This is a genomic window from Roseateles sp. 22389 (assembly GCF_052044995.1).
Classification (GTDB): Bacteria; Pseudomonadota; Gammaproteobacteria; order Burkholderiales; family Burkholderiaceae_C; genus Roseateles.
The window spans coordinates 1-56930 of sequence record NZ_JBQEOF010000024.1 but is presented as its reverse complement, the minus strand read 5'-3'; the positions used below and the strand labels follow the sequence as shown (position 1 = coordinate 56930).

The following is a 56930-nucleotide window of genomic DNA, read 5'->3' as shown; positions in this document are numbered from 1 at the left end:
GCGATGCTCCAGCTGCTCGCCACGCGAGTGCGCGGCCAGCAGCGCCAACTCCCACAGGCGCATGTCCTCCTGGTACGGGTCCCGCGGCAGGGCATGCGCGACCACCTCGCCCAGCTCGTCCCAGTGGCCACGCCGCGCCAGCGCGATGCACAGGTTGGTCAGCGCGTAGAGCGGCGGCTGCGCGCGGTCGCGCCAGTCGCGCATCCAGTCGACGGTGTCGCGGAACAGGCCGCGCGAGACCAGCGCATAACTGGTCTCGCCCCAGCTCGCCATGTCCGCGCGCAGCCGGTCGCCATGTCGGCGCACCAGCCAGCGCAGCCAGAGGTCGCGCTCGGTGTCGACCAGCCAGCGCAGCAGCGCGCGCAGCAGCAACTGGCCTTGCGCGCGTCGCAGCAGCCGCGCGGCCGTGAAGGCGGTGATCAGCTCACCGCGGCGCCGCGCCTGCGCGATCAGCCAGTGGTAGGCCAGGCCGGGCGCGCCCTCCCCGCGCTCGATGCGGGCCAGTTGCCACGCCGCCAGTCCCTGTCCCCAACCCGCCGCGTCGATCGCCTCGCAGGCCAGGCGCGATTGCACCAGGTCATAGCCCGGCAGGTCGACCAGGCGCTCCAGCCACTCGAAGGCCAGGTCGCGACGTCCGGCGCGGCTGGCGGCGATCACCGCCCGGCGCGCGAGGTCGGTGGTCGGCTCGGCGGCCCACTGGGAGCGCACCGCCCACTCCACGCTGTCGGTGTCGCCGACCCGCTCCGCCGCCTCGCAGAGCACGCGGGCGGCGAACAGGTAGCGGCCTTCGAGCTCCAGCGCGCGGCGCAGTTCGGTGACCGCCTCGGCATGGCGACCCAGCTTGAACAGCGCATGGCCGACGTAGGCGTGCGGCATGCCGCGGTGCGGCAGGAGTGCCCGCAGCCGCTGCGCCGCTTCCAGGTAGGCCGCGTTCTCGTCGCGCGCGTCTTCCCAGTCGGCCAGGTCGCGCCAGAGGGACTCGTCGTCCGGCACCTCCGCGATCAGCGCGCGCAGCCGGGCGACGGCACCGGCCCGGTCGCCGCGCCGCCAGGCGCAGCGCGCCTCCCAGGCCCGCAGCGCGACCGGTGCCGCGCCGGGCCAGGGCAGCGCCTTGAGCAGCGTCTCGATCTCATCGTGGCGCGACAGCTGCGCCAGGCGCTCGAAGCGCGCGATCCAGGCCGCTTCCAGCATCGGCGCCAGCGCCACGGCGCGCTCGGCCGCGGCCAGCGCCTCGAGGTCGTCCCGCCCCTGGCTCGCGCGCACCAGCCAGGCGCTGGCGTCGCCGGGGCGGCTGCGCTCGACCTCGTCGACCATCGCGTCGAAGTCGTGCAGGCGCTCGCCCGCCTCGCAGACGCGTCGCACCATCGCCCAGACCCAGGTCGGGCGCGGATTCAGCAGCAGCGAGCGGCGCGCCTCGCGCAGGGCGTCGTCCGGCCGCTGACGGCGCTCATGCAGCCAGGCGAGCAGCGCGATCAGGTCGTCGTCGTCATGGGCGTGGTGCAGCGCGCGCGTCACGACGCGCTCGGCGGCGTCGTAGTCGGGCTGCGACTCGGTCAGCAGGTCGACCTGCAGGCGCACCGCCGTGTTCCAGCCGGGGGACTCCGCCAGCACCGCCTCGCAGGCGGCCCGCGCGCCCGCGCGATCGCCGATCTGGCGCAAGGCCTCCGCCAGTTCGTGCTGCACGCGCGGCAGCGCGGTGAAGCGTCGCGCCGCCTCGACCAGCAGCCGCCGCGCCCGCGGCGCGCGGCCCGACTCGATCCATTGCCGTGCCAGCGCGACCCACAGGTGCCAGGTGTCGGGCTGGCGACGCAGGGCCCGCATCAGCCGGCGCGCGACCGCCGTCGGCCGCCAGCCCCGGCCGGCGACCTGCTGGAAGCACAGCCAGCCGTCGCCGAGCACGACCTGCCGGTCCAGCTCCGCCGCGGCCCGGTCGACGGCGTCGCGGGCCTTCGCCGGATCCGGCGCGGCATTGACCAGCAGGCGCATCGAGAAGTCGTAATCCGCGTCCAGCGCCATGGCCCGCCACAGCGCCGGCAGCGCCGCGTCATACCCATCGCGCCGGTGCAGCACATAGGCCAGCACGCCCTGCGCGTCGGCGCGCTCGGGCGTGAGCGCACAGGCCGCCTCGGCCATGGCGACGGCCTCGTCGTGCCGCCCCTGGCGGCTGGCCTGCACCGCCAGTTCGCGCCGGGTCCAGGCGTCGTCCGGGTGATGCTCGCGCAGGCGCTCCAGGACCGCGTTGATGTCCTCGGGGCGGTCGGGCACCCAGTCGAACAGCAGCCGCTGGAGGCCGTAATGCGCCGGGTGGCGCCCGGCCACCTCGCGCAGCGCGGCCAGCGCCGCGCCCTGACCGTCCCGGCGCGACAACAGGCGCAGGCGCAAGCGGTGCAGCGCCAGGCCGAAAGGCTGCAGCGCGCAGGCCTCGTCGGCCCAGCGCAGCGCCGCGTCGAGCTCGCCCCGCGCCTCGTCCAGCAGCGCGCGCAGGCGCAGGACCTCGGCCGGATGCGCCGGTTGCACGGCCGCCTCCACCAGCGCCTGCGCCGCGTCCAGTTGCTGCCGGCGCAGGCGCTGCTCGGCGGCGAAGAGCTTGAGCGCGGCGTCGTCCGGCCGCCGGGCGAGGCCGGCCTGCAACAGCGCCTCCGCCTCCTCCGCGCGTTCGATCAGGTCCAGTTGCTGGTACAGCGTGATCAGGGGCGCGCTCGAGCGCCCGCCCCATTCGCGCTCGCGTTCGCGCAGGAAGGCCAGGCCCTCGGCCTCCCGGCCCAGCACGCGGCAGGCGGTCATGTAGGCCCGCGCGGCCTGCTCATCGGTGGCCAGCAGGCAGGCGGTCCAGCGGTAGAGCGCCAGCGCGTCCTCGCGCGAGCCGTGGGCCCATTCGAAGTCCGCCCACTGCCACCAGACCTGCCCCAGCACCGGCCCCCGCCGGATCGCCCGGCGCAGGCACTGCCGGGCCTGCCAGGCGCGGCGGCTGTCGAGCGCGAGGCGGTCGGCCCAGCGCACCAGCACCAGCGGGTCGGCGCCGGGCGCCGCCGCCTGCGCCTCCAGCGCGCGCGAACTGGCGGCCTGGCCGGCGATCGCCGACAGCGACGCGACCTGGCTCAGCCGCAGGTGAGGATCGTCCGGGAACATCGCGAGCAGGGCCTCGGTCGCCTCGAGGATCGCCGGCTCGTTACCGTCGTAGAGCGCGACCAGCCGCGCGGCACGCCAGGCCAGGCGGCTGCCCGGCGAGCGCGCGGCCAGCACGTCGCGCGCCGCCAGCGCGGCGGGGCGGTCGTGCCGCTCCAGCGCGGTCTGGACGCGGAACAGCTCGTCGTGGTCCTCGGCCTCGGGCAGCCCGATGCCGTCGAGGCGGTGGGCCTGGTCCGGCGGCACCATGAGCATCGCGCGCGGCCCGTGGGCCGCCTGCGCGGCGAACAGCGGCGCCGCTTCCATCTCCGCATGGGAGGGGTGGAAGGGATCGCGGATCAGCAGCGTGCGCCGCAGCCGGTCATAGCCCGCCACCGCTTGCAGGTGGCCGCTCGCGGCCCCCTTCGTGACCAGCGCGAAGGGCACGCCGGCGTCGATCAGCGCGCAGGCGCTGTCCCAGTCCAGGCGGAAATCCCGGACCACGAAGCCGCGCTGCCCGGCCCAGAGACGCTCGTTGGCATCGCTGGTGCCGTCATAGCAGATGGCCTGGGCGATCTCGAGGTGCTCGGCCGGCCAGCCCCAGTACTGGCAGAGCGAGCTCAGCGTGGCCGGCGCGCAGGTGGACCAATGCTGGCGAACGAAAGGCAGCCGGAGCAGCACCCGCGCCTGCCCCGGCGACGGATCGACCAGGCGTTCGGCGAGCGCGCTGTAGAAGCCGGTCCCGGGCACGCGCAGCGCCGCCTCGCGCGCTTCGGCATGGCGCCCCAGGCGCATCAGCGCGTCGGCGCGCCGGGCCTCCAGGTAGCCGAGTTCAGCCGCATTCGCGCGCGGCATCATCCGCTGCGCCTCCGCCAGCAGCGCCAGCACCTCGGACCAGGCCTCGCGCTCGTTGAGCAGATCCGCCAGCTGCAGCGCGATGGCCGCGCATTCGGTGTCCGCCATCGCGGCGCGCAGCACCTCGACGGCCTCGTCCTGGCGGTTCAGCAGCGTGAGCGCGCGGGCTTCGGCCTGCAGGCCCGAGCGGTAACCGGGGCACAGCGCCAGCGCCTCGCGGGCCCGCGCCAGCATGTCCTCGTAGCGGTCTTGGCCCATCAGGGTGAAGCTGTACTCGATGCGCAGCCACGGGTCGGACGGATCGAGCGCGATCGCCCGCTCATGCTCGGCGCAGGCGCGGCTGAAGTCGCGCAGCTGGCCCAGCCAGGTGCCGCGCAGCGCGTGCTCGTCGGCGCGGGCCGCATCGTCCTGGCCGGGCGGGGACGGGAAGCGGCGCCAGGCCCGCCACATCCCGAACGGTCCCTGCCGCGCCAGCACCGTGCGCAGCAGGTACAGCCGCGCCTGCGGGTGACCGGGGTGGCGGCGCCCCAGGCGCAGCGCCAGCGCCTCGGCGCGGCGGTCGTCGCCCAGGTAGCTCAGCGCGCGGATGGCGCGGACGACGGCGTCCGGCGAACCGTCGGCAATCCAGCCGTCGATCCGGTCGGAGACCGTCAGGTAGTGCCCGAGATCCAGCGATCGATCGATCGCCGACCAGTCTTGTTCTGGAAGCGTGGGCGCGCTCCCCTCCCTCATGTTCATGCGCGCGATGCTAGCGAAGCCGCCTGCCCGCGCGTTCAGGGTTGCCCCCGCCTCGCGGCGCCGGACCGTGACCGATCAGGCATCGTTGCGGTCCACGGATGCGGCCAGGTCCCGCGCCAGGCCCTCGAGCAGCGACTCGACGTCGCTGAACTCGAAGGCCTGGCCGGTGGCCAGGTTCTCGACCCGTCCGCTCAGCGCGGCACGGCTGGGTTCCGCCCGGCGGTCGAGCTTGAGCACGTACTGCCGGCGGGCGGGATGCCGCGGGTCTCGATCCAGCGTCATCGCAGCCTCCGGCGTCGGGGGTCAGTGACCGGCCTCGCTCATCTCCACCGTGCGCGTGGGCCGCGGCGCGAGCCAGATCGCGAGGGCCGAGACCAGGAACAGCGCCGCCACGATCCACAGGATCTGGTTGGTCGCCAGCATCACGCTCTGGCCGGTCAGCAGGTTGTCGAGCATCCCGCTGCGCGCGTCCGGCGGCAGGCCCAGCCCGGTCAGCGTGCGCATCACCTCGCCCGAGCGGTCCAGCTCGCCGACCAGGTCGGCATGGATCGCGGTGGTGCGGTTCTCCCAGCTCGTCGTGACCAGCGAGGTCGCGACCGCCCCCGACAGCGTGCGCACGAAGTTCTGCAGGCCGGCGGCGGAGGCGGTCTCGCGCGGCTCCACGCTGCCCAGCGACAAGGCCGTCAGCGGCACGAAGAAGAAGGGCATGCCCACGCCCATCAGCAGCAGCGGCAGCGCGATCTGCCAGTAGCCCATCTGCGTGGTGCCGACGGTGCGCAGCACCATCACCGCGCCCAGCCAGGCCAGGCCGAAGAACACCAGCGGCCGCGGATCGACCTTGCCGGCGAGCTTGCCCGCGATCGGCGCGGCCGCCACCGCCAGCACGCCGGACCAGGCCGTCGCCAGGCCCGCCCAGGTCGAGGTGTAGCCCATGTAGCTCTGCAGCCAGAGCGGCGTCAGCACGTTGGCGCCGAACATCGCGCCGAAGCCCAGCGCGATCGTCAGCACGCCGACGGCGAAGCCGCGATGCCGGAACACCCGCAGGTCCACGATCGGATAGGGCTCGGTGAGCTCCCAGATCAGGAAGGCGACGAAACCGATCGCCGCCACCACGGCCAGCGCGATGATCTCGGTCGACTCGAACCAGTCCTTTTCCTTGCCCAGGTCCAGCATCAGCTGCAGCGCGCCGACGAAGACGATCAGCAGCACCAGCCCGACGCGGTCGATCGGCTGGCGCTCCAGCGGCGTCTCATAGCGGCGCAGCATGCGCCAGGCCAGCGGCGCGACGATCAGCGCGATCGGCACGTTGATGAAGAAGATCAGCGGCCACGAGAACGCGTCGCACAGCCAGCCGCCCAGGATCGGCCCGAGGATGGGCGCCACCAGCGTCGTCATGGCCCACAGCGCCATCGCGCCGCCGGCCTTCTCCTTCGGGAAGATGCGCAGCAGCAGCGTCTGCGACAGCGGCATCAGCGAGCCGCCCGACAGGCCCTGCAGCACCCGGCCGGTGACCAGCAGGCCCAGCGTCGGCGACAGGCCGCACAGCGCCGAGCACAGCCCGAACAGCACCATCGCCGTGGCGAAGACCCGCACCGCGCCGAAGCGGCCGGCGATCCAGCCGGTCAGCGGCACGATGCAGGCCTCGGCCACGGCGTAGGAGGTGATGACCCAGGTGCCCTGGCTCGAGCTGATGCCCAGGCTGCCGGCGATGTCGGGCACGGAGACGTTGGCGATCGTCATGTCCAGCACCGCGATGAAGTTCGCGGCGGCCAGCACGATGGCGGCGAGCCACAGCTGCCCGCCCTCGAGCGGGCGCTGGTCGTCGGGGATGGCGGCGTTCATGGCGCGGTTCCTGGTCGGGCGCTCATTGCGCGCTCGTGTTGGCGCTGGTTTCGGCGCTGGTTTCGGCGCGTGCTTCGGCGCGCGTGTCGACCGTGGCCGTCATCGACAGTCCCACCTGCAACGGACGCTGCGCAAGCTCCTTCGGGTCCAGCGCGATGCGCACCGGCACGCGCTGCACGACCTTGATCCAGTTGCCGGTCGCGTTCTGCGCCGGGATCGCGGCGAAGGCCGAGCCGGTGCCGCCGGACAGGCCCTGCACCGTGCCGTGATAGACGACCGAGCGGCCGTAGAGGTCGGACTCGACCTCCACCGGCTGGCCGATGCGGACCTTGTCGAGCTGGCCTTCCTTGAAGTTCGCGTCGACGTGGACCTGGCCCATCGGGACGATGGCCAGCAAGGGCGTGCCGGCGGCGACCTGCTGGCCCAGCTGCACCGCGCGCCGGGCGACGACGCCATCCACCGGGGCGCGCACGACCACGCGCTCCAGGTTCACGCGCGCCTGGTCGCGCTTGGCGCGGGCCAAGGCGACCTCGGGGTTGGCGGCCTCGGTGGTGTCGGCGATCAACGTGGCGTTGGCCTCGCGCTGGCCGAGCGCGGCCGCGCGGTTGGCGGTGGTCTGCGCCGCGGCCGCCTTGGCGGCGGCCAGCGCGGCGGTGGCGGTCTGAAAGGCGTTGCGAGCGCGGGTCACCTCGTCCGCTGAGACCGAGCCCGAATCCGACAGCGCTTCGCGGCGCTCCAGGTCGACCTTGGCGCGCTCCAGATCGGACGCGGCCGACGCGAGCTGGGCTTCGGCGCGCAGGCGGTCGGAATCGCGCGCGATCACCTGCGCCGCCAGGCTGGTGTCGTTGGCGACGTAGCCGCGCACGCGCCGCTGGGCGCGGCCGAGCTCGGCCTCGGCCTGCTCCAGCGCGAGCCGGGCGTCGGTGTCATCCAGCACGACCAGCACGTCGCCGCGGCGCACGGCCTGCGTATCGGAGACGCGGACCTCGCGGACGATGCCGCCGACGAAGGGCGTCACCTGGGCCATCTCGGCGGCCGTGTAGGCGTTCTCCGTGCTGACGTAGCGCGACGCGAAGAAGTGCTCGTAGGCGAAGACGCCCACCGCCGCGGCAACGACGGTCAGCGCGAGCAGCGTGAACAGCTTCTTACGCGCCTCGGGGCGGGCCGGGGCCGCCGGCGTGTCGTGGGCGGGATCGGCGGTATGCAGGGGCGACTTGGCGGACGGCGTGGCCGCGGCGCGCGGCAAGGTGGCTTCGGACATGACGGGACTCGCTTTCTCTCTAAGGTTTCATTGATGGTTTGCTCGGTCGTTTTCCCGACACAACTTCCGCGTCAGCTGCGGAAGCCGCCTCCTAAGGCGCGTTTGAGCGCCACATCGAGCGTGAAGGCGCGCGAGCGCAGGTCGGTCTGCGTGCGCAGGTTGGTCAGCCAGGCGTCCTCGGCGGTCAGCACCTCGAGGTAGGTCGACAGGCCGCCGGCGTAGCGCCGCTGCTGGATCTGCCAGGCCTCGCGCGCGGCCTCGACGCCCGCATCGGTGCTCGCCAGTTCGCCGCCGAGGGCGCGCTCGCTGGCGGCGATGTCGGCCACTTCCTGCAGCGCCTGTACGACCGCCTGGTCGTAGCTGGCGACGGCCGCGTCGGCGTCGGCCCGGACGCCGCGCAGCTGGCCGCGCAGCCGGCCGCCGTCGAAGATCGGCAGCGAGATGGCCGGACCGATGCTGCCGGTGAAGGCGCCGCCGTCGGTCAGCTTCGACAGGCCCAGCGACTGCATGCCGGCGAAGGCCGTCAGGTTGACGTCCGGATAGAACGCCGCCTTGGCGGAATCCACACGGCCGAGCGCGGCCTCGACGCGCAGCCGCGCGGCGACGATGTCCGGGCGGCGGCCCAGCAACTGGGCGGGAAGCTGCTCCGGCAGGCCGAAGTCGCGGGCGACGTCCAGCTGCGGGCGGCTGAGCGCCAGCCCACGGTCGGGGCCCGCGCCGGTGAGCGCCGCCAGGCGATGCCGCTGCAGCTGGAGCTGCTCGCGGGCCGATTGCAGGTCGGCGTCGGCCATCGCGCGGCGGGCCTCGACCTGGCGCACGCCGCCCAGCGTCTCCAGGCCGTTCTCGCGGCGCATGCGCAGCAGCTGGACCGTCTTGTCGCGCACAGCCAGTGCCGCCTCGGCGGTGTCCTGCAGCGCCCACAGGCGGGCGAATTCGGCATACGCGGAGGCGATCGAGGCCGCCAGCATCAGCCGCGCCTGCGCGGCATCGGCGCGGGCGGCCTCGGCGTCGGATAGCGCCGCCGCCAGCGCGGCGCGGTTGCGGCCCCAGAAGTCCAGCTCCCAGGAGAAGTCCAGCGTCGCGCGGCCGTAGTCCTTCCAGCCGTCGGGCGTCGCGGCGCGGGGGGTCAGGTACTCGTAGCTCTGCTTCTGCTCGCTGATCGACGCGTTGGCCTTGAGCTGCGGCCGGCTGGCGGCGCGCGAGGTCTGCACCACCGACTCGGCACGCGCCAGCCGGGCCTGGGCGGTCGCGATCGAGGGCGATCCGGCCAGCGCCTCGTCGACGAGCTGGTCGAGCTGCGCGTCGCCATAGGCGCGCCACCAGGCGTCGGTGGGCCAGTCAGCGCGGGCGGCGGCCAGCGACTGCGTCGCGGCGTAGCCGTCGACGGGACGGGGCGTCGCCAGCGGCGGGGTCTCGGGCAGGGCCGCGCAGGCGGCCAGGGCGGCCGCGACGGCCGGAACCAGCGCGAGGCGGGCGAAGCGGCGTGGGCGGGTGGACATCGTCTTTTCTCCAGTCGTTGCGGCCGGCGCGGGAGCGCATCGGCCATGGACTGAAGCGTAGGGACGAGGGTCCGGGAAGTCGTTCGGGAACGGTCGGGGAAAGGTCGGGGAATGGTCGGGATCGGGCGGCGGGTGGTCAGGACGACGGGGCCCGCCGGCGTCCGGGCCGCGTCAGGCGCCGGCGGCCAGTAGCGCGTCCACGCGCGCCAGCACCGGCCAGGGCGTCGTGTCGTGCCAGCGGGCGCGCAGCGCGCGTAGGTCGTCCAGTTCGGCCGGCGAGGCGCCTTGCAGCTCGCACAGCGCCAGGCGCGCGATGAGTTCCGCCGTCAACGCGCCCTGCTCCGCCGCCAGGCGCGCGGAGGTCCCGGCCGCCTCCCGCGCGGCGGCGAGGTCGCCTTCGCGCTCGGCCAGGGTGGCGCGGGCAGCCCACAGGTCGGGGAGATGCAGGGTCTCGCCCAGCCGTTCGGCCATCGCGAAGCCATCGTCCAGATGACGCCGCGCCGCGGCCAGGTCGTTGCTGGCGAGCGCGGCGTCCACCGCCATCCACCGCAATCCGGACGCCTCGAACCAGGCCCCCGTCGCCGCATGGGCGGCACAGCCGGCCTCGACGTCGGACAGGCCCGCGGCATCGCCGGTGCGCGCGCGGGCCCAGCCCAGCATGGCGCGGCTCGGGCCCTCGCCCTGGCCCAGTTGATGCTCCCGCACCAGTTCGCGCATCCGCTGCGTCCGGGCCAGCACCTGCTGCGCGCGGCCGAAGCGCACGTCGACGATGCTCGCGCAGCGCGCCGCGAAGCCCCGCATCACCGGCACGCCGATCTCGGCGGCGCGCGCGGCGCCCGCCTCGGCCCATTGCCGGGCGAGCTCGACAGCGCCCGTGTACGCATGCACGACCGCGCCGACGCCCCACGCCAGCGCGGACGGGTCATGCATCACCGTCGCCGGCAGGCGCGGATGGCCGAGCGCTTCGGTCAAGGCGCGGGCCCGCTGCACCAACGGCATCGCCTCCGCGATCCGGCCGCGCTGCAGCAGCGTCACGGCCAGGGACACGGCGCCGGCGGCGCGCAGCAGGTCGTCGTCGAAGGCATCGGCCGCGGCGCACAGCCGCAGCGCGATGGCCTCGGCCTGCAGGTATTCGCCGGACGCGGTGAACATCCAGACCAGGCCGGTCATCACCCAGGCGCGCGGGCGGGTCGGCGGGAGCAGCTCGCACAGCGTCGCGCAGCGGAGATAGGCGGCTCGGCCTTCCGGCGTCGTCACGCCCGTGGACTGGGCGAGCGCGGCGCCGCGCAGTTGCTGGAGCGCGAGTTCCGCCTCGCAGCGGGCCTCGCCTTCGGGCGCGCGGTCGAGCAGGGTCAGGCCGCGCGTGACCAGCAACAGCGTCTCGTGCGGCGCGAAGCGCCCGAGCGCGCGTTCGCCGGCCGCCGCGTAGGCGCGCATGGCGGCCAGCGCATCGAGACCGCGCTCATGGTGCAGCGCGAGCGCGGCGGCGACCGCGTCGATGCGATCGGCGCGCCATTGCTCGAGCGCGGCCGCGGCGCGCCGGTGCAGCGACACGCGCGCCGACGGCGCGATGCGTTGATAGAGCGCCTGCCGGTACAGCGCGTGGCGGAAGGTGAATCGCGCCTCCAGCGTGCCGTCGGCCAGCGGCTCCAGCGCGGCCGGCGCCAGCCAGGCCTGGCGGCGCGCGAGCTCATCGCAATCCGCCGCGACGGTGGCGGCATCGCTGCCCAGCATGTGGGCCACGATCGAGCACGCGAACTCAACGCCGCAGACGGCGGCGGCTTCCAGCAGCGCGGCGGCGTCCGGCGCGAGGCGGGCGCGCTGGCGCTCGATGACGCCGGCCAGCGAATCGGGCACCGCCCAGTCGTCGTGCGAGCCGGCGTCGCCTGAGGTCGTGGCCGTGGACAGCTCGTCGACCGCGTTGGCGACGAACAGCGGCAAGCCGTCGGTCTGGCGGTGCAGGCGGCGGACATGGGCCTCGTCGGCGGCCAGGCCGGGCCGGTGCCGCGCGAGGTAGGCGGCGAGCTCGGCCTCGCTGAAGGGATCGAGCAGCAGTTCCTCGCACAACCGGCGGGCGCGCAGTTCGTGGCGCAGGCCGTTGAGCGGATGGTCGTTGGCGACGAGTTCCGGCGTGCGGTAGGTGACGATCCACATCAGGCGCGCCGGTGGCCGGCGGCGCGCGACGTGGTCGATCAGACGCACGGTGGCCTCGTCGCACCAGTGCAGGTCCTCGGTGACGAGCAGCAGCGGTCGAACGGCGGTGAGTTGCTCCACCAGCTCCGAAAACTCGCGGAGCATGCGGTCCTGCGTGGCGCTGGCGAGGCCGGCCTGCAGCCGTTCCTGTTCCTCGCGGGCGATGAGCCAGGGCAGCTGCAGCAGCCAGGTCGGCGCGACGCGGCGCAGTTGCGTGACGAGCGACGCATCCGTGCGCGCCAGACCGGCGAGCGCGTCCAGCACCGGCAGGTAGGGCTCGCCCTCGCCGACCTGCTCGATGCACTGGCCGTGGGCGGTGGCGGCGTCGCCGAGCGACGCGACGAAGGCGTCGATCATCGCGGTCTTGCCGATGCCGGCCTCGCCGGCAACGCAGCACAGCTGGCGCTGTCCGGCCGCGGCGCGCGACCAGGCGGCGCGCAGGCGGGCGAGTTCAGGCTCGCGGCCGATGAGCCGGCGGGGCTCGTCGAGCGCGGTGGCCGTGCCCTCGATCGGGCCGATGAACCGATAGCCGCGCCGCGAGGCAGTCTCGACCCAGCGCGGATGCTTCGCGTCATCGCCGAGCGCGGCGCGGAGTTCGCTGATCGTGGTCTTGAGCACGGATTCGCTCACGTGGCGATGGCCCCAGACGCTGTCGAGCAGCGCGTCCTTGGTCACGAGCGTGCCGGCATGGCGCAGCAGCTCCGTGAGCACGCCGAAGGCCTTGGGCGCCAGAGCGATAGCCTGTCCCTCGGCCAAGAGCCGCGCGTTCGCCTCGTCGAAGGCGAACGGGCCGAAGCGCAACGACAGGGGAACTGAGGGATCGTCCATGGCGGCGAGGATTATCTGCCTCGGCCAAGACTTGCGAACGATCAACTCGATATGCAGCCGTGAGGTGAGGAGCACGACGCCCGACTCGCCCTCGCGGCCTGACTCGCGGAACTCTGCTGTGTGAAGGCAAGAAGCCCGCAGGCTTTCACCAGCGGGCTTCGTTCCCTCAGCGCTAGCTGATCAGGCGTGCGGACCGTCGATCGACTTCTGCGCTGCGTGCGGGACCTGCGGCACGGGCGCGCCGTTGCCCTGCCCCAGCATGCCGGCCAAGGACTGCGCCACGCCGGTGATGCCTTCGTTGGACAGCCCGGCGTCCTTCATCACCGCATCGACGATGGGCTTGGCGATCTGGTACTGCAGCGCCGAGTTCATCACCTGCTCCGGGAAGGTCGCGCCGACGCCCGCACCGGAGCCGCCCGCACCGCCCTGCCCGTTCGCCGCGCCGCCGTCGTTGCTCGCGCCCGGCATGCCGTTGACCTGGAAGATGCGGATCGAATCGATCTTCTCCATCGGACGCACCGCCTGCTCCAGGATGTTGGGCAGCTGCTGCAGCAGCATCGTGCGGACCTGCAGGTCGATCTGCGCGGCGGACAGGGTGTTCAGCGCCTCGTTGATCGCCCGGCGGCCTTCGGCTTCCGCCAGCGCCGCGGCCTGCTTGGCCTGGGCCTCGATGGTCAGCGCCTCGGCGCGGTCCAGCGCCGCCTCCTTTTCCGCCGACGCGGACACCCGCACGGCGATGGCGAGCTGTTCGGCTTCCTTGGAGGCCTCGATCAGCTGGATGTTCTTCTCGCGCTCGGCGACGGCCACCTGCCGGGCCGTGTTCACCAGTTCCTCGGCCTTGACGGCGTCCGCGCGCGCCATGTTGGCGGCCGCGTCGGCATCGGACTGCTCGCGCGACTTCGTCGCGATCGCGATCTGCGTGTCCTGGCGCGCGATCTCGACCTGCTTGCGCTGCTCGGCGCGTTGCATCTCGGTCTTGCGCTCGAGTTCGATCTCGCGGGTCTGCACGACCAGGTTCTTCTCGATCTCCGCCGACTTGATCTCGCGATCCGCCTCGATGCGCTTCTGGCTGACCTGGCGCTCGGCCTCGATCTTCGCCGCCTCGGCCTGGCGGGTGCGCTCGGCCTGCTGCGACGCGATCAACGCGACCTGCTCGGCCCGGGTGATCTCGATCTCGCGCTGCTGGGACAGCGTCGCGAACTCCTGGTCCTTCTCGATGTTGAGCTTCTGCCGCGTCGCATCCAGGTTCTTGGTCCGGACCTGCACCTCGGTGTCCTGCTCCACGTCGTTGCGCTGTTTGCGGCGCGCCTCGGTCTGCTCGGTCAGCCGCGTCAGGCCTTCGGCATCGAAGGCGTTGTTCGGGTTGAAGAACTGCTTGTCCGTCTGGTCCAGGCTGGTCAGCGACACCGATTCCAGTTCGAGGCCGTTCTTCTCGAGGTCCTCCGCGACGGCGTTCTGCACCGCCTGGACGAAGTCGCGGCGCTTGTCCTGCAGCTCCTGGATGGACATCGTGGCGGCCGTCGCGCGCAGCGAGTCGACGAACTTGTCCTCCACCAGCGCCTTGAGCTCGTCCGGGCTCATCGTGCGGGCGCCCAGCGTCTGCGCGGCGATGCTGACCGCCTCCTCGGTCTGCTTGACCCGCACGAAGAAGGCCGCGGTCACGTCGACGCGCATGCGGTCGCGGGTGATCAGGCTCTCGCGCTCGCGGCGCTGCACCTCGAGCTTGAGCGTGTTCATGTTGACCAGCACCCGCTCATGGAACACCGGCAGCACGATCGCGCCGCCGTCCATGATGACCTTCTGGCCACCCAGGCCGGTGCGGACGAAGGCGGTCTCCTTCGTCGAGCGCTTGTACAGGCGCGCGAAGACGAAGCCGATGGTCAGTAGCGCGACCAGGGCGATGCCCGCGATGGTCAGCAGCTCGATCAGATTGCTCATGGACTGGTTACTCCCTCAAGAAACTTGGAATCCGTGTTGGTATGGAAATCGGCGGCGGCAGCAGCGACGAACACCGCAGCGGTACGACGCGCCTTCCGTGGCGCCGCGCTACATCAAGGTCGGATGCGGATTGGCGATGCAGCGGTAGAACGCGCCGGCCTTGCTGACGATCAGCACCTGCGCCCCCTCCTGGAAGACCTCGTCATCCACATCGGGCTCGACCATCAGGTAGTGCGAGCGACCGTGGACGTCCTTGACCCGCGCCTGCGCCGCGAGCCCGCGCCGGGCCGAACCGGTCACGACGACCCCGACGCGCCCCACCAGGCTCTGCTCGCTGACGGCGCTGGTCTCGTCCTGCGGAATGATGTGCGCGATCAAGGCGCCCAGGCCTCTCACCGTCGCCAGCCCCGCCGGCACCGCCGCGAGGCCGGCCACTGCGGCGGGCAGGTAGCCGCCGAAGAGGCCGTTCATCACGACCTGCAGGCTGTAGCCGAAGACGGTGTAACCCGTCAGGAACAGCAGCAGCAGGACCAGCGCCGGGACCTTGCCCAGGTGCAGCCAGCCCAGCACGCGGTCCAGGCCGGAGTCGCCGTCGACCTCGGGCAGCCAGTCGTCGATCAGGTTGCTGGGGCTGAGCGAGATCAGCATGCCGGCGCCCTCGACCACCGCGATGCCGACGATCAGCGCGAAGCCGATCCCGAACGGCAGGTTCTCCTGCGCGGTGAACAGGCTCATGACTTGGCGGCCTTCAGCTGCGCCATGCGCTCGGCGATCTTGTTGTCGCGGACCAGGTCATCGAGCTCCTTGAGCTGCGCGGCCTGTTGCAGGCTGTTCTGACGAGCGGTGCCGGAGAGACCGGTCTGGCGCTCGTAGACGCGGTCGAAGGCGTCGGTGACCTTGCCGATGCGGTGGGCCGCGCTACCGACGCCGGTGGGCGCCGTCGCGGTCGCGGTCGCGGCGGCGCGGCTCTTGCGGAACTCGGCCAGCGCGTCCTGCATCTCGCGCTTCTTCGCGAGCAGCGCGGCGACGAAGCCCGTCAGCTCGCTTTCCTGGCGTGCGTGCTCGGCCAGCGTGGTCTCGAGCACCGGCAGCTGGGCCTCGATGTCGAGCTGGCGGGCCACGGCGGCTCGGGCCAGGTCCTCGCGGCCGGCGCTCATCGCCTCGTCGATCTGCGATGACAGGGTCGCGTGCAGCTGGTTCAGGTTGGCGTGCTGGCGCTGCGACAGGTGGCGGTTGGCCGACACGGTGCCCAGCTCATGACGCACTTCGTCGATGACGGCGTCGGCCTCGCGGAGGGACTGCTCCATCGTCGCCTCGGGCGCCTGATCCTCGATGCGGTCGAGGAGCGCGTGCACGCTGCCGGCGATCACGCGGCCGACGCGGGTCTTCAGGGAGTCGGTCATCTCAGGATCCTTTCGAGGACGAAGTGGCTTGCAGGGGATGGGCGAGGTCCAGGGTCGGCCCGAGGTGACGTCTCACGACCTGCGGGTCGTAGGCCGCGGCGGTGAGCGGCGTGCCCTGGCGCAGCAAGGTCTCGCACAGGGTGGCGGCGCGGCGCACCAGCGCCTCCTCGAACTTGCGGGCGTCGTCGGCGTCAGCCGGGGCCTGGCTGATCGCCAGCGCCAGCGCCGCGACGAAGTGGTCCAGCAAGAGGCTGACGACCTCGGAATGGTGGCCGGTCTCGCTCTCGATCCGGACCAGCGCCTCGCGCAGCCGCGCGGTGAGGTCGCGGGTCCAGGCATGGGCGGCGACGTAGTCGAAGGCGCCGTCGTGCTGGCGCTTGAGCTGGCCGAGCAGCACGCGCAGCTTGTCGCTGTTGGTCGTCGCCCCTTCGACCTGCAGTTGGGCGAGCCAGAGGTACAGGTCGCTGGGAATGCGGGCCGACAAGGGCTCCATGGTGGGCGGCGGGCTGCTCGCGTTCATGACGATGAGGCTTGAAACCGTTGGGACCGGCCCAGTGTATTCATTCGAATTCATCCGTCAACAGGCGAATTCATTCGAATTTCCGGCGCCTCATGCAGGTTTTGCCGCGTCCTGGGCGCGCTCACGAGGGCGGAGTGGACCGGTCCGTGGCGTCGGCGTCAATCGCTTTCCCCCATTGGTGGGAGACGTCGAACCTCAGCGCCCGGACCGATAGCCTCGCGCGGCCAGCCAGGAGAGCACGGCCACGACGGCGAGCGCGCCGGCGTCCAGCAGATACAGGCCGACGCCGGGAGCTTCCCGCCGCGCCGCCTGGACCGCCTGGCCGAAGTTGTCCGGGCCGATGCCATAGGCTTCCACGAGCGCCATCGCCGTGATCCAGGTCGCCGCCGCGCCGACCGCCAGGGCGAGCACGGTGGCGACGTTGGCCAGGAAGTAGCCCTTCTTCCGAGGGGGAGCGAGCGGCGCCTGCCCCTCGCCCGCCCGTGCCGCCGCGACGGCTGCTGAATCCGCATGCATGTTCAATCCTCCTTGATGGTGGAGGCGTTGTATGCGGCGCGCTCAGGGACGGGGACGGGCGTGTCCTGAACTGCGGATGGGGCCGTTGAACGGGCCGGTGCCGCGGGCGGACGGCGACCCGGCGCAGGGCCGCGCCCCCCGCATTCCTGCGCTCCCGCGCTCCCGCGTTCCGGTTCAGCGGTCGCCCGCGCGGGCGATATTGGCGAGCCAGGCCTCGAGGCTCGTCGCGCCGAGTTGCGCGTCCGCGCCCGCGACCAGCGAGGCGTCGTCCAGCACCGAGCCGAAGTACGGCGCCTGGGCATCCGGGACGACGCGGCGCGCATCGCCGTGGGCCTCGAGCGCCCGCTGCACCGCCCGGCTCATCGGCAGCCGCTGCGGCCCGCCGATCTCCACGATGGCGTTGCGCGGCGCCCGCGACACGACGTCCGCGAGGCCCGCCGCCACGTCCGCGGCCGCCATGGGCTGGAACAGCGCCGACGACACGCGCGCGCCGCCGTCGCCTTCGGCGCCGTCCCCGGCGATCGCGGTCAGGAACTCGAAGAACTGGGTGGCTCGCACAATCGTGTAGGGCACCCGGCCCTCCTGGATCAGCGCCTCCTGGGCGACCTTGGCACGCATGTAGCCGTTGTCGGCGAGCCGGTCGGCCCCGACGACCGACAGGGCCACGTGGTGGCGGACGCCCGCCGACGCCTCGGCGGCGAGCAGGTTCGTCGTCGAGGTCTGGAAGAACTGCAGCACCGCCTGGGCTTCGAACGAGGGGGAGTTGCTGACGTCCACCACCACGTCCGCGCCGGCCACGGCCTGGGCCAGGCCCTCGCCGGTCAAGGTGTTGACGCCTTGCGAGGGCGACGCCAGGACCACGCGATGACCGGCGCGTTCCAGCAGGGGGCCGAGCTTCCGGCCGATGAGGCCACTGCCTCCGATGATCGTCACGTTCATGTCACTGTCCTTCCAGGATTGAGGCGTGGGCCAACGCACATCGGCTGGCCACACTGGCAAGACGAGATGGCAAGGCGTGTTGTGACATCCCCGGGTGGCAGGCCCGGCGCCGCGGCGCCTCCCGCTAGAATCCCACCCGCTCGCCGGCCCGTCCGGCGGGCCTCGCTAGGGGTGCTGGTCCGGACGATGCGTCAGGGGCCGGCTGAGAAAGTCCCTTTGAACCTGTTGGCGCGTGCCGCAAGGCGCGCGTCAAAGTCTCCTTCAGGAGACTTGAGGTAATCCTCGCGCAGGGAAGCATGCCTTCGACACGCCTCGTGTCCTCGCACGCCGCCTTCTCATCGGCGTGCTGGTTTGCCGACCTGCCATCGCGTTTCTGGCTCCGGCACATCGATGGCAACTTCGTCTCGCTTGACTCCATTCCCGCTCCGCCGCCTCGCCTTCGCGCTCGCGGCCGGCGGCCTGTCCTTCCACGCCGCCGCGCAGACGGCCGCGCCGGCGCTGCCCAGCGTCGTCATCAAGGGCTCGGCCGAGGCGCCCGCCACCGTCGGCGGCTTCGGCGACACGCCGGTCGCCAAGCTACCGATGCAGGCCAGCATCGTCAGCGCCGAGCAGCTCACCGACCGCGGCCTCACCAGCCTGGCCGGCCTGACGCTGCTGGATGCCAGCGTGGGCGACTCGTACAACTCCGCCGGGTATGTCTCCTACCTGAAGATCCGCGGCTACGACCTCGACAACCGCTTCAACTTCCGTCGCGACGGCCTGCCGATCAACGCCGAGACCGCCCTGCCCCTCGCGAACAAGAGCAGCCTGGAGGTGCTCAAGGGCACGAGCGGCATCCAGGCGGGAACCAGCGCCCCCGGCGGCCTCGTGAACCTCGTCGTGAAGCGGCCGACGACCGAGCTCACCAGCGTGACGCTCGGCGTCAGCGAGCGCGGCACCCTCGAATCGGCGATGGACTGGAGCCGCCGCTTCAGCGACGGCCACGGCAACGACAAGGCCTTCGGCCTGCGCGTCAATCTGCAGGCCGCCAAACTCCGGCCCGAATTGCGCGACGCCGACGGCCATCGCTGGATGATGGCCGTCGCCGGCGACTGGCGCGTCACGCGCGACACGCTGGTCGAGGCCGAGGTCGAGATCTCCCGCCAGTCCCAGCCCAGCCAGCCCGGCTTCAGCCTGCTCGGCGACCGCCTGCCCGACGCGAAGTCCATCGATCCGCGCACCAACCTGAACAATCAATCGTGGAGCCTGCCGGTCGTCTTCGAGGGCCGCACCGCTTCCCTGCGCGTGCAGCACCAATTGAATGCCGACTGGAAGCTGCAGGCGCATGCCGCGATCCAGCGGCTGGTCACCGATGACCGCCTCGCCTACCCCTTCGGCTGCACCGCCGGCGACGGCACTTATTACCCGAGCACCTACTGCCCAGACGGCACCTTCGACCAGTACGACTTCCGCAGCGAGAACGAGCACCGCAACAGCGACGCGCTCGACCTCTCGGCGCAGGGCCGGCTCAACACGGCCGGCATCACGCACGAGTTGACGACGGGCGTGCTGTTCTCGCGCTACAAGAGCCGGCTGCAGGGCCAGGCCTACAACTGGGCGGGCACTGGCAACATCTGGGGCACGCTGCCGACGACGGCCGATCCGACGCTCACCGGCACCAACACCAACCGCACCGAGCGCAGCGCCGAGGTCTACCTGCGCGACGCGATGCAGTTCAGCGAGCGCTGGCAAGGCTGGCTCGGCGTGCGTCACACGCGGCTCAAGCGCGACAGCGTCGCGGTGGGCCCGGAGGCTGGCCAGGTCGGCACGCCGAATCCGTACGCGCAGTCGTTCACGACGCCGTGGCTCGGTGTGAGCTACGCGATCAACGCGCAGCTGCTGGCCTACGCGAGTTGGGGCCAGGGCATTGAATCGGCAGTCGTGCCCAACCTGCCGGTCTATGCGAACCGCACGGCGGTGCTGCCGGCGCTGCGCAGCAGGCAGTGGGAGATCGGTCTGAAGTCGGGCAGCCGGACGGTGGACTGGTCGATCAACTACTTCGACGTCAGCAAGCCCGCGACGCGTGACGTCGCGGTCACGGTGAACGGCCTGGACATGCTCGAGACCCGCATCGACGGCGAGCAGAACCATCGCGGCGTGGAAGCGCAAGCGGATCTGAAGTGGACGAACGGTGGTCTGATGGCCAGCGCGATGAAGCTGCGCGCGCGCCGCGAGCGCAGCGAGGACGCGACGCTCAACGGCCTGAAGCCGACCAACGTGCCGGAGACGGTGCTGAAGCTGCAGGCGCGCCAGGGCGTCGGGCTGCCGGGCCTGGAGCTGCAGGCGGGCGTCGTGTACGAGGGCAAGCGCATGGTGCTGCCGGACAACTCGCTGGCCATCCCGAGCTGGACGCGGCTGGACCTGGGCGCGCGCTACGAGCAGAACATCGGTCGGCAGCAGCTGATCTGGCGCGTCGGCGTGGACAACGTGACCGACCGCCGGGCGTGGCGCGAGTCTCCGTACCAGTACGGCCACGTCTACCTGTACCCGCTCGCCAATCGCACCTGGCGTGCGTCGGTGGAGTGGGTCTTGTGAGCTTCTGATTTTTCTGTGTATACTCTTAGGCTCTGATCCCCGATAGCTCAGTCGGTAGAGCGCCGGACTGTTAATCCGTAGGTCCCTGGTTCGAGCCCAGGTCGGGGAGCCAAGATCAGATGACGAAGGTCTTCGGACCTTCGTTCTTTTTCAGCCAGAGTCCGACCGAAGACCCTGGCCAAAGAATTCAGATCGATAGGATCTGAGCAGACTTTTCCTCGATAGCTCAGTCGGTAGAGCGCCGGACTGTTAATCCGTAGGTCCCTGGTTCGAGCCCAGGTCGAGGAGCCAAAATTGAAGCCCCCAACATCGCAAGGTGTGGGGGGCTTTTTCTTTTTCACCGGCCAGACGAATTCGAGCAAGCTGCCCCAGTTATTGCCTCTACCCCATCACCATCAACTGCCAAGCAATAAGCAGACTGTGGTCAGACCTGCGTTGCGTCAGGCACGTCGTAGATTGTGTCAGTAACCTCACTCAGCAAGCGGTGGTCGAGCAAAACCTGCATGATGGTTCTGGCCGTTTGGGCACAGGGGACAAGGCGTCCACTCGGTATATCGAAGTTCAGCCCCCAACCCCTCCGCCCGCTGACAGCCTGAAGCGCGATAAGAAAGCCTGGCTTTAGAAACAGGCCCTTCTCCTCAATCCGCGCGATCCGCCTTAGCTGGATAGCATTCGTGCCAACATAACTCACGATCGGCTGGATATCGGTAAAGAGTCCGGAGAAGGCTGCGGTTTGCTGCAACATCGCAAAAGCCTGGGAATACGATACTCGGTGCCCCATCGCAGCTTCAAAGGCCGATTTACTAGCAATAAAAACGGCCGTATCGTATGCGTAGAAATCGAACGTACGGTCAATCGCGAATCCATTATCCTCAGCGGCAGAAAGCTCACCATTGCTGAAAACAATGTTTATGTGCGTTTTCAGGTACGAGGTTTTCCAATTGGAAGCGGACTTCTTAACTGCATATACTGTTTGACCATTATTCGTAAACTTAACCACGTACCCACTCGCATTCTTGAGATCTTTGATATTCCTCACTCGCCAGTCAGGCTCGGGGCGATCAATGACGGCCTTCAGGTACTCAAAGTCGCCGCCAGCGACGGTCGTAGCGAGGCAGCTACCCTCATTCGTCTGAGCCAAATGCGTGTAGTTCGCAAACTCAGTTATACGCCCCATCTCACGCTTAACAACATCGCGCAGCAAATCGTTCAGGGCCGCGTCCGTCTGCGCATACCGTGCCGTGAACCTTTCATTCGTCGTGCTTCTCTTGAAGACCCAAAGGTGGATTGCGCTCGTCGCGAAGTCGAAGGCTCGAAACGTCTCAAAGATTTGCTGCATTAGTTATCCCTTGAACACGTAAAAGTCCTGAATTGTCTGCGCAGAAACTAGACCATTACTTATCAAGCCAGACCCGAGCACCCGAACGTCGCGCTCCAGGCCATTAATAACAATTGTGACCTCGTACAAACGCCACCCAAAGATCAACAGCAACGGATTCATCAGAATCTGACCGGACTTGTATGTAATTGCAAACATCCACAGTAGAAAAACACCAAACCCTAAAAGCTTCTGAGGATCGCTGTACGATATTCCCATAAACGAAACCACGTAAGGGAATGTGTAATTGATGACCTCATTGGGAATCGCCTTAAAGCGGCGGACTTCGACCGTAAATGGGTAAGAAATCTTCTTTAGAGAAGACCAAGCCAACAGGACAGCGCCGCCGGTTACTGACAAGAACGTTAACGACAGAGAAGCGTTTGCGAAGGGATTGAAATCACATACACCTGCCGACGCTTCATTGAATGTGCACACCGGGCGCGCCCACCAAAGAGACGGAATATCTTGCACCGCGAGGATGATTGCAAGCGGCAGATAAGACCCTAAAAATATCAGGAATCCAGGAATAATCTGAAACTGCATTGCAACTTCCAGTTGAATAACTGAGGCACTACACTGAGAAACTAACCCATCCCATCTAGACGGCTTTGGGCCTCTGTGTCCTCGTGGGCATTACTCACCGCGCCGGTCTGGATCGCCTCTAAATACGCGTCCTTACTTCCGAGTATTTCCGAGATCAGGAGCCCACGCTCATGGAGCGAAACATAGAGTGCTGCCGCGTAGGCTTGGCAGTTGATGGAACGCTCCGGATTAAAAGCGATATCGGAGAAGGCCGAATAGGCCAACACTTGCTCCGCCAAATCCGGGCGTTTGTGTAAAGCGTTGATGTATAGCCAATCGTAGAAAGCTGTGCGTGGCTCGAGCTCCCATTCCGTTCCGTAGATCGAGAACTTGATGAGACGCCCATGCTCATTGAGTCGCGAATCGCGCTTCGCATCGATCGAGCGCATTTCTCGCAGATCCTTAAACGGCCCCCCTCTCTCAAAGACCTTCGCCGACTGATAGGCACATTCAACACTGTATTCCCGCCCCTTGGGGGTTCGGATGGTCAAATTAAAGGCACTCAGCGATACGCCCAATGGATTCAGGGATTTACTGGATATTTCAAGCACCTCACCCAGCCCCAACCTCTCTCTGGCTGCTCGATGTAAGGCCACTATAGATTTCTGCGCCTGACTTTTGGCCATACCCGGAAACCATTCAAACTCGACATGGCGGGTGGAAACAAGCAATCGCCCGCTAGTCGATGGAGAAAATATAGGTCTATTTGCCACTTCAAGCGCCAGCCTTCCAGTACGCGTAGTCTTTACGATATCGAAAATAACCTGCATGCACCCAAACTTGGAGCTCCGGGTAAAGGCTTTGAATTCGCTGTCCCTGGGAATTATTCAGCACAATAACTCCAGCGATATAGTTTCTAGGTACACCCTGTAGCATTAACACTTCCGCCTGCGGATTGGTCGGCCAAGAGGCGGGAATATCAAGTTTGGCGCGCTCCTTCCCGGGCACGTCCTCGTACATGGCGCGGAAAGCCTGGTGAGACTTTCGTTGCCCTATCGGAATTGATGAGATTGCGCCAAGTGCTGCATTGGCTGCGCAGAACGCGCAGTCCAATTCCCATAATGCGGAAGGATGTATCACCAAGATCACCCAATCAACGCCTGGGTTGTCGCGCTTGATGCCGTACCACATCTTGTAGTTCGGAAAGCCGATAGAGACACACACAGCGCTGGTGTAGTCCGCTCGGACCTGGTCGTTAAAGTCGTTGAACCCTTCAAGGGCCAAGCTATCCCGCGTGATCAAGCCCCGTCGCAAGATCGACGCAAGGTTGCTTTCTCGCGTGAAATGCACAAGCTGCTTCACGCCGATTTCCGTCGCGTAGTTTTGTATTGTCGCCACAGCTCCCCTCCCTAGTGACACATGTTAGCGGATGTGTCAGCCTGATCTAGACCCCCTTCAGTCGGCTTGCAAGCACCATTGAGAACCCATAGCTAGCTGCCCTGCTCTACACAACATCTTTGTTGTGTACAATGACGCTGTGTCTTCAAGTGCAATCATCTCCACCGACCGCCAAGCGCGGGAACTTCAGCAAGAGATCGACAGGATCAATGCTGCCTTGTCGTCCGAACAGACTCTTCGTTCGGTGATCGAAGGGCTGCCCGAACTAGCAATCGAAGGTATCAGGAGATCTTTGGCGACCGAACGGCGCGAACTCGTCAAGAAGCTGGAGGCTTACCGACGTGCTCAGGAAGGCGACGTTGAGCTACTGCAACAGCTCGCCGGCGACGATCTAGGAGACCTTCTCATTGCTGCTCGCCTTGCCCAGAACTGGAAGCAGAAGGACTTGGCGAGGAAGCTTGGTCTCCAGGAGCAGGCGATCCAACGTTGGGAAGCCGAGCGATATCGGAGCATCAACCTGACCAACTACATGAAGGTCGCCCGAGCGCTGTCACTCAGCTTGACGCCACAATTTTTGTCACGCGAGGTTGCTCGTTGGATCCCTTCGGTAGACCTCAATACCTCCGAGGCACAGAAGGTCCTGAAACATGCGCGGGAGAACGGATGGCTTGAAGAGCCCGACTCGGACGAGAACGGCATCAAGCGCTTGATCCGTCATGTATCAGAACACGTCGGCCGTTATGGGACCCCGTCTCTATTGCGTACCGGGATTAATGTAAGGAATCATTCGGAAGATTGGGTCCTTCTATCTTGGAAGGCGCAGGTAACGCGACGTGCAGAGTCCATCATTGAATCTGAACGTCTGGTTTATCGCCCGCTTGATTTGGGATGGCTAAAGGATCTCGCCAAGCTCAGCCGAAGTCCAGATGGTCCTATAAAGGCGCAGCAGTTACTCGGCTCAAACGGCATCGTCCTGATTATCGAACGAAACATACCCGGAATGGAGGTGGATGGCGCAGCCTTCCTTGTAGACGGAGTTCCGGTTATTGGCCTTACCCTGAGAAGGGACGCTCTCGACAACTTCTGGTTTACTCTACTGCATGAAGTAGCGCATGTCATACTTCACTACAGAACAGGACTAGCATCCGGCTTTTTCGATGATATTGAGCATACGGAGATCGATGAATTTGAAGAGGAAGCCAACAAATTTGCTTCAGATCTTTTGATTCCGAACGAACTTTGGACTAAATCCCCTGCCCGCATTGCCAAATCTTCCCCTCCAATAGAAAACTTTGCGAAACAGCTTGGCATTGCCTCAGCCATCATTTATGGCCGCATTCGATTCGAGCGAAACAACTACGCAATATTCTCAGACAAGATTGGCCGCAACACTGTCCGAAAACTCTTTTATCCAGAGGTTTCAAATGAGCAAGCAGAATAAGCCTATTTATCTTCCTACGTTGCGCATGAAAATGGGCGAACTGGAAGGACTTAGGGCGCTCCGGCCTGATGTCGCGGCCTGCGTGTTACCGATCCTGGTCATTCCCCCTGTTCATGATCGAGAGAGCGAAGGCCAAGAGGCGCTATTTCCAATTGGAGAGGCAGTTCCAGATGTGGGGGGGATCGTCTCGAAGTATTGGACTCGTCGGCCAGTTCTGATTGATGTTCGAGCGCTGTTCAAGGAGCATGGCTTCGAGAAAGTCGGCGAATGGCTGCCCCAAATATTCCATCGCACGCAAAGCCGCGAAGTTATTGCAGCTCCATTAGTGACACTCTCGGATCTGGAATCGATTGATGCCGTGATTCTTGAGAATGCGCTGTCCAAAAAGCAGTCCCTACACCTTGGTTTGCGTATACAGTCGGGCGAAATGACCGACCCCCAACTAAGACAGAGAGTGTCGTCCGCACTTGCAAAGATTGGCATCACTGCACAAAAATGCGCCGTCTTTGCCGACTTTTCTGATGCGGATTTGTCAGACCACATGCTGGTAGCGCCGATTATTCGAGGCGCATTGGAACAACTTCAAGAGTTTGGAGATTGGCAACTCATTACGTTCCAAGGCACAAACTATCCTGAGAAGAACCCTGCGGAGCCGGGTGAAACAGTAAGTCATCTAAGAAGCGAATGGCTCGCTTGGCGTGAAGCGGTCCACTTTGACCCGACGACTGCCGATCACATGGCGTTCGGAGATTTCGCCGCCGACAGCGCAAAGTTTGAGTTCAAGAATCAGCGCGCAAAGCCAATCCCTCATTGCCGTTATGCGAGCGGCTCCAAATGGTTGATTGTTAGGGGGCGCGCCGAAGGAAGCACCCATGACTCAATGAGAGACGTCTTCCGCCGCATTGTAAACAGCGGGGATTTTTCTGGTCGAGCATTCTCCGAGGCCGATGCATATATTGAAGATGCGGCGATGGGAGTTACGGACGGCAGCGGTAATGCGTCGACCTGGCGGCAACTGAACACCACTCATCACATCACTCAAGTAGTTGCCGATATAGCCAAAGTTCGCGGCATTCCAATCACCGAGCTGCCGTCTGCCCCCAACGGCATTCAATTGGCGCTCCTTGGCGAGTGACGTCAATTCAACCTTCACGACCGAAGCAGGCTCTTGGCGGCGAATGAGTCCGAAAGGGACTCTCTTAGTACGTCGCCGACACCAAGCGCTCAGCGAAGCATCTCGGCCAAGGCCTGATTGAACTGAGCGATCTGTGCCTTCCGATCATCCTGCCGCAGCTGGTGCAATGCCAGTAAAAGCGCGGCCATCTCATCCTCTTCGCAATAAAGATAGGGCAGCGGCACTGCCAGGGCGGCAGCTATCGCACGGGCAGTCTGCACCGGCGGCTCGTGCACACCGGATTCGTAGCGGCTGATGCGGGCTCTACTGCTGGATTCATCGATCCCGATGTCCACGCCGACCTTCTCCTGAGACCACCCAAGCTCTTCCCTCCGGGCGCGCATTCGGCGTCCGACGACAGAGGTGCTTGAGCCACGAGACATGTTTCGAGTCTCGTAACTACGCTCGCGAGTGTCGTTACGTTAGTCGTAACATCGGGGCTGATTTCACCCTACTCATGCGGCGCAGCCACCCATCCGTAAGAAGACACTTCAACCCCACCAATCGGAGGCCACTACGCAGAAAAAAACTAACAAGCGAAAGGATGTGAGTTACGCAGATTTCCAGCAATTGGGGGCGATCAGAACCGCTGCCGAAGCGCGCCGAAACTACTCGGCATACCGAGCAATAACCAAGGACCATCAAAAGAACTTTGCAGAGATCGATCGCCTGTTCGAGGAGCTTAAGCAGCTCTCCCCCGCCGATAAGGAGTATGAGCAAATCATGAAGCGCATCGACTATCTACTCAGCAAGCGGCGCGGCATCTACGCAAAGATTCGTGTGTGGATCGGACTATTGTTGAGTGAGATGTGGCACGGCGCTCTAGGAATAATTCTTCTAAACATTCGAATCTTCGCGATCATCATTGCGAACATATTATTCTTCGTGGGCTTAGTCGCATTACTAATGTACTGGGCATCTCCGGACGCTTGAATCAACCAACACTTGAGGGAGAAAATGAAACTTAGAGCTTTTACTTGGATCGCCCTGGCCTTCGGCTTGACAGGCTGTACGTCCATTACTCCAGCATCGTTTCTTCAGTCTACCTATGCGGACACAAAAGGAACAACGCCCCGGAAATTTAGCAGCAGTACCTCGATCGATAAAGCTGCAAAGTGCGTGATGCTCAATATTGAGAATCGAATTGCCTCGTTCCATGCGTTTCCTTCAGAGGAGCCAAGCACGCCTGGCACAAAGGAAATACGCGCGAGAAGCGAGGTTGGCATGGCTGCAGTCGTTGAGCTACAGCCAATACCGTCCGGAACAGAAATATCAATATGGATCTCTAATCACTATCCACTAAAAGGAACCCTTGCCGAGCGAATTTCAAACGGTTGTTAGCTTCTCATCGACTTAAGCAGTCCAACAGGAGAAGAGTAGCGACGACCAGCACTGCCCGATACATACGGCGCCCCAGGAGAAATCCTCGGGCGCATTTTTTATTCTGGAAAGGATCATCGATGCATAGATTAGGGGATTCTGCTGCTCTGCACTCCTTCTTGGCCTCCAGCCAAGATCTGGAGCTCAATGCGTTACTCCAACTTCGCGCTGAGGAATTCTCGGCATATGTAGACGAGATTGGCGACTTGGTCACATTCCTGATCATCGAGTTGCACGACGGGATCGATACGGTCGATGCTGCAATCGGCTTTTCAATCTTGAGGAATCGATTCACTTCAAAGACCGTTAGCGACGCTGTGTCCACACCTTCATGGGATTCGCTCGTTGAGCATCCGAATTGGTTTGAATTGAGCTATGTCCTTGGCGAGGACGGCTCCGGCCTACTGGTAGTCGTCCCCAAGTCTGCTCCGCACTTGACCGACTTACTGGATATGTGTGCGAGATATGTAGAACCCAGTCTTAGCAAGCGGCAGGACTTATGAAAGCACGCAGAAGAAAACGTCAATGCCACCTTCGGGTGGCTTTTTTTCGCCCATTTAATTCATATAGCCCATGCACAGCCTCAATCCAATCGTCACCAAACTTGTATCAAAGCTAACGCCCGCACTCCTCGAAGCTTGGGAAGAGCGAGCTGCCGTCATGGAGTTTGACGCAAATATTGAGCGAGAGCTTGCGGAGTGTTTGGCCCTTTTGGATTTGATTAGCAACCATCCAGAAGCGCTCCTCAAGTGCTGGACATAAATATTGACGCGAGAAATTCAGCATCTTATTTGAAGGGCCAATTTCCTTCGTGATCACTCATCAATCAATACAGGAGATATTTAATGACTACCGAAAAAGATCAGGACGGACTGCGAGTACTGAGAGCTGCAAGCTGCGGGACGCTCTCGGGCCGTTCCAACCTCGTCTATCAGGTGGGATGCACGCCGGACGGAGATGTACAGCTGCGCATCACTGAGAGCAGTGGGTCCGGGTTCTATAGCCAAGAGTGGGTGCGCTTTGCAAGGATCCTTGAGCTTCTCAAACCCGGCGAGGCTCAGACCTTCTACTCGCTGCAACCATTGTTTGAGGGTCGGTCGGTGAATACCGGAGGATTTCTCATGGCGTGCCTCAAGCACCTGGGCGTGGTCAAGCCAATGGAAAGCAGCCCTCGCAACTACGAGCTGGCCGATCTCCAGGCGGTCGTGGCCGAGGTGCAAGCGCTCATCGAGTCGGATATCTCGCTCGGAGTCGATGCGCGGCCCGAAGGCCATCGACGCGCTGGGAAGCGCAAGGGTGGTACGGCATCGAAAGCCGCTCGGCGTGAACTGGATACCTAGTCCGCAGGTGCCCGCCTCGTTGCCTCACTAAGTAGTTGCCGCGACAGGCGGTTCTTTGATGCTGGCGCGAGCCTCCGTCAATGCCGACCGAATGCCGACCTCGTGCGACAGCGTTCCGCGCCTCGCCCGGCGAATTTTCACCAGTTTTGACCCGCCTTCATCTCTTTCGCTAAAGGACTTCCATCATGACCTTCCAAGACTGCCTGACCGCCGCCGCTGACACTGTCCTCGACTGGGATCTGCCAGCTGAGTTGTTGCCCCTGACCATCTCGAATCAGGCGTCCATGCTGGCAGGTGTGGCGCTGGATAGCGACAACTTCTCCTGGCGTTGAGCTCTCGATCTCATTCGCGCATCAAACTTGCTCACAGCACCTCTCCCCATCGCAGCGTCACGCTGGCCTCCATCCGCTAGTCGGAGAGGGGTCGTGTGCCGCCGCGATAGGGAGGGGAGGCTGAGCATCGTGAGCTATTTTTTTCACCGCATAGCGAGATCGGTCGTGCTCCGCGTCCCATCGATGTCGTTGGCGACGGCGTGAGCCTCCGTGCACGAATTCGCTGATCGTCGTACACTGCGTGCTCATCGATGCAACGTCGATAGTGAGGTGGCCCTGCCCTAGGGCCATTAGTTGCCTCCACGGGCCGGCAAGCGCCTTTGGCCTCTGAATCCTTTAGCAAGTGCTAAGTCCTGATTCTTCATGGGATCAGTCCATTCAGAGCTTCAGAGAGCCACCATGCTTCCCACCCACCCACCCTCTACCGCTTCCATCTCCTCCGGTCAGCTCGGCCGAGGGCAACTTGCGCCAACGACCACCGCTCGGGCAACACTCGGCAAGTCAGAGCTCGTAGACCCCTTCAAGTTCCCTGATCGCAATCCGCTTGGCGGTAAGCCGCCAACGACGATCCCGAATCTGGAGTATGTGCTCGAGCAGTACGGGGTCACGATTCGCTACGACGTGATCTCCAAGTGCATGGTCTATGAGATTCCAGGCTGCGCGCTCAACCCAGACAACGTCGAGAACATTGCGCTGGCAGAGATAACCAGTTTAGCCGCAGCCAATGGCCTAAACACGCAGAACGTCGCTTTGTTCCTTGACGCGATTGCCGGTCGGAATAGCTACAACCCCGTCCTCGATTGGATCGAAAGTAAGCCATGGGATGGACACGACCGGCTGCCCGAGTTCTACCGCACCGTTACCGTCATCGATGAGTTTCCTCTACACCTTCGAGATGCGCTCATCTATCGTTGGCTGCTGAGCGCTACAGCCGCGGCGGTCCTAGCAACAGGCTTCCACGCTCGTGGCGTGCTCACGTTGCAGGGCGCGCAAAGCATTGGCAAGACAAGCTGGATTCGCCGCCTGATTCCAGACCCGCTACGTTCGTCGGTTCTCAAGATTGACCATCATTTAGATCCCAACAACAAGGACTCGATCATCGCCGCCGTCAGCCATTGGATCGTGGAGATTGGAGAGTTGGACAGCTCATTCCGGAAAGACATCGCCCGCCTCAAAGGCTTTTTAACTGGAGAACGCGACAAGGTCCGTCGGCCATACGCCCGGTCCGATTCCAACTATGAGCGTCGAACCGTCTTCTGTGCCACGGTGAACGAGACCAGCTTTCTGGTGGACAACACTGGGAACTCACGCTGGTGGACGCTGCCCGTCAAGGCTCTCGACTGCAACCACGACGTAGACATGCAGCAGTTGTTCGCTCAACTGAAGCTGCTCGTCGATAGCAACGAGCAATGGTGGTTGACCTCCGAAGAAGAGCTGGAGCTGAACACACAGAACCTCCAGCATCTAAGCGTGAGCGTCCTGAGAGAGTCCATCCGCCATCATCTGGACGAAGTCAAAAGCGCCCCTCTCGTCACGCAGACGACCAAGAAGCTGACCGCGACAAAGGTTCTGCTTGAACTCGGGTTCGAGTCCCCGACGAATAAGCAGGCGAAGGAGTGCGCGGAAATCCTTCGGCAGCTTGTGGGTTCGGAGAAGCGCGTCCACGGCAGTAACGTATGGGAGTTCCCCATCATCGCCGTGGGCAAGATCGCATCACGCGTGCCAGCCACCCCCGCGCCTCCGGCCGCTACCCCCGGCGCGCCACCGCAGTTCTGAGCCGAATCAACGGTTTAGGGACAAGGGGGTAGGAGGGGTAGCGAAAACACTGCCTCTCAAAGTCAATTGCATTTGGCTTTGGGGGTGCAGTAGCAACCCCTCCCCCGGCGCCCCGCCGCGTCGTTGCTCTTGATCCTCAACGCCTAGGTCCAGCGATGCCGCCAAGCGGTACGCCCCCACACGACTCTTAGCGCTCATCGGAGCGCCCTCCTCCTGTTCCTCGCAGCTTCATCCTGACGATGGTCTCGAACCGTCGTGGGCGGAGCTATGTCTTCCACAACCACGAAAGCCTATGCCAGTTCAAAAACTCTCCTGCGACTTCCTCGCGAACTCTCTCACATGCTTGCCCAACAAGGCCAAGACCGAGTACTGCGACTCGGAAGTTCCCGGTCTCTATGTGTCGGTCACCAAAGCCACTCCTGGCCGAGGCACCTTCTATCTGCGCTACAAGGATTCCTCAGGCAAGACCTGCCACAAGAAAATTGGCCGCACGGTGGACGTCAGCCTTGTCGACGCTCGCAAGCAAGCAAAGCGACTGAAACTCGAAGTCTCGCAAGGCATCAGCCCTGCTGCGCAAGCGAAGGCTCACCGTGAGGTGCCCTTGCTGTCCGCGTTCTACAAGGACGACTACCTGCCACACGCCAAGCGTCACAAGCGCTCCTGGCGCCGCGATGAAGAGCTGTTTCGTCTCCGCATCGCACCAGCATTCGGCTCACTGAAGTTGAACCAGTTGACCCGCAAGTCAGTTCAGGGCTTTCATTCAGCGCTGCCAGCCCAAGGCCTCAGTAAGGCCAGCGCGGATCACCACGTGAAGCTCCTCCGACGCATGCTGAACCTAGCCGTGCAATGGAGCTACCTAGAAGCCAATCCCATCAGCGGGATCGAACTCTTCAACGAGGACAACCGACTGGAAAACTACCTGACCGCCGATGAGTTGCACCGTCTGCTGACAGTGTTGCGATCGGATGAGAACCGCTCGGTCTGTCTGATTGCGATGTTCCTGCTGAGTACCGGCTGCCGACTGAATGAGGCACTGCAGGCAACCTGGCGCCACATCGATCGTGGTCAGCGTGTGTGGCGAATCCTGGCCATCAACTCGAAGTCCAAACGCATGCGCTCAGTGCCGCTGAACGAAAGCGCTCTACACATCTTGGACCAGTTGGGCACCGAGGGTGAGTTCGAGCACCTGTTTGTCAATCGTCAGACTCGCCGACCGTATACGACGATCATGAAGGTATGGGAGCGTCTGCGAACGAAGGCAGAACTGCCCCGTCTCCGCATCCATGATCTGCGTCATGCCTACGCGTCCTTGTTGGTCTCCAGCGGCCGCACCCTATATGAGGTCCAACAGATCCTTGGTCATAGCGATCCCAAGGTGACGATGCGGTATAGCCATCTTTCGTCGAAGACTCTATTGGCAGCCGCTGACACCGCCTCGGTGATCGTTCAACGATCCAATCAGCAAGTGGCGGTGTAGCAGGTAAGCTGGGATCAGGTCTGAACACCATGCTCTGGCCCTGGCATGGTGTACATGAGGCTCGAACGAGGCGTCGGGAGATGACCTCGCTTCCCTTGCTTGCGCCGTGTCCGTGAGACGAGTTAAGACCGAAGCTGTTGAGAGGCCTCCAGGTGCAGAATGATGCTCTCATTGAGGATCAGGTCAGCGGGGCACCTCAGATGGATGACGAATGGGACGCAGACGTCGAGGTCGAGGTCGAACGCAACCCTTCTGGGCGCTATGTTGCGGTACTAGTGCTACGACCACCCACGCCGATAGGTCCAGCGGTCCGCCTTCCTATAAGGGGCGAGTACGAGCACCCTATGCAAGCGGAAGTCGCGGCGCTTGATGCGTTCGCGGCTATGACACGAGGTGGGTGACATGAGCCTGAAATCCGCTCCGAGAAAACGGAAGGCCAGGGCCAAGGTAGTCCGCCAAGCATTGGTGTCTCGCGACGGTCTCGTGCAGGGTTGGGACCCCTACATGTTTGTCCACGGGGACAGGTGTCAAGGCGTCAGCAGCCGCCGAATGCTCATGTGTTTGAACATCAAGGGTGAGTTCACTGACCCAATCCGCTCGATCACGTCCTTCGTCTTGCGCCTATACCCAGAGAAAGAACCGCAGGTGAACATAGGGACCGCCGCGTCGATCGGCGTATGGATCGGGATGCGGCCTTCGTTCGATGGCGTCATCAACGTCTCACAACGGGAGTTCGACTTTGTGTTGGCGATGGCGCAAGCTGGCAAGCTTGTCTCCATTCATACAACGTTCCAAGAGCCGTACTACAACCGCTCGTCCATCTCATCCGTGTCGTTCAGCTGCGAGCTTCCTCTGGAGGATCCACGCTGAGCGGATCGAGACAGGATCGATGCCCTTTGATGTGCTACCAACGAGAGCCGCCGACCTCGTCTTCCGCTCGACATAATGGCCGCCAACCAATTGATTTTTATTAGGTTTTTGATATTTAACCGTTGCCGGCATCTATGCTTGGCTCGGATTTAGGTCGGTAATCGCCATAGGGAGACCTCGACATCGGCGGGCCGCCTTGAGGATCTTGGACTTACGGAGGACGAGCACGGGCCGGAAGCTGGACTGTTAATCCGTAGGTCCCTGGTTCGAGCCCAGGTCGAGGAGCCAAACTGAAGCCCCGCATCGCAAGATGTCGGGGCTTTTTCTTTCTCCGCGGTGCAGCCTGGCCGGCGGCGCATCAACCGGCGCGCCGCCTCGCCCAGCCGACCCCAAGCAGCCCCAGCGCCATCAGCACCGCCGTCGCGGGCTCCGGCACGGGTGGGGGCGCCACGTAGTCGATGTTGGGGCCGACCACCCGACCGAAGTCGAGCGGCAAGTTCTGCGGGCCGTAGGTCGTGGCGGTCCAGATGAAGTAGTTGTTCTGGCCCGAGGTGTCGGGCGCCTCGGTGGAGGTGAACCAGAACTCCAGCTGCGGCACGCCCTGCACCGGCGTCAGCCCCTTCCACATGTAGAAGGTGCCGTTGACATTGATGTCGTCCTGGAACCAGCCGCCGGAAGCGATCTCGAGACGCCAACCGGTGTTGCTGCCATAGGAGGGCGGCAAGGGCAGGCGCGGATCGCCACTGTGGGAAGCGACCACCGCGAACTCGATGAAGTCGGGCGACGGCAGGTCAGCCGCGTCGAGCGTGTACGTGTAGGTGTAGAGGCCGCTTTGCGCGTCGAACGACACCTGTCCCGTCACCAGTGAATCGGCGAACACGTTGCTGCTCAACCAGAGCAGGCCCACCACCCAAGCCTGTCGACAAGTCATCGCGATCTCCCGCAGTTGTGCGAACGCTAGCGACGCGCCGGGCCCGCTTCAAGCGATCGCCTACCGGCCTGCCATGAGCAGGGCTCAAATGCGCCGGAACAAGGGACATGCCGAGTGCCAGGCGCTTTCCGCGGTCGCACCGGGCACCCGGATCGCCCGGGGCCACCCTCGCGACAGCACATGAGCTTCGCTGTCCCCTTTACAGTGCGTCAACCTGGCAGCCGCTGGTGCGTTCGACCGGGTCCAGGGAGACACGTCATGCCGAAGTTCCGTCTGATCGCCACCGCGTTGCTGTGCTTCGCCGGCGCCATCACCACCGCCCAGGCCCAAGTCTGGAAATGCACCATCGACGGCAAGGTCCAGTACTCGGACCAGCCCTGCCCGGCCAAGGGCGAAGCGATGAAGTCGCGGTCGCTGCAGAGCAATGTGATCGACACCTCGGCGGACCGCGCCGCGATCGAGCGCGCCAAGGCGGCCGCCGCGGAGCAGCAAGCCGCGACCGCGACGCCATCGGCGGCGCCGGTCGCACCGGTCGCTCCCGCCAACGTCTGCCCCTCCGACCGGGACATCGCCGGCATGGAGACCAAGGCGAGTTCGATCTCGCTGAGCCCCGAGGCGAAACGCTTCGTCCAGGACGAGATCCGCCGGGCGCGCCAATGCCAGAAGGGCCAGGGCAAGTACAGCGCCGCGGACTGGACCGTCAGCAAGCAGGCGGTCGACGCCCAGAGCAGCCTGACCGGCGGCCCCGACGCCCGCCGCCGCGCCGAGGCCGTCCACAGCGCGGCCGATCCCGCGGAAGGCGACCGGATCGCGCGGCAGCGGGAAGCGGAGGAGCGCGAGGCCAATCGCCGCCTGCTTCGAGAACGACCGCTGCGCGATCGCTGAAGCTGGACGACACTCTGCCCACTTCAGGGAGGCAGCGTGGACACCATCGACAACCGCAACGACGCCAAGGTCGCAGTTCTCGTCGACTGCGACAACACCACGCCGGAGATCCTCGAACATGCGCTGAGCGTCGTCGCCCAGTTCGGCCGGGTGATCGTGCGGCGCGGATACGGCAATCACGCCACGCTCGCGAACAAGTGGCAGGAAGCGCTCGTGCGACTGGCCTTCACGCCGTGCCTGCAGTACCAATACGCGGCTGGCAAGAACACATCCGACATTGCCCTCGCACTCGACGCCGTCGAGGCGCTATTCGATCGACGCGCTGACACCTTCTGCATCGTCACCAGCGATTCGGACTTCGCCTACCTCTGCCGCAAGTTGCGCGAGCGCGGATCCACCGTGCTCATCGTCGGCGAGGCAAAGACTCCGGCGGCGCTACGCAATGCGAGCGACCAGTTCTTCGAGTGGACTGCGCCCGAAACGCCGATCGCCGCCGCAGGTCCAGCTGCGGCAAAGCCTGCCGCGCCGGTGCCGGCGCCGACACCCAAGCCGAAGCAACGCCCTCGCGCATTGGTCAATGCGGTGAAGCTGATGGCGGCCGACACACCGGATGGACGCGTTCATGTCGGCACGCTCGGCTCCTATCTCCGCCGGACGGACCCGGGCTTTTCGCCTCAGACCTACGGGCATTCCGGTCTCGTGAGCATGCTGAAAACCTACGACCTGCTCAATGTCCGCCAGGAAGACGGAGGGCATTGGACCGTGGCGCTGGCAGCCGACAACAACCCGGCCTGAGCGCAGCCAACAGGCATATTCGACGCGCCCCTCGGAGGCCCCGTCACCGCTGCCGCGCCAGCACCCCTCTCCACCGTCCCCAATCCCGCGTCACCGGCGGCAGCGCCAGCACGAACAGCACTGTCGCCAGCGGCACCACGCAGATGAAGCCCAGGTGCTTGAACCCGAGCGCCCCCGCCACGCCGCCCAGCACGAAGGCCGCCAGCAGCCCGCCCGCGCGCAGCGCCCGCTCGCGGTCGTGCCGCACGCCGGGCCGGATCGCCTTGGGCTGCCGGTTCCAATAGAGCATCTTCCCGAGCTCCATCCCCAGGTCGGTGATGTTCCCCGTCATGTGGGTGGTGCGGACGCTGCCCCCCGAGGTCTTCGATCCGACCGCGTTCTGCAGGCCCATGATGAAGGCCAGCAGCAGCACCGTCAGCGGCACCGCGAAGGGCGTGTGCCAGGTCAGCGTGATCGCGCCCATCAGGCCGAACGGGAACAGCAGCGCCGCCTCCAGCATCAGCGGCAGCGCGTAAACGCTGCGCAGGCCATGCCGCCGCGCCCAGTTCACCAGCACCGCGCAGACCGCCGCGCCGCACACGAACGCGAGGATCGCGCCCAGCGCGTTCAGCACCAGCGTGCCCTGCCCCATCACCGCGCCGTCGGCCAGTTGCGAGGCGAATCCGGTCATGTGCGAGGTGTAGCGCTGCAGGATCAGGAAGCCGCCCGCGTTCACCGCGCCCGCATTGAACGCGAGCAGCAGCCCCAGCGCCTGGTTGGTCGACGGCGCGCGGTGGCGGCTGGTCAGGTGCAGCAGCCGCCTCATCGCTCCGGCCGCCGGCTCGGGTCCGTCGGCGCCTCCAGCGACACGTCGGCGCCGTCGTCCGCGCCGAACAGCTGCGCACCGCCCGGCTCGACCAGCTTCGCCCCATGCCGCGTCAACACCGCGTGCAGCCGGGCCCAGTTGAGCGGCTTGACGAAGTAGTCGTCGAACACCAGGTCCTCCGCCGACTCGAAATCCGTGTTCAGCGGCGTGCCACTGACCGCGATCGCGATCAGCGCCGGCAGGCTCAGCTTCAGCCGGCTCGCCACGTGCCGGCCGTCGGCGTCCGGCATCGCGATGTCCGTGATCAGGAGGTCCGGCTCCCACTTCAGGCCGATGCGGATCGCCTCGAGCCCGGTGGGCGCGACCTTCAGCTCGAAGTGGTAGACCGTCAGCAGCTCGCGCAGCAGCTCCAGCGAATCGGGCTGGTCATCGGCGATCAGGACTTTCAGGCGATCCTGCATGGTGTCGTTCGGAAATGGTTGGAGCGGCCATAGCAATCGGCGGGCCCGCATCGCGCCCGGCAAGGATTCCAATGAGCCTGCGCGGGCATGGGGCGCATTCTTCCATCCCGGCGTCCGTTCCACAGCCTCGCGCTCGCAGGAGTAGGATGGCGCGTCCATGAAAGCGCTTTCCAATGAAGAGAAAGAAGCCTCTCCTATCGACGTCCAGCGAGGTGACGCTGGGCATGGTGGCCGCGGCCAGCGGTGTGTCGCCGAGCACCGTGTCGCGCGTGCTGAGCGGCAGCGCGCAGGTCAGCGCCGACAAGACCGAGCGCGTGCGACAGGCCATCGCGGCCCTGGGATTCGTCCCCAACACCATCGCACGGGCGCTCGCGGACGGGCGCACCTTCAACGTGGGCTTGCTCGTCCAGTATTTCGAAAGCCCGTTCTACGCGCTGCTGCTGCGCGGCATCGAGGAAGTGCTGACGCCTGCAGGCTACGCACTGGTGGTGTCGAGCGGCCACTGGCAGGCGGAAGAGGAACAACGCTGCATCGCCTCGCTGCGCTCCCGGCGCGTCGACGGGATCATCGTGTTGACGGGCGGCCTGGACAACGCCTTCCTGGCGGCGCTCGCGCGCGAGTTGCCGGTCGTGGTCACCGGACGGGCGCTGCAGGCGCCGGGCCTTCACGCGCTCAAGACCGATGACGCCGCGGGCGCACGGGCGGCGACCGCCCACCTGATCGAGCGCGGCCATCGGCGGATCGCGTTCATCGGCGGCGATGCGACGCATGCTGATGCGAAGGAGCGCGAGGCGGGCTACCGGGCGGCGCTCGCGGAGGCCGGGCTGGGGCTCGACGAAGCCTTGATCGCGAACGGCGACTATCTCGAGGCCGGCGGCGCTGCCGCGATGGCGCGCATGCTGGAGCGCGGTACCGCCTTCACCGCGGTGTTCGCGGCGAACGACCAGATGGCCGCCGGCGCCGCGCGCGTGCTGCACAGCCGCGGGATCCGCGTGCCCGAGGACGTCTCGCTCGTGGGCTACGACGACCTGCTGAACACCGCCCATGCCAGCCCACCGCGAACGACGATCGATGTCCAGATCGCCGAGCTCGGCCGGCGCGCCGCCGCCGCGATGCTGGATCTGCTCCGGCATGGCAGTTCCTCGGTGCAGCCCCCGGTGCCGCGCTTGATCGTGCGGGAGTCCACCCGGCGCCTGCACAGCGACACGGCACCCGCCTGCTGAGCCGCTGCGATCGGTCACGGCACGCACCGGACGCCCGCCGATGAACTGACCCGGACTCGCCTCGCTTTTCGTCAACTGGCCGTCACACAGCCTCGGCACAATGCCATGCATCCGAGACAAACAACCGACTGCGACATAGGGCAGAAAGCTGGAACCCGTCACCAGCGTCCGGATACCCTCTTCAGAAAGAAGCCACCCCGACGGGTGGCTTCTTTCATTGGGGCGCCGCGGAACTCGCCGGGGGTCACCCGCTGGTCAGGTCTGACCGTCACGCTGCTCGCCGGCATCACCGTGATCGGGCGGCGGCGATCGCCAGAGGTCCCAACCGAAGATGGCCGTCATGAGGAAGCCATACGTGACGCTGACCAGCAGGAAGCCTCTGCGCGCCACGTATTCCCCCTCGATCAGCACGCCGATCGCCACGAAGAGGCCGAAGAACATCGCCGACACGGCCAACGCGAACAAGACGAGAAATCGCTTGGCACCGAGCCGTTTCACCTTGTCGAGATTCAGAAGTCCAAGCATTGCTGCTCCATGGGAAGAAAGGAAGATGGCCGCATCGGCGTCGAGCCGCACGATCTCAGCGTGATCGATCGTCGCCCGCCGTCCTGATCGGGCGTACCCCCACTCTCTCCTTTGCTCGCGAGCGGGCCAATGGCCCACTCCAGTAGCAAGCCGATCGTCTACCCCCCATTCAGGGACTTCAACCACCTGGCTGTCGAATCGCCGACGCCGTGGACCCGCCTCCGCTGCGGGTTTTCCCTCAACGCCGTCGCGCCCGCCCATCACCTTGGGTAAAGAACTTTGAAAGTCCGCAGCGGCGCCGCTTCACGAAACGTACACCGTGCGATGCTTCGGCCCGTTCCGCGACCGGCCGCCTCGGCCCGGCTGACGACCCCCATACAAATTCCCCGCGCTTCCGTCCCAGCCATCGCCAGATCGGCCGCGCTTGCCTCGCACTGGCCTGCCCGATGACAAGCTCCCGCCGCCCCGCCCCGCGTCCACTCTCCGTTGCCTTGATGCTGGGCTTGAGCGCCCCCGCCTGGTCCCAATCGGCGCCTCCCGCGCCCCCGGCCCCGCCGGCGACCGCGCCCGCCACGACGACCTCCCCCGCGCCGGCCGCGACACCGCCCGCCCCCCGCCCCGCGCCGTCACCAGCCCGGCGCGACGCCGCCGACAACCCCGCGCGGCTCGACCGCGTCGAGATCCAGGGCACCTCGCGCGACGACGACCAGCGCCGCGCCGCCACCGCCTCCAAGATCGTCATCGGCCGCGAGGAGATCGAACGCTACGGCGACGCCACCATCGGCGAGGTGCTCAAGCGCCTGCCCGGCGTCACCACCGGCGGACGCCCCGGCCGCGGCGGCGAGGTCCGCATGCGCGGCATGGGCGGCGGCTACACCCAGATCCTGGTCAACGGCGAACGCATGCCGCCGGGCTTCTCGCTCGACGAGCTCCCGCCCGAACAGATCGAGCGCATCGAGGTCATGCGCGCGCCCACCGCCGAGTTCGGCGCGCGCGCCATCGCCGGCACCATCAACGTCGTCCTGCGCGAGGCCCTGCAGCGCCGCCTCAACGAGCTGCGCCTGGCCTCCACCTTCGAGCGCGACCACGTCACGCCCCACCTGAGCTGGACCCGCAACGACAAGCTCGACGACCAGGGCACCGCCTACAACCTCACCGTCAACGCGATGCAGCACAAGCGGCTCGACGACATCGCGTCGCAGTCGCTGACCAGCCGCTTCGACACCGGCACCGGCGCGCTCCAGAGCCAGACCCTGCTGCAGACCCGCGGGCAGAGCGCCGACGAGCGCAAGTCGCTCAACCTGACCGGCCGCCTGCAGCTGCGCCTGGAGGGCGGCGACACGCTCGCGCTTCAGCCCTTCGTGATGGTCAACCGCGGCCGCGGCGCCAGCAGCGCCCGGCAGACCCAGTCGGCGGTGCCGGACGAGAACGCCTTCGAGCGCATCAAGTACGACAGCTACACCAGCGACAGCAGCAACCGCGCCGCCATGGCCCGGCTGAACCTGCAGTGGAACAAGCGCCTGGACGAGCGCACCCGCCTGGAGACGCGGCTGGGTGCCGGGCGCATGACGATGGACGGCGATGCCCACCGCGAGGAGGACCTCGACGCCACGCCGGGCCTCTTCTTCCGCACGCAGGACGACACCACGAAGAGCCGCGACACGCAGTGGAGCGTGAACCTCAAGCTCAACCACCAGATGGACAACGAGCACAGCCTGGTCGCCGGCGTCGAGGGCGAAGGCACCACGCGCGAGCAGACGCGCGGCTGCACCGAGGTCTACGGCAGCACCATGCGGCGCGACAACTGCGCCTTCCTCGCCGACTTCGGCGAGAACGTCTCCGCATCGACGCGCCGGCTCGCCGCCTATGCGCAGGACGAGTGGAGCGTCGGCAAGCAGTGGGGCTTCTACGCCGGCCTGCGCTGGGAAGGCATCCAGACCGAGAGCAGCAACAACCAGGGCCCGGTGAAGAACACCTCCAGCGTGCTCACCCCGCTGCTGCATGGCGTCTACAAGATCGACGAGAAGAGCCGCGAGCAGATCCGCGCCAGCTTGACCCGCAGCTACAAGGCGCCCAACCTCAACGACGTCATCGGCCGGCTCAGCATCAACAGCCAGTTCACCTGCCAGCCGCCGGCCACGCTCTGCGGCAGCAACCTGATCAACTATCCCGACCGCTTCGGCAACCCCGACCTCAAGCCGGAGATGGCGACGGGCGTCGAGATCGGTTACGAGAAATACCTTTCGAAGGGCGGGCTGCTCAGCGTCAACTTCTTCTATCGCCGCATCACCGACCTGATCCGCGCCCAGGCCCAGCTCGAGACCGTGCCCTACGCCACCGAGCCGCGCTGGGTCATCCGACCGCGCAACATCGGCAACGCCACCACCCGCGGCGTCGAGCTCGAAGCCAAGTTCCGCCTCGACGAATACTTCGCCGACGCGCTGCCGATCAACGTGCGCAGCAACCTGTCGCTGTTCGACTCCTCGGTGGACGGTATCCGCGGCCCCGACAACAAGCTGGACCAGCAGCCCCGCTACACCGCCAACCTGGGCGCCGACTACCGGCTGCGCTCGCTGCCGCTGACGCTGGGCGCCTCGCTCAACTACACGCCGACCACGCTGCTGCAGCAGAGCGACCAGGTGCTCAACGAGATCGACAAGAAGCGCGTCATCGACGTCTCGGCCCTGTGGACCTTCTCGTCCGCCGTGGCGCTGCGCCTGGCCGCGAGCAACCTGGTGCCGCTGAGCTACGGCAACGGCAGCATCGCGGTCACGCCGGGCCGGCTGGTCACCAGCGAGAGCACCGGCCGCAGCTTCACCGTCTGGACCGTGCGCCTGGAGCTGAAGGTCTGAGGACGCAAAAAAGGCTGCCCGAGGGCAGCCTGCAAAAAGCGGAGCAACACGCCTCCGCGAGGGCGACGGGGCCGCAGGTGCCGGCCCCAAGGAGTCAACTGGTTCAGCGCCGCGACGGTTCGCTCTGGGCCTTCGCGCCGCCCAGCGCATGGCTGGCCGGCGTCCACACGGTGGCGCCGACGCCCAGCGCCAGCAGCACCAGCACCATCCAGGTCAGCGGCGACGTGCGGCGGCGCGCGATCGGCCGCGGCGGGCGGGAGGCCATGCGGGGTCGCAGTTGCGAGGGCAGCCTGTGGGCCTGGAGGCGCTGCAGGCGCACCGCCTGTTTGCTGCCGTCACTCCTGGACACAATCTCGAAGCTGATGCGCTCGCCCTCCTGCGGCGGCTGGCCGTCCATCGGGAAGGCCGACACATGCACGAACAGCGTCTCGCCGCCCTGCTCGGGCCGCACCACGCCGTGGCCGCGCTCGGCGTACCAGCTGTCCAAGGTTCCTTCGAATCGCATGACTTGTTCCCCCGTCTTGTGGATCGCCCGACGCCGCGTCGCGGACTTGTGGTCCGCTGGACGCCCTCCATCGGGCGCTTCTCTCTCTTCGGACAAAAGAGCCCGGCACGGGGCCGGGCTTCTGGGGGTGCATGCTGCCCAAGCCGCCACGGCCCCGGGCAACAGCCTGTAAGCCGTGCAACTTCACACGGTTTTAGTTCTTCAACCCGGGCTTCAAGTACTTGTCGAGGAACTCCAGCGTCTTCTGGTTGGCCTCGATCTGGTTCTTCTTCTTGGAGAAGCCATGCCCCTCGTCCTCGAAGACGACGTACTCCACCGGCACGCCATTCTTCTTGACGGCCTCGACGATCTCGTCGCTCTCCGGCTTGATCACCCGCGGATCGTTCTTGCCCTGGATCACCAGCAGCGGCTTGCGGATCTCCTTGGCATGGAACAGCGGCGAGGTGGCGACGAGGAAATCCTTGTCCTTCACCGGATCGCCGATCTCCAGGTACAGCGCCTTGCGGAAGCTCTCCCAGTAGGGCGGGATGGACTCCAGCGTGCGCAGCCAGTTGGACACGCCGAAGATGTCCACGCCGACCTTGAAGGCCTCGGGCCGGAAGGCCATCGCCGCCAGCGTCATGTAGCCGCCGTAGCTGCCGCCCATGATGCCGATGCGCTCGGGATCGATCACGCCGGTGCTGGCGAGGTAGGTCTTGGCCTCGATGCAGTCCCACAGCGGCTCGCGGCCGTGCTTGCCGTCGTCGGCGGTGAAGAAGCTCTTGCCGTAGCCCGAGCTGCCGCGGTTGTTGATGCCCAGCACCGCGTAGCCGTGGTTGACCAGGTACTGGACCATCGCCGAGTAGCCGCGCGTCGTCTGCCCGCCCGGGCCGCCATGCACCAGCACCACGGCCGGCACCTTGTGGGTCGGGGAAGCTTCCTTGGGCTGGTAGTAGACCGACGGGATCACCATGCCGTCGAAGGAGCGGAAGCGCACGATGCGCGCCTCCACCAGCTCTTCCGGATCGATGTCCCGGGACAGGCTGCGCGACAGCTGTTTCACCTGCTTGCTGCCGAAGTCGTAGACATACAGGTTGCTCGGCGAGCGGTCGCCGTTCAGGTAGAAGGCCATGCGCTGGCTGGTCCGCGAGAAGGCCACGCCGCGCAGCTCGCCGCCCGGCAGCCGCGGCAGGGTCACCGGCTGGCCATCGGCGGTCTGGACGATGCGCAGCTCCAGGCTGGCATCGTTGTTGATGCCGGTGACGCGGTAGCGCCCGTCGCGGGAGTAGCTGCTGTAGACGATGTCCCAGTCGGCCTTCTCGAGCTCGCGCGTCTGGCCGGACGCCAGGTCGTAGGCCAGCAGGCGCTGGAATTCCGCGCCCTCGTTGGACAGCATCAGCAGGGTCGTCGACGCCGGGTCGAAGCCGGTCACGCTGAAGGACGCGACGCCCTGGTGCGGCGTGAGGTGCTTGGTCTCTTTCGACTGCGTGTCGTAGAGGTAGACGTCGGAGTCGGCCGTCGTGTTGGTCTTGCCCAGCGCCACCCAGCGGCCGTCGCCGCTGACGCCGAACACCGCGTTGCCCTCGTTGTTCTGGTAGACCAGCGTGCGCGCATAGGTCTTGGCGTCGTAGCGATAGACGTCGATGTAGCGGGCGTCGCGCTCGTTGGTCGTGACGAAGAAGGCGTCGCCGTCGCGACTCCAGCCGTTGAAGCCGGCCTTGACCTTGTCGCCGGGCGTCAGGTCGCGCTCGCTGCCGTCGAGCTCGCGCACGATCAGGTGGTTGTTCTCGTTGCCGCCCTGGTCGCGGGTGAAGAGCACCCGGTCGTCATTGCGGAAGTAGCTGACGGCGTAATGGCTGTCGGTCTTGGAGGCGGTCAGCGCCACCGGCTCGCCGCCGTCGACGCTGATGCTGTAGACGTTGAAGATGCCGCTGGCATTGCTGCTGAACAGGATGCGGCGCTCGTCCTGGGAGAAGGACGCCCCGCTGATCGAGGTCGTCGCCATGAACTGCTCGATCGTGTAGCGCTTGGCCGGGCGCGGCTGGCTGGCCTTGGCCTCGGAACGGGCCGCGGCCTTCTCGGTCGCGGCCTGGGCGGGCATCGCCATCGCGGCCGCCAAGGCCACGCCCAGCAGCGTCAGCGCGTGCCGCGGGGCGGCCTTCGGGAACGACTTCCTCATCGGGTTCTCCTCTCCTGATCGGGCCCGGGACCATCCCGGGATCCGGCGACTGTAGACGCCGGGGTCAGTCCTTGCCCATCCCGTGGCCGACTGGCGGCGGAGCGCCGCGACGGAGCGTCGATCCGGCGGGATGGACGGAGGAACCGGTCGCTCACTTGCCGGCGGGCACCTGCCCCTCCACGCCCTTCACGTAGAACCGGATGTTCTGCAGGAACGCGTCGTCGGCGACCGCGTCCTTGGCCAGGACCTCCTTGCCGTCCTGGCCGGCGATCGGCCCCTTCCAGATGACGAAGCTGCCGTCCTTGAGCCCGGCCTTCACCTGGTCGACCCGGGCCTTGACCTCGGCCGGCACCGCGGCGTTCAGCGCCACCAGGTCGATCGCGCCTTCCTTGACGCCCCACCAGCTGTGCTTGCCCGGGCCGGCGCTCCAGGTGCCGTCCAGCGCCGCCTGGACGCTGGCGATGTAGTACGGCGACCAGTCGATCACCGCCGAGCCCAGGTGCGCCTTGGGCCCGTACGAACTCATGTCCGAGTCCCAGCCGAAGGCGTACTTCCCGTTCTTCTCGGCCGTCTGCAGCACCGCGCTCGAATCCGTGTTCTGCATCAGCACGTCGGCGCCGGCGTTGATCAGCGTCTGGGCGGCGTTGGTCTCCTGGGGCGGGTTGAACCACTCGTTGACCCAGACGACCTTGACCGTCACCTTCGGGTTGCTGCTCTGCGCGCCCAGCGTGAAGCTGTTGATGTTGCGGATCACCTCGGGGATGGGGATGGAGCCGACGACGCCCAGCGTGCCGGTCTTCGTCATCGCGCCGGCGACGACACCCGCCATGTACGCGCCCTCGTAGGTCCGCGCGTCGTAGCTGCGCAGGTTGGCGGCCTGCTTGTAGCCGGTCGCATGCTCGAAGCGGACCTGCGGACTGTCCGCGGCCACCTTCAGCATCGGCGCCATGTAGCCGAAGGTCGTGCCGAAGACCAGGGTGTTGCCCTGCTGGACCAGGTCGCGGAAGACCCGCTCGGCATCGGCCGCCTCGGGCACCTTCTCGACGAAGCTGGTCTGGATGCGGGACCCGAAGGTCTGCTCCAGCTTCTTGCGGGCGTTGTCGTGGGCGAAGGTCCAGCCGCCATCCCCCACCGGGCCGACGTAGGCGAAGGCGACCTTGAGCGGCGCGGCATCGGACGCGGCGCCACCCGCCTGCGGCGCGGACGCGGCGCCGGCGGGCGCGTCGTCCTTCTTGCCGCATGCGCCCAGCGCGAGCGCGGCGGCCGCCGACGCGGCGATCAGCAGGGAACGGCGGAGCATCGAACGCGGATATCGGACGGACATGGGTTCTCCAGCGAAGTCGTGATCGGAAAGCGGAAAGCGGAGGATCGCGGCGCCGCGCGCGGCTATCCGCCAGGATGGAACGGCCGCCCCAGCGAGGCCGGCATGTTGGCGCGGATGAAGCCCTCGTTGCGCGAGATCAGCACCAGCACCACGATCGTGGCCAGGTAGGGAAGCATGCTCAGGAACTGGCTCGCCACCTGCACGCCCTGCCCCTGCAGGTGGAACTGCAGCATGGTGACGCCGCCGAACAGGTAGGCGCCGAGCAGCACGCGCGCCGGCCGCCAGGTGGCGAAGCTGGTCAGCGCCAAGGCGATCCAGCCCTTGCCGGCGATCATCCCTTCGACCCACAGCGGCGTGTAGATCACCGAGCAGTAGGCGCCCGCCAGCCCGCACAGCGCCCCGCCGGCGACGACCGCCAGCAGCCGGATGCGCCGCACCGGATAGCCCAGCGCATGCGCCGATTCCGGCGACTCGCCGACCGCGCGCAGCACCAGGCCTGCACGCGTGCGCGTCAGTCCCCAGGCCAGCAGCGCCGTCAGCGCGATCGCGCCGTAGACCAGCGGATGCTGCTTGAAGAGCGCCGGTCCGATGAACGGGATGTCGGCCAGGCCCGGCACCGCGAACGTGGGCCGCGGTCCGAGCTTCGCCTGTACGTAGTTCTGGCCGACGAAGGCCGAGAAGCCCGCGCCGAACAAGCTCAGCGCCAGCCCGGTCGCGTACTGGTTGGTGTTGAGGTAGACCGCGAGCGCGCCGAAGACCAGCGCCATCAGCGCGCCCGCGCCGATCCCGGCCAGGAAGCCCACCAGGTCGCTTCCGCTGTGCACCGCCGCCGCGAAGCCGGCGATCGCGGCGACCAGCATCATGCCCTCGGCGCCGAGGTTCACGACGCCGGCGCGCTCATTGATCAGCAGCCCGAGCGCCGCGAGCGCCACCAGCGTGCCCGCGTTCAGCGTCGCGGCGATCAGCAAGGCCCAGGCATCCATCAGCGTTGCTCCTTGTCGACGCCGCGGACGCCGAGTCCCGCGACGCGCCGCACGCGGTAGTGGATCAGCGTGTCGCAGGCCAGCAGGCAGAACAGCAACAGCCCCTGGAACACGCCGGTGATGGCCTTGGGCAAGCCGAGCCGCGATTGCGCCAGCTCGCCGCCGATGTAGAACATGCTCATCAGGATGCCCGAGAGCACGATGCCGACGGGGTGCAGCCGGCCGACGAAGGCCACGATGATGGCCGCGAAGCCGTAGCCCACCGGCACGTAGGGCGTGAGCTGGCCGAGCGGGCCAACCGTCTCGAGCGCGCCGGCCAGGCCCGCCAGGCCGCCCGACAGCGTCATCGCGCCCCACAGCGCGGCGCGTGACGAGAAGCCCGCGTAGCGCGCCGCCATCGGCGCGATGCCGCCGGTCTGCAACGCGAAGCCCGTCATCGAGCGCATCAGCAGCCACCAGCAGCCGATCACCGCCGCCAGCGCGATCCACACGCCGATGTGCAGCCGCGTGCCGGTGAACAGCTTGGGCAGCTGCGTCGCCGGCAGGAAGGTGATGGTCTGCGGGAAGTTGTAGCCCGCCGGGTCCTTCCACGGGCCGTAGACGAGGTACTGCAGCAGCAGCTCCGCGACATAGACCAGCATCAGGCTGACGAGGATCTCGTTGGCATGGAAACGGTCGCGCAGCGCCGCGATGATCGAGGCCCAGGCCACGCCGCCGAGCACGCCCGCGAGCAGGATGGGCAGGACGATCAGCGTCGTGCTGCCGGCATCGGCCTGCATCGCAACCCAGCCGGCGGCCAGCGCGCCGGCGACGAACTGGCCCTCCGCGCCGATGTTCCAGACGTTGGCGCGGAAAGCCACCGCCAGCCCCAGCGCGATGAGCACCAGCGGCGTCGCCTTCAGCCCCAGTTCCCCGAGCGCGTAGCCATTGCGCAGCGGCTCCCAGAAGAACATGCGCAGGCCCTGCAACGGGTCCTTGCCCAGCGCGACGAAGATCGCCACGCCGATCAGCGTCGTCAGCGCCAGCGCGATCAGCGGCGACGCCAGAGACATCGCCGCGGACGGCTGCGGGCGGGGTTCAAGCTTCAGCATGCGCGCCCTCCCCCGCGGCCGCGTCCCACAGCCCGCTCATCCACTGCCCGATCTGCGCGACGCTGGCCTGTCCGACGGGGATCGCCGGCGACAAGCGTCCGCGCGCCATCACCACCAGACGGTCGCTGAGTTCGAAGAGCTCGTCCAGTTCCTCGCTGACCACCAGCAACGCGCAGCCGGCGTCGCGCAGCGCGAGCAATTCCGCGCGGATCTGCGCCGCCGCGCCGACGTCCACGCCCCAGGTCGGCTGCGCGACGATCAGCGCCTTGGGCGCCGCGTCGATCTCGCGACCCATGATGAACTTCTGCAGGTTGCCGCCCGACAAGCTGCGCGCCGCGGCCTGCGGCCCGGCGGCCCGCACGCCGAAGCGCTCGATCAGCCGCCGCGCGAGCGCCGCCGCCTTGGCCGTCGACACGTGACCGAGCCGTCCCACCGGCTCGCGCCGCGTCAGCAGCGTGTTCTGCGCCAGCGACATCGACGGCACCGCGCCGCGTCCGAGCCGCTCCTCCGGCACGTGGTGCAGCCCGAGCGCGCGGCGCTTGGCCGGTCCGAGCGGTCCGAGATCGGTGGTGCGGTTCACGGCACCGGCTGCGGCCCGCGAGTTCGACGGGTCATTCGAAGCGTCATTCGATGGGTCGGTCGACGGGTCATCCGCGATCCAGGTGACGACGCCGCGCTGAGCGCGGCGGTCCTCGCCGGACAGCACCCGCAGCAGTTCCTGCTGCCCGTTGCCCGACACCCCGGCCAGGCCGAGGATCTCGCCACGTCGCAGCGCCAGCGCGATGTCCGCGAGCGCCGTGCCATGCGGCGTCTCCGGCGCCAGACTCAGGCCGCTCACCCGCAATCGCGCCGGCGCGTGCTCGCGCACGGCACGCGCGGCGAGCCGGGGCGGCTCCGCGCCGATCATCAGCCACGAGAGGCTGGCGTTGCTCTCCTGGCGCGGATCGACCTCGCCCGTCACCCGGCCCGCGCGCAGCACCGTGCAGCGATGGCACAGCGCGCGGATCTCGTCGAGCTTGTGGCTGATGTAGAGGATCGCGCAGCCCTGGTCGGCGAGCTGGCGCAGCGTGACGAACAGCGCCTCCACCGCCTGCGGCGTCAGCACCGAGGTCGGCTCGTCCAGGATCAGCAGCCGCGGCGCGGTCATCAGCGCGCGCAGGATCTCGACCCGCTGGCGCTCGCCCACCGACAGCGCATGCACCGGGCGTTCGGGATCGAGCGGCAGGCCGTACTCGGCCGAGAGCGTGCGCACGCGGGCGCGGACCGCGTCCAGCGTCATCGCCTTGTCGAGTCCCAGCCAGATGTTCTGCGCCGCGGTCAGCGAATCGAACAGCGAGAAGTGCTGGTAGACCATGCTGATGCCCAGCGCGCGCGCCTGCGCCGGCGAACGCGGCGCCCGCGGTGCGCCGTCCCACAGCAGTTCGCCGGCGTCGGCCTGCACCGCGCCGGCGATGACTTTCATCAGGGTGGACTTGCCGGCGCCGTTCTCGCCAAGCACCGCGTGGATCTCGCCCGGCGCCACCGACAGCGACACCGCGTCGTTGGCCTTCACGCCGGGGTACTGCTTGCTGATGCGGCGGAGTTCCAGGCGTGGCGGTGTCATGGGGGCGGCAGGGTCCTCAGGATCTCCGGTAGCGCAGCTCGCCCGCGACGTAGCTGGCCACCAGGTTGCGATCGTCCGACAGCGTCATCCAGGCGAAGGCCCGTTCATGCGGGTCGCGCGCCAGGTCCATGCGGGCCTCGGCGACCGGCCCCGCGGCCCAGTCCCAGATGCAGACGTCGGCCAGTGTAGCCACACCGAAGTGGCCCAGCTCCTCCGCCAGACCCAAGGCCTCGGCAGCGCCCAGCGTCGCCGCGTGCAGCCCCGCCCAGGCGGTGAGCCGCTGGCCGCCGAGCGCCTGCACCTTGTAGCCATCCGCCAGCGTGCGCTGCGCCGACAGCGAGGTCCCGCCGCCGACATCGCTGGCCGCGCTCACGCGCACGCCCGCGGCCAGCGCGCCGGGCCAGTCGAACAGCCCGCTGCCCAGGAACAGGTTGGACGAGGGGCAATGCGCGATGTGCGCGCCGGTGCGGGCGAGCACGCGCCGGTCCTCGTCGTCGAGCCAGATGCCATGCGCCAGCACCGCGCGCGGATGCAGCAGGCCGACGCGGTCGTAGACATCGAGGTAGCTGCGCGCCTCGGGGAAGAGCTGGGCCACCCACTCGACCTCGCCGCGGTTCTCCGCGACGTGGGTCTGCATGTAGAGGCTGGCATCGGCGCGGCACAGCGCGCCGGCCATCGCGAGCTGCTCCGGCGTGCTGGTCGGCGCGAAGCGCACCGTCACCGCGTAGGCCAGGCGCGCGCGCTTGTGGTGCTTCGCGATCAGGTCCAGGCAGTCGCGCTCGGCCTGGACGACGTCGTCGCGCAGGCCTTCCGGGGCGTTCCGGTCCATCAGCACCTTGCCGGTGATCAGGCGCATGCCGCGCTCGGCGGCCGCGTCGAACAGCGCGTCGGCTGAGACCTTGTGCACCGTCGGGTAAACGACGGCCGAGGTCGTGCCGTGCGCCAGCAGCGCATCGAGGAAGCGGTCCGCGCCGTAGCGCGCGACCTCCGGGTCCATGTAGCGCTGCTCGGCCGGGAAGGTGTAGGTGTTGAGCCAGTCCAGCAGCTCGGTCCCATACGACGCGATCACGTCCAGCTGCGGACTGTGCACATGCGTGTCGACGAAGCCCGGCAGGATCAGCCGGCCGCTGTGATCCTCGCGGGCCCAGCCCTCGCCCGGATCCTCGGCCTGTGCGCCGGCGATGCGGCCGTTCTCGATCAGCAGCCAGTGGCCGGGCCGGAAACGCACGGCGGGATCGTCGACGCGGCCCCATTGCGGCGCGGCGGTGAAGTCCAGCAGGTCGCCCTTCAGGGCCAGGCGTGCCGGAGTGGCGAAGCGGTCGGTCGTCATGCGTCGGAAATCAGGCGGACAGGAGAGAACGGAAAGGCGGAACCGTCGGCGGCTGCGGTACGACGCCGCTCACGGCACGAGCTCGCGCGCGACTTCGCGCACCTGCTCGCGCAGCCAGCGCAGCGGCGCGCTGTTGTGGCTGACGTCGTGCCACAGCTGGTAATAGGTCATCGGCGGGAAGGCCACCGGGCATCGCAGCACGGTGACCGGCAAGTGATCCAGGTAGCGGTGGCAGAACAGCCGGCCGGTCGTCAGCACCAGCAAGCTGCGCGCCACCATCTGCGGCAGCTGCCCGAAGTGGGCGCAGCGCACAGCGATGCGGCGCTCCAGGCCCAGCGAGGCCAGGTGCTGCTCGATCACGCCCGGCTGGCCGCGGCTCAACGGCATCGGCGCCAGGTGCTGGCAGTCGAGGTAGCGCTCCTGGGTCCAGGCCCGCGGCGCCATGCGCGCGGCCGGGTGGTCCTGGCTGACCAGGCAGACCACCTCGTCCACCAGCAGGCGGCCCAGGTGCAGTTCCTCCGGCGGCTCCAGCCAGTTGCCGATGACCAGGTCCACCTCGCCGCGCGCCAGCGAGGCGCGGTAGTCGAAATCGGCATTCAGCGGCTGGAAATCGAGCTGCACGCCCGGCGCGTGGCGCTGCAGGTGCGCCACCAGCAGCGGCAGGAACAGCGGGTCGAGGTAGTCGCTGGCGGCGACGCGGAAGCGCAGCTCGGCGCTGGCCGGATCGAAACCGGACTTGCGCAGCCGCGCGCCGAAGAGCTCGTCGGCCTCGCGCAGCAGGCGCTCGGCGGGGGCCAGCAGTTCCAGCGCCGTCGCGGTCGGGGTCATGCCCGCGCCGCTGCGCACCAGCAGCGGATCGCCCGTCAGGGTGCGCAGGCGCCGCAGCTGCGCGCTCAAGGCGGGCTGCGTGCTGCCGAGCCGCATCGCGGCCCGAGACACACTGCGCTCGGAAATCAAGGTATGCAGGACCCGCACCAGAAGGAGGTCGATCTTGTCGAAGTTCAGCTCTTCCGACATGGTCAATCGCATATAGAAGCCATACGGCGCATCGTATAACCATAGGACGTTCACAGGAGTACCGTTCGGAGTAATTGCATCCGCCCGCCAGCCGTGCCCGCTTCTTGCTTGGCCGCCCGCGTCCGTTCCGCACCACCCCTGTCCATGACCGCTCCCCGTCCGATCCGCTTCTTCCACCAGGGCCAGCTGAAGTCCGTGACCGGACTGCCGCCCACGACCACGGTGCTGCAGTACCTGCGCGAGCACGCCCGCTGCGCCGGCACCAAGGAGGGTTGCGCCGAGGGCGACTGCGGCGCCTGCACGGTGCTGGTCGGCGAACTCGATGCGGACGGGCAGTCGGTCGAGCTTCGCAACGTCAACGCCTGCATCCAGTTCCTGCCGATGATCGACGGCAAGGCGCTGCTGACCATCGAGGACCTGGGCGCGAGCGACGACCTCAATCCGGTGCAGCAGGCGCTGGTCGACTGTCATGGCTCGCAATGCGGCTTCTGCACGCCGGGCTTCGCGATGACGATGCAGGCGATCTATGAGCGGCATCAGGCGCAGGGCACGCGTCCGGACCGGCAGGCGCTGGCCGACGACCTGGCCGGCAACCTGTGCCGCTGCACCGGCTACCGGCCGATCCTGGACGCGGGCGAGCGCATGTTCGATGCACCGGCGCGGACCCTCGATCGCGCGCCGATGGTCGCGGCGCTGCGCACGCTGCGCGAGGATCCGCCGCTGCAGTACGAGGCGTCCGCGCGCGACGGCTCGCCGCAGCGCGTCTTCGCGCCGCGCTCGCTGGAGGACTTCGCCGCGCTGCGCGAGTCCCTGCCCACCGCGCGCCTGGTCGCTGGCGCGACCGATGTCGGGCTGTGGGTCAACAAGCAGCAGCGCGAGCTCGGCGACGTGATCCTGACCGGCCGCATCGACGCACTGCGCCGCATCGAGGCCGGCGCCGACGGCACGCTGCGCATCGGCGCGGCGGTCTCGCTGGAGGACGCCTGGGCCGCGCTGAGCGCACGGGTGCCGGCGCTGCGCGAGTTGTGGCTGCGCTTCGCCTCGCCACCGGTGCGGCACGCCGGCACGCTGGGCGGCAACATCGCCAACGGCTCGCCGATCGGCGACGGCGCGCCGGCGCTGATCGCGCTGGGTGCGCGACTGGTGCTGCGCCGCGGCCCCGCCACCCGCACGCTGCCGCTCGAGGACTTCTATCTGGACTACATGAAGAACGCGCTGCAGCCCGGCGAGTTCGTCGAGGCGATCGAGGTCCCCCGGCCCGCGCCCGGCACGCGGCTGCGCGGCTACAAGCTCGCCAAGCGTTATGACAGCGACATCTCCGCCGTCTGCGCGGTACTGAGCCTGCGGCTTGAGGACGGCGTCGCGCGCGAGCCGCGTTTCGCTTTCGGCGGCATGGCCGCGATCGTCAAGCGCGCGGCGAAGGCCGAGGCGGCCGTCAACGGCCGCAGCTGGGACGAGGCGGCCGCGCTGGCCGCCGCCCAGGCGCTGCGCGAGGACTTCACCCCGATGACCGACCTGCGTGCCAGCGCCGCCTACCGCGAGCGCGCCGCCGCCAACCTGGTCCGTCGCTTCTGGCTGGAAACCCGCGCCAACGCGCCCATCGACGCCGGATCGGCCAGCGTCTGGCAAGCGGTCAACCTGCAGCGGAGCGTCGCATGAACAAGCCGCTGGAACTCCCGCCCGGCGTCGGCACCGAGGCCCTGGCCGCCGCGCCGCGGCCGCAGGTCGGCATCAGCCGCGCGCATGAAGCCGCGCACCTGCATGTCAGCGGCGAGGCCGTCTACATCGACGACATCGCCGAAGCCCACGGCACGCTGCATGCGGCGCTGGGCCTGTCGCCGATCGCGCACGGGACGCTGGTGTCGGTCGACCTCGAGTTGCTGCGGCGCCAGCCCGGCGTGGTGGCGGTGCTGACCGCCGCCGACATCCCGGGCGAGAACAACTGCGGCCCGCTGCTCCATGACGACCCCCTCCTGGCCGACGGCGAGCTGCGCTATGTCGGCCAGCCGGTCTACGCAGTCATCGCGACCGACCGCGAGCTCGCGCGCCGCGCCGCCGCCCTGGCGACGCAGGCCATCGTCGCCACGCCGCTGCCGGCGGTGCTGACCGCGCGCGAGGCCCATGCCATCGGGCAATACGTGCTGCCGCCGATGCATCTCGCGCGCGGCGACGCGGCCGGCGCGCTCGCCGCGTCGCCGCATCGGCTCGACGGCGAGTGGGCCGTCGGCGGCCAGGAGCAGTTCTACCTGGAGGGCCAGATCAGCTACGCGCTGCCGCAGGAGAACCAGGCGCTGCTGATCCACTGCTCGACGCAGCATCCGTCGGAGATGCAGCAGCTGGTGGCGCATGCGATGGGCTGGCAGGCCCACCAGGTGACGGTGCAGTGCCGGCGCATGGGCGGCGGCTTCGGCGGCAAGGAATCGCAGTCGGCGCTGTTCGCCTGCGTCGCCGCGATCGCGGCGCAGCGGCTGCATCGGCCGGTCAAGCTGCGCGTGGACCGCGACGACGACTTCCTCGTCACCGGCCGTCGCCACGGCTTCGACTACCGCTGGTCGGTCGGCTTCGACGACGAGGGCCGGATCCTCGGCGCCGAGATCGACCTGATCTCCAACTGCGGCCACAGCGCCGACCTGTCCGCGCCGGTGATGGCGCGGGCGCTGTGCCACTTCGACAACGCCTACTGGCTGCCGCATGTGGCGATGCACGGCTACTGCGCGCGGACCAACACCCAGAGCAACACCGCCTTCCGCGGCTTCGGCGGCCCGCAGGGCGCGCTGGCGATCGAGATGATCCTGGACGGCATCGCGCGGCGACTGGGACTGGATCCGCTCGTGGTGCGGCAACGCAACTTCTACCGCGACGGCCAGGACCTCACGCCCTACGGCCAGCGCGTCGAGGACAACCTGATCCAGCCGCTGACCGACCGCCTGATCGAGACCTCCGGCTACGCCACGCGGCGCGCCGAGATCGCGGCCTTCAACGCCGCCAGCCCGGTGCTCAAGCGCGGCCTGGCGCTCACGCCGGTCAAGTTCGGCATCTCGTTCAACGTCGTCCACCTGAACCAGGCGGGCGCGCTGGTCCATGTCTACACCGACGGCTCGGTGCTGGTGAACCACGGCGGCACCGAGATGGGCCAGGGGCTCAACACCAAGGTCGCGCAGGTGGTGGCGCACGAACTGGGCGTGCCCGCCGCGCAGGTGCGGGCCAGCGCCACCGACACCAGCAAGGTCGCCAACACCTCGGCGACGGCGGCGTCCACCGGCTCGGACCTCAACGGCAAGGCGGCGCAGGACGCGGCACGCAAGATCAAGCGGCGGCTGATGCCGCTGGCGGCGCGGCTGCTGGGCTGCGACGAAGACGCGCTGGTCTTCGACGGCGGCGAGGTGCGGGGCCACGGTCCCGAGGGCGCGCGATCCATCGGCTTCAAGGATCTGGTGGCCAAGGCCTACCTGGAACGCATCCAGCTGTGGAGCGACGGTTTCTACGCGACGCCCGGCCTGCACTGGGACCGCGCGAAGCTGCAGGGCCATCCGTTCTACTACTACGCCTTCGGCGCCGCGGTGGCGGAGGTGCTGGTCGACACGCTGACCGGCGAGACGCGGGTGCTGCGCGCGGACGTGCTGCACGACGTCGGCCAGTCGCTGAACCCGGCGCTGGACATCGGCCAGGTGGAAGGCGCGTTCGTGCAGGGCCAGGGCTGGCTGACCAGCGAGGAGCTGGTCTGGCATCCGCGCTCCGGCCTGCTGCTGACGCACGCGCCCAGCACCTACAAGATCCCGACCGCCAACGACATGCCGCGCGACTTCCGCGTCGCCCTGTACGACGCGCCCAATGCGGTGGAGAGCATCCACCGCTCGAAGGCGGTGGGCGAGCCGCCGTTGCTGCTGCCCTTCTCAGTGCTGCTGGCGATCAAGGACGCGGTCGCCGCCTGCGGGCCGGACCGCTGCGACCCGCCGCTGCGGGCGCCGGCCACGCCGGAGGCGGTGCTGGACGCGGTGGAGGCGGTGCAGGCGATGCGGTAGTGGCCCGGTGCACTAGCCGCCACCTCCGCGATGTCGCCATCGCCGCGGACGCCGCGGGCGCCGCGCGCTGAAGCCCTGCCCTACTTGCGCTTGTTGTAGACGTCGACGAACACGGCGGCCAGGAGCACCAGACCCTTGATGACCTGCTGGTAGTCGATGCCGACGCCCAGGATGGACATGCCGTTGTTCATCACGCCCATCACGAAGGCGCCGATCACCGCGCCCATGATCTTGCCCACACCGCCCGAGGCTGAAGCCCCGCCGACGAAGCAGGCGGCGATCACGTCGAGCTCGAAGCCCAGGCCCGCCTTGGGCGTGGCGGTGTTGAGCCGCGCGGCGAAGACCAGGCCGGCCAGCGCCGCCAGCGCGCCCATGTTCACGAAGGTCAGGAAGGCGATGCGCTGCGTGCGCACGCCCGACAGGCGGGCCGCCTTCTCGTTGCCACCGACCGCATAGACGCGACGGCCCAGCGTGGTGCGGCCGGCGATGAAGTCATAGGCCAGGGTCAACCCAACCATCAGCACCATGACCGTCGGCAGCCCCTTGTAGGAGGCCATCAGCCAGCTCATCGCGGCGATCGCGGCGACCAGCAGTCCCTGCCGCGTCCAGAAGACCACCCCGGGCTCCGTCTCCATGCCGTGCCGCGCCGCCGCGGCGCGATGCCGCCACGCGACCGTGAGCGAGGCCGCCGCGAGCAGCAGGCCCAGGCCCAGCGTCGTCGGACGCGGATCCTCCTGGCCGAAGAGCTCGGGCAGGAAACCGGCGCTCAGCGCCTGGAAGCTGTCGGGAAAGGGACCGAGCGACTGGCCCTGCAGCAGCGCCAGCGCCAGGCCCTTGAACACCAGCATGCCGGCCAGCGTCACGATGAAGGACGGGATGCCCAGGTAGGCGACGAACCAGCCCTGCGCGCCGCCGATCACCGCGCCTGCCAGCAGGCAGACCAGGCCGGCGGGCAGCGCGGCCCATTCGTACTGGACCATCAGCACCGCCGCGAGCGCGCCGATGAAACCGCATACCGAGCCCACCGAGAGGTCGATGTGGCCGGTGACGATCACCAGCAGCATGCCCAGCGCCATGATGACGATGTAGCTGTTCTGCAGGACCAGGTTGGTGAGGTT

The 56930-nt window shown here is 67.2% G+C and carries 47 protein-coding genes and 2 tRNA genes (1 of these 49 running past the window's edge); 18 read left to right on the top strand and 31 right to left on the bottom strand.

The features are described 5' to 3' along the window. The 12 genes from ACTJKJ_RS24225 to ACTJKJ_RS24170 form a co-directional block, all read right to left on the bottom strand. Positions 1–4698 carry the 5' portion of a C39 family peptidase gene (locus ACTJKJ_RS24225; RefSeq protein WP_440822594.1) on the bottom strand. 234 nt of this gene lie to the left of the window's left edge, so 4698 of the gene's 4932 nt are visible here — the first part of the coding sequence; it begins with the start codon at positions 4696–4698; its stop codon lies beyond the left edge, outside the window. A 75-nt stretch (positions 4699–4773) separates the two neighbouring features. Further along, positions 4774–4980 carry a hypothetical protein gene (locus ACTJKJ_RS24220; protein ID WP_091722134.1) on the bottom strand — a complete coding sequence of 69 codons (207 nt, stop codon included), beginning with the start codon at positions 4978–4980 and terminating at the stop codon, positions 4774–4776. 21 nt (positions 4981–5001) lie between these two features. Beyond that, the gene (locus tag ACTJKJ_RS24215) at positions 5002–6540 is read right to left on the bottom strand and encodes a DHA2 family efflux MFS transporter permease subunit (RefSeq protein WP_440822592.1); all 1539 of its coding nucleotides are present in this window, start codon (positions 6538–6540) and stop codon (positions 5002–5004) included. 22 nt (positions 6541–6562) lie between these two features. After that, positions 6563–7801, bottom strand: coding sequence for an HlyD family secretion protein (locus tag ACTJKJ_RS24210; RefSeq protein ID WP_440822590.1), 1239 nt, complete (start codon positions 7799–7801; stop codon positions 6563–6565). A 71-nt stretch (positions 7802–7872) separates the two neighbouring features. Continuing rightward, entirely contained in the window at positions 7873–9300 is a 1428-nt protein-coding gene (locus ACTJKJ_RS24205; RefSeq protein ID WP_440822589.1) for an efflux transporter outer membrane subunit, read from the bottom strand. Between the two features lie 171 nt (positions 9301–9471). Further along, positions 9472–12321 (bottom strand): AAA family ATPase, encoded by a 2850-nt coding sequence (locus ACTJKJ_RS24200; protein WP_440822587.1) that lies wholly within the window; start codon positions 12319–12321, stop codon positions 9472–9474. Between the two features lie 180 nt (positions 12322–12501). Further along, entirely contained in the window at positions 12502–14259 is a 1758-nt protein-coding gene (locus ACTJKJ_RS24195) for a flotillin family protein (RefSeq protein WP_440822585.1), read from the bottom strand. 108 nt (positions 14260–14367) lie between these two features. Next, positions 14368–14994, bottom strand: coding sequence for a YqiJ family protein (locus ACTJKJ_RS24190; RefSeq protein ID WP_091722113.1), 627 nt, complete (start codon positions 14992–14994; stop codon positions 14368–14370). Then, positions 14991–15662 (bottom strand): PspA/IM30 family protein, encoded by a 672-nt coding sequence (locus ACTJKJ_RS24185; protein ID WP_440822583.1) that lies wholly within the window; start codon positions 15660–15662, stop codon positions 14991–14993. Before ACTJKJ_RS24185 ends, ACTJKJ_RS24190 begins: the two co-directional genes overlap by 4 nt. Position 15663: 1 nt before the next feature. After that, on the bottom strand, positions 15664–16182 hold the full coding sequence (locus ACTJKJ_RS24180; protein WP_147240312.1) for a hypothetical protein: 519 nt from the start codon (positions 16180–16182) through the stop codon (positions 15664–15666). A 195-nt stretch (positions 16183–16377) separates the two neighbouring features. Further along, positions 16378–16698 carry a hypothetical protein gene (locus ACTJKJ_RS24175; protein WP_183478437.1) on the bottom strand — a complete coding sequence of 107 codons (321 nt, stop codon included), beginning with the start codon at positions 16696–16698 and terminating at the stop codon, positions 16378–16380. 174 nt (positions 16699–16872) lie between these two features. Further along, complete coding sequence (locus ACTJKJ_RS24170) at positions 16873–17637, bottom strand: SDR family oxidoreductase (protein ID WP_440822580.1); 765 nt, start codon at positions 17635–17637, stop codon at positions 16873–16875. Positions 17638–18045: 408 nt separating this feature from the next. Between ACTJKJ_RS24170 and ACTJKJ_RS24165 the strand changes: the two genes are divergently transcribed. From ACTJKJ_RS24165 to ACTJKJ_RS24155, 3 genes are all read left to right on the top strand, one after another. Continuing rightward, on the top strand, positions 18046–20211 hold the full coding sequence (locus ACTJKJ_RS24165; protein ID WP_440822578.1) for a TonB-dependent siderophore receptor: 2166 nt from the start codon (positions 18046–18048) through the stop codon (positions 20209–20211). A gap of 36 nt (positions 20212–20247) precedes the next feature. Beyond that, positions 20248–20323, top strand: a tRNA-Asn gene (locus tag ACTJKJ_RS24160). 103 nt (positions 20324–20426) lie between these two features. Then, a tRNA-Asn gene (locus tag ACTJKJ_RS24155) sits at positions 20427–20502 on the top strand. A gap of 133 nt (positions 20503–20635) precedes the next feature. Here ACTJKJ_RS24155 and ACTJKJ_RS24150 read toward each other — a convergent pair. From ACTJKJ_RS24150 to ACTJKJ_RS24135, 4 genes are read right to left on the bottom strand one after another with little or no spacing between them, the layout of a single operon-like run. Further along, positions 20636–21550, bottom strand: a complete 915-nt coding sequence (locus tag ACTJKJ_RS24150) for a DUF4868 domain-containing protein (RefSeq protein WP_297384787.1) — start codon at positions 21548–21550, stop codon at positions 20636–20638. Between the two features lie 3 nt (positions 21551–21553). Then, complete coding sequence (locus tag ACTJKJ_RS24145) at positions 21554–22135, bottom strand: hypothetical protein (RefSeq protein WP_297384785.1); 582 nt, start codon at positions 22133–22135, stop codon at positions 21554–21556. Between the two features lie 41 nt (positions 22136–22176). Beyond that, a complete protein-coding gene (locus ACTJKJ_RS24140; RefSeq protein ID WP_440822575.1) occupies positions 22177–22944 on the bottom strand; it encodes a DarT1-associated NADAR antitoxin family protein in 768 nt (255 codons plus the stop codon). Then, positions 22889–23476 (bottom strand): DarT ssDNA thymidine ADP-ribosyltransferase family protein, encoded by a 588-nt coding sequence (locus ACTJKJ_RS24135; protein ID WP_297384782.1) that lies wholly within the window; start codon positions 23474–23476, stop codon positions 22889–22891. The genes ACTJKJ_RS24140 and ACTJKJ_RS24135 overlap by 56 nt, the downstream gene beginning before the upstream one ends. A 175-nt stretch (positions 23477–23651) precedes the next feature. On the opposite strand from ACTJKJ_RS24135, the gene ACTJKJ_RS24130 reads away from it, so the two are divergent. Beyond that, complete coding sequence (locus ACTJKJ_RS24130; protein ID WP_440822573.1) at positions 23652–24953, top strand: helix-turn-helix domain-containing protein; 1302 nt, start codon at positions 23652–23654, stop codon at positions 24951–24953. After that, positions 24937–26088, top strand: coding sequence for a beta family protein (locus tag ACTJKJ_RS24125; protein WP_297384778.1), 1152 nt, complete (start codon positions 24937–24939; stop codon positions 26086–26088). Before ACTJKJ_RS24130 ends, ACTJKJ_RS24125 begins: the two co-directional genes overlap by 17 nt. 89 nt (positions 26089–26177) lie before the next feature. Here ACTJKJ_RS24125 and ACTJKJ_RS24120 read toward each other — a convergent pair whose 3' ends face one another. Further along, positions 26178–26471 carry a helix-turn-helix domain-containing protein gene (locus ACTJKJ_RS24120; protein WP_297384776.1) on the bottom strand — a complete coding sequence of 98 codons (294 nt, stop codon included), beginning with the start codon at positions 26469–26471 and terminating at the stop codon, positions 26178–26180. Positions 26472–26673: 202 nt separating this feature from the next. On the opposite strand from ACTJKJ_RS24120, the gene ACTJKJ_RS24115 reads away from it, so the two are divergent. Both ACTJKJ_RS24115 and ACTJKJ_RS24110 read left to right on the top strand, forming a co-directional pair. After that, positions 26674–27060 (top strand): hypothetical protein, encoded by a 387-nt coding sequence (locus ACTJKJ_RS24115; RefSeq protein ID WP_297384774.1) that lies wholly within the window; start codon positions 26674–26676, stop codon positions 27058–27060. A 527-nt stretch (positions 27061–27587) separates the two neighbouring features. Continuing rightward, complete coding sequence (locus ACTJKJ_RS24110) at positions 27588–28010, top strand: hypothetical protein (RefSeq protein WP_297384772.1); 423 nt, start codon at positions 27588–27590, stop codon at positions 28008–28010. A 112-nt stretch (positions 28011–28122) separates the two neighbouring features. On the opposite strand, the gene ACTJKJ_RS24105 is transcribed toward ACTJKJ_RS24110, so the two are convergent. Further along, positions 28123–28326 (bottom strand): hypothetical protein, encoded by a 204-nt coding sequence (locus ACTJKJ_RS24105; RefSeq protein WP_297384769.1) that lies wholly within the window; start codon positions 28324–28326, stop codon positions 28123–28125. Positions 28327–28352: 26 nt separating this feature from the next. On the opposite strand from ACTJKJ_RS24105, the gene ACTJKJ_RS24100 reads away from it, so the two are divergent. From ACTJKJ_RS24100 to ACTJKJ_RS24080, 5 genes are all read left to right on the top strand, one after another. After that, complete coding sequence (locus tag ACTJKJ_RS24100; RefSeq protein WP_297384767.1) at positions 28353–28847, top strand: hypothetical protein; 495 nt, start codon at positions 28353–28355, stop codon at positions 28845–28847. 185 nt (positions 28848–29032) lie between these two features. After that, positions 29033–29179, top strand: a complete 147-nt coding sequence (locus tag ACTJKJ_RS24095) for a hypothetical protein (RefSeq protein ID WP_297384766.1) — start codon at positions 29033–29035, stop codon at positions 29177–29179. 399 nt (positions 29180–29578) lie between these two features. Next, positions 29579–30955 carry a VapE domain-containing protein gene (locus tag ACTJKJ_RS24090; RefSeq protein WP_297384764.1) on the top strand — a complete coding sequence of 459 codons (1377 nt, stop codon included), beginning with the start codon at positions 29579–29581 and terminating at the stop codon, positions 30953–30955. Between the two features lie 292 nt (positions 30956–31247). Beyond that, positions 31248–32432, top strand: coding sequence for a tyrosine-type recombinase/integrase (locus tag ACTJKJ_RS24085; RefSeq protein ID WP_297384762.1), 1185 nt, complete (start codon positions 31248–31250; stop codon positions 32430–32432). 402 nt (positions 32433–32834) lie between these two features. Next, complete coding sequence (locus tag ACTJKJ_RS24080; RefSeq protein ID WP_297384761.1) at positions 32835–33302, top strand: hypothetical protein; 468 nt, start codon at positions 32835–32837, stop codon at positions 33300–33302. A gap of 358 nt (positions 33303–33660) precedes the next feature. Here the strand turns inward: ACTJKJ_RS24080 and ACTJKJ_RS24075 are convergent, their stop codons facing one another. Beyond that, entirely contained in the window at positions 33661–34233 is a 573-nt protein-coding gene (locus tag ACTJKJ_RS24075) for a PEP-CTERM sorting domain-containing protein (RefSeq protein WP_440822568.1), read from the bottom strand. Between the two features lie 258 nt (positions 34234–34491). On the opposite strand from ACTJKJ_RS24075, the gene ACTJKJ_RS24070 reads away from it, so the two are divergent. Together ACTJKJ_RS24070 and ACTJKJ_RS24065 are read left to right on the top strand one after the other, a co-directional pair. After that, on the top strand, positions 34492–35118 hold the full coding sequence (locus tag ACTJKJ_RS24070; protein WP_440822566.1) for a hypothetical protein: 627 nt from the start codon (positions 34492–34494) through the stop codon (positions 35116–35118). A gap of 45 nt (positions 35119–35163) precedes the next feature. Continuing rightward, entirely contained in the window at positions 35164–35913 is a 750-nt protein-coding gene (locus ACTJKJ_RS24065) for an NYN domain-containing protein (RefSeq protein ID WP_440822635.1), read from the top strand. A gap of 43 nt (positions 35914–35956) precedes the next feature. On the opposite strand, the gene ACTJKJ_RS24060 is transcribed toward ACTJKJ_RS24065, so the two are convergent. Together ACTJKJ_RS24060 and ACTJKJ_RS24055 are read right to left on the bottom strand one after the other, a co-directional pair. Continuing rightward, on the bottom strand, positions 35957–36718 hold the full coding sequence (locus ACTJKJ_RS24060) for a YoaK family protein (RefSeq protein WP_297384754.1): 762 nt from the start codon (positions 36716–36718) through the stop codon (positions 35957–35959). Continuing rightward, positions 36715–37179: a response regulator gene (locus ACTJKJ_RS24055; protein WP_297384752.1), complete on the bottom strand. Its 465-nt coding sequence runs from the start codon at positions 37177–37179 to the stop codon at positions 36715–36717. The genes ACTJKJ_RS24060 and ACTJKJ_RS24055 overlap by 4 nt, the downstream gene beginning before the upstream one ends. A 173-nt stretch (positions 37180–37352) precedes the next feature. On the opposite strand from ACTJKJ_RS24055, the gene ACTJKJ_RS24050 reads away from it, so the two are divergent. Continuing rightward, a complete protein-coding gene (locus ACTJKJ_RS24050) occupies positions 37353–38402 on the top strand; it encodes a LacI family DNA-binding transcriptional regulator (RefSeq protein WP_440822564.1) in 1050 nt (349 codons plus the stop codon). 255 nt (positions 38403–38657) lie between these two features. Here the strand turns inward: ACTJKJ_RS24050 and ACTJKJ_RS24045 are convergent, their stop codons facing one another. Continuing rightward, on the bottom strand, positions 38658–38978 hold the full coding sequence (locus tag ACTJKJ_RS24045) for a hypothetical protein (RefSeq protein ID WP_440822562.1): 321 nt from the start codon (positions 38976–38978) through the stop codon (positions 38658–38660). 452 nt (positions 38979–39430) lie between these two features. On the opposite strand from ACTJKJ_RS24045, the gene ACTJKJ_RS24040 reads away from it, so the two are divergent. Further along, positions 39431–41779, top strand: a complete 2349-nt coding sequence (locus ACTJKJ_RS24040) for a TonB-dependent receptor plug domain-containing protein (RefSeq protein ID WP_440822560.1) — start codon at positions 39431–39433, stop codon at positions 41777–41779. 103 nt (positions 41780–41882) lie between these two features. Here the strand turns inward: ACTJKJ_RS24040 and ACTJKJ_RS24035 are convergent, their stop codons facing one another. The 8 genes from ACTJKJ_RS24035 to ACTJKJ_RS24000 all read right to left on the bottom strand — a co-directional run bounded on the left by ACTJKJ_RS24035 (position 41883) and on the right by ACTJKJ_RS24000 (position 51790). Next, a complete protein-coding gene (locus ACTJKJ_RS24035) occupies positions 41883–42284 on the bottom strand; it encodes a cold-shock protein (RefSeq protein WP_147240216.1) in 402 nt (133 codons plus the stop codon). Between the two features lie 193 nt (positions 42285–42477). Continuing rightward, the gene (locus ACTJKJ_RS24030) at positions 42478–44442 is read right to left on the bottom strand and encodes a prolyl oligopeptidase family serine peptidase (RefSeq protein WP_440822557.1); all 1965 of its coding nucleotides are present in this window, start codon (positions 44440–44442) and stop codon (positions 42478–42480) included. 151 nt (positions 44443–44593) lie between these two features. Continuing rightward, positions 44594–45766, bottom strand: a complete 1173-nt coding sequence (locus ACTJKJ_RS24025; RefSeq protein WP_440822555.1) for a BMP family ABC transporter substrate-binding protein — start codon at positions 45764–45766, stop codon at positions 44594–44596. A gap of 62 nt (positions 45767–45828) precedes the next feature. Next, positions 45829–46749: an ABC transporter permease gene (locus ACTJKJ_RS24020; RefSeq protein WP_440822553.1), complete on the bottom strand. Its 921-nt coding sequence runs from the start codon at positions 46747–46749 to the stop codon at positions 45829–45831. Continuing rightward, positions 46749–47840: an ABC transporter permease gene (locus ACTJKJ_RS24015; protein WP_440822551.1), complete on the bottom strand. Its 1092-nt coding sequence runs from the start codon at positions 47838–47840 to the stop codon at positions 46749–46751. The genes ACTJKJ_RS24020 and ACTJKJ_RS24015 overlap by 1 nt, the downstream gene beginning before the upstream one ends. Further along, the gene (locus ACTJKJ_RS24010; protein ID WP_440822549.1) at positions 47827–49443 is read right to left on the bottom strand and encodes an ABC transporter ATP-binding protein; all 1617 of its coding nucleotides are present in this window, start codon (positions 49441–49443) and stop codon (positions 47827–47829) included. The genes ACTJKJ_RS24015 and ACTJKJ_RS24010 overlap by 14 nt, the downstream gene beginning before the upstream one ends. A 16-nt stretch (positions 49444–49459) precedes the next feature. Continuing rightward, positions 49460–50773 (bottom strand): guanine deaminase, encoded by a 1314-nt coding sequence (gene guaD / locus ACTJKJ_RS24005; protein ID WP_440822547.1) that lies wholly within the window; start codon positions 50771–50773, stop codon positions 49460–49462. A gap of 69 nt (positions 50774–50842) precedes the next feature. Further along, the gene (locus ACTJKJ_RS24000) at positions 50843–51790 is read right to left on the bottom strand and encodes a LysR family transcriptional regulator (protein WP_183492381.1); all 948 of its coding nucleotides are present in this window, start codon (positions 51788–51790) and stop codon (positions 50843–50845) included. A 144-nt stretch (positions 51791–51934) separates the two neighbouring features. Here ACTJKJ_RS24000 and xdhA point away from each other — a divergent pair, with 144 nt between their 5' ends. Next, the gene (xdhA, locus tag ACTJKJ_RS23995; protein WP_440822545.1) at positions 51935–53449 is read left to right on the top strand and encodes a xanthine dehydrogenase small subunit; all 1515 of its coding nucleotides are present in this window, start codon (positions 51935–51937) and stop codon (positions 53447–53449) included. Next, entirely contained in the window at positions 53446–55812 is a 2367-nt protein-coding gene (gene xdhB, locus ACTJKJ_RS23990; RefSeq protein ID WP_440822543.1) for a xanthine dehydrogenase molybdopterin binding subunit, read from the top strand. The genes xdhA and xdhB overlap by 4 nt, the downstream gene beginning before the upstream one ends. 80 nt (positions 55813–55892) lie before the next feature. On the opposite strand, the gene mmsB is transcribed toward xdhB, so the two are convergent. Next, a partial coding sequence (mmsB, locus tag ACTJKJ_RS23985; protein ID WP_440820809.1) for a multiple monosaccharide ABC transporter permease occupies positions 55893–56930 on the bottom strand: 1038 nt, incomplete at its 5' end.

Excerpts from the sequence above, each read along its gene's own strand:
- ACTJKJ_RS24140 (WP_440822575.1), bottom strand. The coding sequence starts at position 22,944 with ATGCAGGTTATTTTCGATATCGTAAAGACTACGCGTACTGGAAGGCTG.
- ACTJKJ_RS24080 (WP_297384761.1), top strand. The coding sequence starts at position 32,835 with ATGAGCCTGAAATCCGCTCCGAGAAAACGGAAGGCCAGGGCCAAGGTA.
- ACTJKJ_RS24170 (WP_440822580.1), bottom strand. The coding sequence starts at position 17,637 with ATGAACGTGACGATCATCGGAGGCAGTGGCCTCATCGGCCGGAAGCTC.
- ACTJKJ_RS24070 (WP_440822566.1), top strand. The coding sequence starts at position 34,492 with ATGCCGAAGTTCCGTCTGATCGCCACCGCGTTGCTGTGCTTCGCCGGC.
- ACTJKJ_RS24030 (WP_440822557.1), bottom strand. The coding sequence starts at position 44,442 with ATGAGGAAGTCGTTCCCGAAGGCCGCCCCGCGGCACGCGCTGACGCTG.
- ACTJKJ_RS24175 (WP_183478437.1), bottom strand. The coding sequence starts at position 16,698 with ATGCATGCGGATTCAGCAGCCGTCGCGGCGGCACGGGCGGGCGAGGGG.
- ACTJKJ_RS24060 (WP_297384754.1), bottom strand. The coding sequence starts at position 36,718 with ATGAGGCGGCTGCTGCACCTGACCAGCCGCCACCGCGCGCCGTCGACC.
- xdhB (WP_440822543.1), top strand. The coding sequence starts at position 53,446 with ATGAACAAGCCGCTGGAACTCCCGCCCGGCGTCGGCACCGAGGCCCTG.
- ACTJKJ_RS24220 (WP_091722134.1), bottom strand. The coding sequence starts at position 4,980 with ATGACGCTGGATCGAGACCCGCGGCATCCCGCCCGCCGGCAGTACGTG.
- ACTJKJ_RS24035 (WP_147240216.1), bottom strand. The coding sequence starts at position 42,284 with ATGCGATTCGAAGGAACCTTGGACAGCTGGTACGCCGAGCGCGGCCAC.
- ACTJKJ_RS24120 (WP_297384776.1), bottom strand. The coding sequence starts at position 26,471 with ATGCGCGCCCGGAGGGAAGAGCTTGGGTGGTCTCAGGAGAAGGTCGGC.
- ACTJKJ_RS24000 (WP_183492381.1), bottom strand. The coding sequence starts at position 51,790 with ATGTCGGAAGAGCTGAACTTCGACAAGATCGACCTCCTTCTGGTGCGG.
- ACTJKJ_RS24145 (WP_297384785.1), bottom strand. The coding sequence starts at position 22,135 with ATGCAGTTTCAGATTATTCCTGGATTCCTGATATTTTTAGGGTCTTAT.
- ACTJKJ_RS24185 (WP_440822583.1), bottom strand. The coding sequence starts at position 15,662 with ATGACCGACTCCCTGAAGACCCGCGTCGGCCGCGTGATCGCCGGCAGC.
- ACTJKJ_RS24195 (WP_440822585.1), bottom strand. The coding sequence starts at position 14,259 with ATGAGCAATCTGATCGAGCTGCTGACCATCGCGGGCATCGCCCTGGTC.
- xdhA (WP_440822545.1), top strand. The coding sequence starts at position 51,935 with ATGACCGCTCCCCGTCCGATCCGCTTCTTCCACCAGGGCCAGCTGAAG.
- ACTJKJ_RS24190 (WP_091722113.1), bottom strand. The coding sequence starts at position 14,994 with ATGAGCCTGTTCACCGCGCAGGAGAACCTGCCGTTCGGGATCGGCTTC.
- ACTJKJ_RS24150 (WP_297384787.1), bottom strand. The coding sequence starts at position 21,550 with ATGCAGCAAATCTTTGAGACGTTTCGAGCCTTCGACTTCGCGACGAGC.
- ACTJKJ_RS24095 (WP_297384766.1), top strand. The coding sequence starts at position 29,033 with ATGACCTTCCAAGACTGCCTGACCGCCGCCGCTGACACTGTCCTCGAC.
- ACTJKJ_RS24015 (WP_440822551.1), bottom strand. The coding sequence starts at position 47,840 with ATGCTGAAGCTTGAACCCCGCCCGCAGCCGTCCGCGGCGATGTCTCTG.
- ACTJKJ_RS24020 (WP_440822553.1), bottom strand. The coding sequence starts at position 46,749 with ATGGATGCCTGGGCCTTGCTGATCGCCGCGACGCTGAACGCGGGCACG.
- ACTJKJ_RS24090 (WP_297384764.1), top strand. The coding sequence starts at position 29,579 with ATGCTTCCCACCCACCCACCCTCTACCGCTTCCATCTCCTCCGGTCAG.
- ACTJKJ_RS24210 (WP_440822590.1), bottom strand. The coding sequence starts at position 7,801 with ATGTCCGAAGCCACCTTGCCGCGCGCCGCGGCCACGCCGTCCGCCAAG.
- ACTJKJ_RS24110 (WP_297384772.1), top strand. The coding sequence starts at position 27,588 with ATGCATAGATTAGGGGATTCTGCTGCTCTGCACTCCTTCTTGGCCTCC.
- ACTJKJ_RS24075 (WP_440822568.1), bottom strand. The coding sequence starts at position 34,233 with ATGACTTGTCGACAGGCTTGGGTGGTGGGCCTGCTCTGGTTGAGCAGC.
- ACTJKJ_RS24125 (WP_297384778.1), top strand. The coding sequence starts at position 24,937 with ATGAGCAAGCAGAATAAGCCTATTTATCTTCCTACGTTGCGCATGAAA.
- ACTJKJ_RS24180 (WP_147240312.1), bottom strand. The coding sequence starts at position 16,182 with ATGAACGCGAGCAGCCCGCCGCCCACCATGGAGCCCTTGTCGGCCCGC.
- ACTJKJ_RS24200 (WP_440822587.1), bottom strand. The coding sequence starts at position 12,321 with ATGGACGATCCCTCAGTTCCCCTGTCGTTGCGCTTCGGCCCGTTCGCC.
- ACTJKJ_RS24055 (WP_297384752.1), bottom strand. The coding sequence starts at position 37,179 with ATGCAGGATCGCCTGAAAGTCCTGATCGCCGATGACCAGCCCGATTCG.
- ACTJKJ_RS24025 (WP_440822555.1), bottom strand. The coding sequence starts at position 45,766 with ATGTCCGTCCGATATCCGCGTTCGATGCTCCGCCGTTCCCTGCTGATC.
- ACTJKJ_RS24215 (WP_440822592.1), bottom strand. The coding sequence starts at position 6,540 with ATGAACGCCGCCATCCCCGACGACCAGCGCCCGCTCGAGGGCGGGCAG.
- ACTJKJ_RS24100 (WP_297384767.1), top strand. The coding sequence starts at position 28,353 with ATGACTACCGAAAAAGATCAGGACGGACTGCGAGTACTGAGAGCTGCA.
- ACTJKJ_RS24205 (WP_440822589.1), bottom strand. The coding sequence starts at position 9,300 with ATGTCCACCCGCCCACGCCGCTTCGCCCGCCTCGCGCTGGTTCCGGCC.
- guaD (WP_440822547.1), bottom strand. The coding sequence starts at position 50,773 with ATGACGACCGACCGCTTCGCCACTCCGGCACGCCTGGCCCTGAAGGGC.
- ACTJKJ_RS24010 (WP_440822549.1), bottom strand. The coding sequence starts at position 49,443 with ATGACACCGCCACGCCTGGAACTCCGCCGCATCAGCAAGCAGTACCCC.
- ACTJKJ_RS24085 (WP_297384762.1), top strand. The coding sequence starts at position 31,248 with ATGCCAGTTCAAAAACTCTCCTGCGACTTCCTCGCGAACTCTCTCACA.
- ACTJKJ_RS24050 (WP_440822564.1), top strand. The coding sequence starts at position 37,353 with ATGAAGAGAAAGAAGCCTCTCCTATCGACGTCCAGCGAGGTGACGCTG.